46 protein-coding genes, 6 tRNA genes, 1 other RNA gene and 2 pseudogenes (2 of these 55 only partly in view) are annotated in these 57,671 nt (G+C 40.6%); 17 read left to right on the forward strand and 38 right to left on the reverse strand.

Annotated elements, in window-relative coordinates:
* From clpP to ABZP26_RS11335, 7 genes are all read right to left on the reverse strand, one after another.
* A protein-coding gene (gene clpP / locus ABZP26_RS11305; protein WP_013465450.1) for an ATP-dependent Clp endopeptidase proteolytic subunit ClpP crosses the window boundary here: on the reverse strand, positions 1-509 show its 5' portion. Its footprint begins 109 nt before the window's first position; only the first 509 of its 618 coding nucleotides appear in the window; its start codon is at positions 507-509; its stop codon lies beyond the left edge, outside the window.
* A gap of 159 nt (positions 510-668) precedes the next feature.
* Complete coding sequence (gene tig / locus ABZP26_RS11310) at positions 669-1,973, reverse strand: trigger factor (protein WP_016899274.1); 1,305 nt, start codon at positions 1,971-1,973, stop codon at positions 669-671.
* Positions 1,974-2,327: 354 nt separating this feature from the next.
* Positions 2,328-2,404: transfer RNA gene (locus ABZP26_RS11315), tRNA-Pro, on the reverse strand.
* 54 nt (positions 2,405-2,458) lie between these two features.
* Positions 2,459-2,535: transfer RNA gene (locus tag ABZP26_RS11320), tRNA-Pro, on the reverse strand.
* Positions 2,536-2,552: 17 nt separating this feature from the next.
* Positions 2,553-2,628, reverse strand: a tRNA-His gene (locus ABZP26_RS11325).
* Between the two features lie 24 nt (positions 2,629-2,652).
* A tRNA-Arg gene (locus tag ABZP26_RS11330) sits at positions 2,653-2,729 on the reverse strand.
* Positions 2,730-2,785: 56 nt separating this feature from the next.
* Positions 2,786-2,862: transfer RNA gene (locus tag ABZP26_RS11335), tRNA-Pro, on the reverse strand.
* Between the two features lie 347 nt (positions 2,863-3,209).
* Between ABZP26_RS11335 and folD the strand changes: the two genes are divergently transcribed.
* Complete coding sequence (gene folD, locus ABZP26_RS11340; RefSeq protein WP_016899272.1) at positions 3,210-4,064, forward strand: bifunctional methylenetetrahydrofolate dehydrogenase/methenyltetrahydrofolate cyclohydrolase FolD; 855 nt, start codon at positions 3,210-3,212, stop codon at positions 4,062-4,064.
* 30 nt (positions 4,065-4,094) lie between these two features.
* Here the strand turns inward: folD and ABZP26_RS11345 are convergent, their stop codons facing one another.
* Together ABZP26_RS11345 and cysS are read right to left on the reverse strand one after the other, a co-directional pair.
* Positions 4,095-4,991, reverse strand: coding sequence for a DMT family transporter (locus tag ABZP26_RS11345; protein ID WP_016899271.1), 897 nt, complete (start codon positions 4,989-4,991; stop codon positions 4,095-4,097).
* 188 nt (positions 4,992-5,179) lie between these two features.
* On the reverse strand, positions 5,180-6,559 hold the full coding sequence (gene cysS, locus ABZP26_RS11350) for a cysteine--tRNA ligase (RefSeq protein ID WP_368484951.1): 1,380 nt from the start codon (positions 6,557-6,559) through the stop codon (positions 5,180-5,182).
* A 144-nt stretch (positions 6,560-6,703) separates the two neighbouring features.
* On the opposite strand from cysS, the gene ABZP26_RS11355 reads away from it, so the two are divergent.
* Positions 6,704-7,195: a peptidylprolyl isomerase gene (locus ABZP26_RS11355; protein WP_013465455.1), complete on the forward strand. Its 492-nt coding sequence runs from the start codon at positions 6,704-6,706 to the stop codon at positions 7,193-7,195.
* A gap of 67 nt (positions 7,196-7,262) precedes the next feature.
* On the forward strand, positions 7,263-7,997 hold the full coding sequence (locus ABZP26_RS11360; RefSeq protein ID WP_368484952.1) for a UDP-2,3-diacylglucosamine diphosphatase: 735 nt from the start codon (positions 7,263-7,265) through the stop codon (positions 7,995-7,997).
* 19 nt (positions 7,998-8,016) lie between these two features.
* On the opposite strand, the gene ABZP26_RS11365 is transcribed toward ABZP26_RS11360, so the two are convergent.
* The 3 genes from ABZP26_RS11365 to miaE all read right to left on the reverse strand — a co-directional run bounded on the left by ABZP26_RS11365 (position 8,017) and on the right by miaE (position 13,141).
* Positions 8,017-9,954 carry a sensor histidine kinase gene (locus ABZP26_RS11365; RefSeq protein ID WP_368484953.1) on the reverse strand — a complete coding sequence of 646 codons (1,938 nt, stop codon included), beginning with the start codon at positions 9,952-9,954 and terminating at the stop codon, positions 8,017-8,019.
* Complete coding sequence (locus ABZP26_RS11370) at positions 9,947-12,175, reverse strand: EAL domain-containing protein (RefSeq protein WP_368484954.1); 2,229 nt, start codon at positions 12,173-12,175, stop codon at positions 9,947-9,949. Before ABZP26_RS11370 ends, ABZP26_RS11365 begins: the two co-directional genes overlap by 8 nt.
* A gap of 195 nt (positions 12,176-12,370) precedes the next feature.
* Complete coding sequence (miaE, locus tag ABZP26_RS11375) at positions 12,371-13,141, reverse strand: tRNA isopentenyl-2-thiomethyl-A-37 hydroxylase MiaE (protein ID WP_016899267.1); 771 nt, start codon at positions 13,139-13,141, stop codon at positions 12,371-12,373.
* 199 nt (positions 13,142-13,340) lie between these two features.
* On the opposite strand from miaE, the gene ABZP26_RS11380 reads away from it, so the two are divergent.
* Positions 13,341-13,940, forward strand: a complete 600-nt coding sequence (locus tag ABZP26_RS11380; RefSeq protein WP_008111059.1) for a Yip1 family protein — start codon at positions 13,341-13,343, stop codon at positions 13,938-13,940.
* An 87-nt stretch (positions 13,941-14,027) separates the two neighbouring features.
* Here ABZP26_RS11380 and purF read toward each other — a convergent pair whose 3' ends face one another.
* The 10 genes from purF to fabB form a co-directional block, all read right to left on the reverse strand.
* Complete coding sequence (gene purF / locus ABZP26_RS11385; RefSeq protein ID WP_013465461.1) at positions 14,028-15,554, reverse strand: amidophosphoribosyltransferase; 1,527 nt, start codon at positions 15,552-15,554, stop codon at positions 14,028-14,030.
* Positions 15,555-15,572: 18 nt separating this feature from the next.
* The gene (locus ABZP26_RS11390) at positions 15,573-16,067 is read right to left on the reverse strand and encodes a CvpA family protein (RefSeq protein WP_024601787.1); all 495 of its coding nucleotides are present in this window, start codon (positions 16,065-16,067) and stop codon (positions 15,573-15,575) included.
* Positions 16,068-16,369: 302 nt separating this feature from the next.
* Positions 16,370-16,993, reverse strand: a complete 624-nt coding sequence (locus ABZP26_RS11395; protein ID WP_262975973.1) for an SPOR domain-containing protein — start codon at positions 16,991-16,993, stop codon at positions 16,370-16,372.
* An 11-nt stretch (positions 16,994-17,004) separates the two neighbouring features.
* Positions 17,005-18,270, reverse strand: a complete 1,266-nt coding sequence (gene folC / locus ABZP26_RS11400) for a bifunctional tetrahydrofolate synthase/dihydrofolate synthase (RefSeq protein ID WP_262975974.1) — start codon at positions 18,268-18,270, stop codon at positions 17,005-17,007.
* 25 nt (positions 18,271-18,295) lie between these two features.
* Positions 18,296-19,171, reverse strand: coding sequence for an acetyl-CoA carboxylase, carboxyltransferase subunit beta (accD, locus tag ABZP26_RS11405; protein ID WP_013465465.1), 876 nt, complete (start codon positions 19,169-19,171; stop codon positions 18,296-18,298).
* A gap of 176 nt (positions 19,172-19,347) precedes the next feature.
* Entirely contained in the window at positions 19,348-20,142 is a 795-nt protein-coding gene (gene truA / locus ABZP26_RS11410; protein ID WP_016899264.1) for a tRNA pseudouridine(38-40) synthase TruA, read from the reverse strand.
* A gap of 166 nt (positions 20,143-20,308) precedes the next feature.
* Positions 20,309-24,940, reverse strand: coding sequence for a FimV/HubP family polar landmark protein (locus ABZP26_RS11415; RefSeq protein ID WP_368484955.1), 4,632 nt, complete (start codon positions 24,938-24,940; stop codon positions 20,309-20,311).
* Between the two features lie 351 nt (positions 24,941-25,291).
* Entirely contained in the window at positions 25,292-26,308 is a 1,017-nt protein-coding gene (locus ABZP26_RS11420) for an aspartate-semialdehyde dehydrogenase (protein ID WP_013465468.1), read from the reverse strand.
* 45 nt (positions 26,309-26,353) lie between these two features.
* A complete protein-coding gene (locus ABZP26_RS11425) occupies positions 26,354-27,475 on the reverse strand; it encodes a 4-phosphoerythronate dehydrogenase (protein ID WP_262975977.1) in 1,122 nt (373 codons plus the stop codon).
* 108 nt (positions 27,476-27,583) lie between these two features.
* Positions 27,584-28,795, reverse strand: coding sequence for a beta-ketoacyl-ACP synthase I (gene fabB / locus ABZP26_RS11430; RefSeq protein WP_368484956.1), 1,212 nt, complete (start codon positions 28,793-28,795; stop codon positions 27,584-27,586).
* A 179-nt stretch (positions 28,796-28,974) separates the two neighbouring features.
* Between fabB and mnmC the strand changes: the two genes are divergently transcribed.
* The gene (gene mnmC / locus ABZP26_RS11435) at positions 28,975-30,984 is read left to right on the forward strand and encodes a bifunctional tRNA (5-methylaminomethyl-2-thiouridine)(34)-methyltransferase MnmD/FAD-dependent 5-carboxymethylaminomethyl-2-thiouridine(34) oxidoreductase MnmC (RefSeq protein WP_016899262.1); all 2,010 of its coding nucleotides are present in this window, start codon (positions 28,975-28,977) and stop codon (positions 30,982-30,984) included.
* A 291-nt stretch (positions 30,985-31,275) separates the two neighbouring features.
* Positions 31,276-31,911, forward strand: coding sequence for an NAD(P)-binding oxidoreductase (locus ABZP26_RS11440; protein ID WP_016899261.1), 636 nt, complete (start codon positions 31,276-31,278; stop codon positions 31,909-31,911).
* Here the strand turns inward: ABZP26_RS11440 and ABZP26_RS11445 are convergent.
* Positions 31,904-32,662 carry a sulfite exporter TauE/SafE family protein gene (locus ABZP26_RS11445; protein ID WP_368484957.1) on the reverse strand — a complete coding sequence of 253 codons (759 nt, stop codon included), beginning with the start codon at positions 32,660-32,662 and terminating at the stop codon, positions 31,904-31,906. The two genes, ABZP26_RS11440 and ABZP26_RS11445, sit on opposite strands and share 8 nt — an antisense overlap.
* Before the next feature lie 63 nt (positions 32,663-32,725).
* Here ABZP26_RS11445 and ABZP26_RS11450 point away from each other — a divergent pair.
* Both ABZP26_RS11450 and ABZP26_RS11455 read left to right on the forward strand, forming a co-directional pair.
* A pseudogene (locus tag ABZP26_RS11450) lies at positions 32,726-32,866 on the forward strand (hypothetical protein); the annotation flags it as partial.
* A pseudogene (locus tag ABZP26_RS11455) lies at positions 32,812-32,943 on the forward strand (hypothetical protein); the annotation flags it as partial. The pseudogenes ABZP26_RS11450 and ABZP26_RS11455, both read left to right, overlap by 55 nt.
* 111 nt (positions 32,944-33,054) lie before the next feature.
* Here ABZP26_RS11455 and ssrA read toward each other — a convergent pair.
* Positions 33,055-33,411, reverse strand: a transfer-messenger RNA (tmRNA) gene (gene ssrA, locus ABZP26_RS11460).
* Positions 33,412-33,660: 249 nt separating this feature from the next.
* Between ssrA and ABZP26_RS11465 the strand changes: the two genes are divergently transcribed.
* Complete coding sequence (locus ABZP26_RS11465; protein WP_368484958.1) at positions 33,661-35,286, forward strand: DUF342 domain-containing protein; 1,626 nt, start codon at positions 33,661-33,663, stop codon at positions 35,284-35,286.
* A 64-nt stretch (positions 35,287-35,350) separates the two neighbouring features.
* On the opposite strand, the gene rnt is transcribed toward ABZP26_RS11465, so the two are convergent.
* Positions 35,351-36,025, reverse strand: coding sequence for a ribonuclease T (gene rnt / locus ABZP26_RS11470; protein ID WP_013465481.1), 675 nt, complete (start codon positions 36,023-36,025; stop codon positions 35,351-35,353).
* Between the two features lie 471 nt (positions 36,026-36,496).
* Here rnt and ABZP26_RS11475 point away from each other — a divergent pair, with 471 nt between their 5' ends.
* Entirely contained in the window at positions 36,497-37,375 is an 879-nt protein-coding gene (locus ABZP26_RS11475; RefSeq protein ID WP_290191465.1) for an OmpA family protein, read from the forward strand.
* A 301-nt stretch (positions 37,376-37,676) separates the two neighbouring features.
* Positions 37,677-38,879 carry an aromatic amino acid transport family protein gene (locus tag ABZP26_RS11480; RefSeq protein WP_081875087.1) on the forward strand — a complete coding sequence of 401 codons (1,203 nt, stop codon included), beginning with the start codon at positions 37,677-37,679 and terminating at the stop codon, positions 38,877-38,879.
* Between the two features lie 77 nt (positions 38,880-38,956).
* On the opposite strand, the gene ggt is transcribed toward ABZP26_RS11480, so the two are convergent.
* Positions 38,957-40,621 carry a gamma-glutamyltransferase gene (gene ggt / locus ABZP26_RS11485; RefSeq protein WP_368484959.1) on the reverse strand — a complete coding sequence of 555 codons (1,665 nt, stop codon included), beginning with the start codon at positions 40,619-40,621 and terminating at the stop codon, positions 38,957-38,959.
* Positions 40,622-40,732: 111 nt separating this feature from the next.
* On the reverse strand, positions 40,733-41,278 hold the full coding sequence (locus ABZP26_RS11490; RefSeq protein ID WP_028834019.1) for a GNAT family N-acetyltransferase: 546 nt from the start codon (positions 41,276-41,278) through the stop codon (positions 40,733-40,735).
* Between the two features lie 49 nt (positions 41,279-41,327).
* Between ABZP26_RS11490 and ABZP26_RS11495 the strand changes: the two genes are divergently transcribed.
* On the forward strand, positions 41,328-41,693 hold the full coding sequence (locus ABZP26_RS11495; RefSeq protein WP_013465487.1) for a hypothetical protein: 366 nt from the start codon (positions 41,328-41,330) through the stop codon (positions 41,691-41,693).
* 72 nt (positions 41,694-41,765) lie between these two features.
* Here ABZP26_RS11495 and ABZP26_RS11500 read toward each other — a convergent pair whose 3' ends face one another.
* Positions 41,766-43,988, reverse strand: coding sequence for a TonB-dependent receptor (locus ABZP26_RS11500; RefSeq protein ID WP_013465488.1), 2,223 nt, complete (start codon positions 43,986-43,988; stop codon positions 41,766-41,768).
* A gap of 374 nt (positions 43,989-44,362) precedes the next feature.
* Here ABZP26_RS11500 and ABZP26_RS11505 point away from each other — a divergent pair, with 374 nt between their 5' ends.
* The 3 genes from ABZP26_RS11505 (at position 44,363) to ABZP26_RS11515 (ending at position 46,766) form a co-directional block, all read left to right on the forward strand.
* Positions 44,363-44,959: a LuxR C-terminal-related transcriptional regulator gene (locus ABZP26_RS11505; RefSeq protein WP_036953696.1), complete on the forward strand. Its 597-nt coding sequence runs from the start codon at positions 44,363-44,365 to the stop codon at positions 44,957-44,959.
* 241 nt (positions 44,960-45,200) lie between these two features.
* The gene (locus ABZP26_RS11510) at positions 45,201-46,346 is read left to right on the forward strand and encodes a porin (protein WP_013465491.1); all 1,146 of its coding nucleotides are present in this window, start codon (positions 45,201-45,203) and stop codon (positions 46,344-46,346) included.
* A gap of 12 nt (positions 46,347-46,358) precedes the next feature.
* Positions 46,359-46,766 carry a phosphate ABC transporter substrate-binding protein gene (locus ABZP26_RS11515; RefSeq protein WP_013465492.1) on the forward strand — a complete coding sequence of 136 codons (408 nt, stop codon included), beginning with the start codon at positions 46,359-46,361 and terminating at the stop codon, positions 46,764-46,766.
* Positions 46,767-46,872: 106 nt separating this feature from the next.
* On the opposite strand, the gene ABZP26_RS11520 is transcribed toward ABZP26_RS11515, so the two are convergent.
* The 8 genes from ABZP26_RS11520 to rlmE form a co-directional block, all read right to left on the reverse strand.
* Positions 46,873-48,498, reverse strand: a complete 1,626-nt coding sequence (locus tag ABZP26_RS11520) for a methyl-accepting chemotaxis protein (protein ID WP_013465493.1) — start codon at positions 48,496-48,498, stop codon at positions 46,873-46,875.
* A 250-nt stretch (positions 48,499-48,748) separates the two neighbouring features.
* A tRNA-Leu gene (locus tag ABZP26_RS11525) sits at positions 48,749-48,833 on the reverse strand.
* 78 nt (positions 48,834-48,911) lie between these two features.
* The gene (gene secG / locus ABZP26_RS11530; protein ID WP_013465494.1) at positions 48,912-49,265 is read right to left on the reverse strand and encodes a preprotein translocase subunit SecG; all 354 of its coding nucleotides are present in this window, start codon (positions 49,263-49,265) and stop codon (positions 48,912-48,914) included.
* Between the two features lies 1 nt (position 49,266).
* Positions 49,267-50,016, reverse strand: coding sequence for a triose-phosphate isomerase (gene tpiA, locus ABZP26_RS11535; protein ID WP_368484960.1), 750 nt, complete (start codon positions 50,014-50,016; stop codon positions 49,267-49,269).
* Positions 50,017-50,088: 72 nt separating this feature from the next.
* A complete protein-coding gene (gene glmM / locus ABZP26_RS11540; protein ID WP_013465496.1) occupies positions 50,089-51,438 on the reverse strand; it encodes a phosphoglucosamine mutase in 1,350 nt (449 codons plus the stop codon).
* Positions 51,439-52,284, reverse strand: coding sequence for a dihydropteroate synthase (gene folP, locus ABZP26_RS11545; protein ID WP_058155071.1), 846 nt, complete (start codon positions 52,282-52,284; stop codon positions 51,439-51,441).
* Positions 52,285-52,379: 95 nt separating this feature from the next.
* Positions 52,380-54,323 (reverse strand): ATP-dependent zinc metalloprotease FtsH, encoded by a 1,944-nt coding sequence (gene ftsH, locus ABZP26_RS11550; RefSeq protein WP_033104106.1) that lies wholly within the window; start codon positions 54,321-54,323, stop codon positions 52,380-52,382.
* 66 nt (positions 54,324-54,389) lie between these two features.
* Complete coding sequence (gene rlmE / locus ABZP26_RS11555; protein WP_013465499.1) at positions 54,390-55,019, reverse strand: 23S rRNA (uridine(2552)-2'-O)-methyltransferase RlmE; 630 nt, start codon at positions 55,017-55,019, stop codon at positions 54,390-54,392.
* An 88-nt stretch (positions 55,020-55,107) separates the two neighbouring features.
* Here rlmE and yhbY point away from each other — a divergent pair, with 88 nt between their 5' ends.
* Positions 55,108-55,404, forward strand: coding sequence for a ribosome assembly RNA-binding protein YhbY (gene yhbY, locus ABZP26_RS11560; protein WP_008112687.1), 297 nt, complete (start codon positions 55,108-55,110; stop codon positions 55,402-55,404).
* 58 nt (positions 55,405-55,462) lie between these two features.
* On the opposite strand, the gene ABZP26_RS11565 is transcribed toward yhbY, so the two are convergent.
* Together ABZP26_RS11565 and ABZP26_RS11570 are read right to left on the reverse strand one after the other, a co-directional pair.
* On the reverse strand, positions 55,463-55,951 hold the full coding sequence (locus ABZP26_RS11565; protein WP_368484961.1) for a histidine phosphatase family protein: 489 nt from the start codon (positions 55,949-55,951) through the stop codon (positions 55,463-55,465).
* Positions 55,951-57,102, reverse strand: coding sequence for a serine hydrolase (locus ABZP26_RS11570; protein ID WP_013465501.1), 1,152 nt, complete (start codon positions 57,100-57,102; stop codon positions 55,951-55,953). Before ABZP26_RS11570 ends, ABZP26_RS11565 begins: the two co-directional genes overlap by 1 nt.
* Before the next feature lie 115 nt (positions 57,103-57,217).
* On the opposite strand from ABZP26_RS11570, the gene ABZP26_RS11575 reads away from it, so the two are divergent.
* Positions 57,218-57,671, forward strand: partial view of a hypothetical protein gene (locus ABZP26_RS11575; RefSeq protein WP_013465502.1) — the 5' portion only. The gene runs 356 nt beyond the window's last position; the window shows 454 of its 810 coding nt (coding positions 1-454); its start codon is at positions 57,218-57,220; the stop codon falls past the right edge of the window.

Raw genomic sequence — 57,671 nt, forward strand, 5'->3', positions numbered from 1 at the left:
GGTTGGCCAGTATGCTCAGCCATTAAGCGATTTAACTTGTCTTTAATAGACAGGATTTCTTTTGCGTGTATTTCAAAGTCAGACGCTTGACCTTGGAATCCACCTAACGGTTGGTGAATCATCACGCGTGAATTCGGTAAACAAAAACGTTTACCCTTCGCGCCACCAGACAGTAAAAATGCGCCCATGCTAGCCGCTTGGCCTACACAGATTGTGCTTACGTCTGGTTTAATGAAGTTCATTGTATCGTAAATAGCCATTCCCGCAGTGACAGAGCCACCCGGTGAATTGATATATAAGAAAATATCTTTTTCTGGGTTCTCTGATTCTAAAAATAGCATTTGCGCTAAGATCAGGTTTGCCATGTTGTCTTCAACTTGGCCCGTTAAAAAGATAATACGCTCTTTTAATAGTCTCGAATAAATATCAAACGAGCGCTCGCCTTTAGCTGTTTGCTCAACAACCATAGGGACTAATGCGTTTAGGGGATCTGTCATACCAGTGTTCATACTTATTTAATTCCTTATGCGCTTATACTTATTCTAAGAAAAGCATAATGATCATTTTTAGCTAATTAAGAACCACAAACTAAAATGGCCCGGGCACACTGCATAAACAGAGTAACACGAGCCATTTAATCGTTAGCGAGCGCTTAAGTCAATGACTTATTATGCACCTTGCTGTGGATTCATGATGTCATCAAATGCTTTTTCAACATCAGTCACAGTTGCTTTAGCCATAATAGCTTCAACAGCTTGCTCTTCCATTGCTACATTACGCATTTGCTGCATTAGTTGATCATTTGCTTTGTAGTATTCTACTACTTCAGTTGGATCTTCGTATGCAGAAGCTACAGTAGCAATTAATGCTTCAACTTTAGCGTCATCAACTTTGATGTCATTCGCTTTAATAACTTCACCTAATAATAGGCCAGTTTTAACACGTGTTACTGCTTGCTCGTGGAACAATTCAGCTGGAAGCTCTGGCATGTTTTGACCATTGCCACCAAAACGTTGAGCTGCTTGCTGACGTAGTGCGTCAACTTCTTGGTCGATTAATGCTTTAGGCACTTCAACTTCGTTTTGCTCTAAAAGACCTTTAATTGCTTGGTCTTTAACGTTAGCTTTAACCGCTTGGTCTAGCTCACGCGTCATGTTCTTTTTAACTTCTTCTTTAAGCGCGTCTACACCGCCTTCGGTAACACCGAATTTAGTTGCAAACTCATCGCTTAATTCAGGTAATTCTTGCGCTTCAACTTTTTTTACTGTGATAGTGAATTGAGCCGCTTTACCTTTTAAGTTTTCAGCATGGTAATCTTCAGGGAAAGTTACATCAGCAACCACTTCTTCGCCTGCTTTTTTGCCAACGATGTTATCTTCAAAACCTGGGATCATACGACCTTGGCCAAGTTCTAATGGGAAGTCTTCAGCTTTGCCGCCTTCAAATTCTTCGCCGTCGATAGTACCAACGAAATCAACCGTTACACGGTCGTTTGCGCCAGCCGCTGCATCAACATCAGCCCAAGAAGCGTGTTGCTTACGAAGTGTTTCTAGCATGTTTGCTAAATCTTCGTCAGTAACTTCTACCGCTGGTTTTTCAACAGCAATTTTCTCTAAACCTTGAACTTCAACTTCAGGATAAACTTCAAATGTTGCTGAGAATTCTAAATCTTTACCTGCTTCAAGTGCTTTAGGAGCAAATGTTGGTGCGCCTGCAGGGTTAATTTTTTCAGCAACAATTGCTTCAATGTAATTACGTTGCATTACTTCGCCAGCAACTTCTTGACGAACAGCTGGTCCGAAACGCTTGTTGATTACTGATACTGGAACTTTACCAGCACGGAAACCGTCGATACGCTGCGTTTTTGACAGTTGTTGTAAGCGTTTTTTTACTTCGGTCTCAACGTTCTCTGCAGGAACGGTGATGGTCAGACGGCGCTCAAGGCCTTGAGTCGTCTCAACAGAAACTTGCATGATTTACCTCAATATTCAATTTTGGCGACTGTTCGCCTTCCTTACAAACAAAGTAATCTATAGGCGTCTTGATAAAATTCAAGCTTTGGGGCTTAAAAAAATCCGTCGCTACCAGGAGATACCATTGCTGCTCTGCCCTTAGGGCACTATATTATTAAACAAATAGACGCGGCATTATAACCTAATATTTATGATAGTCGAGTGTAGGGGGCAATTATTTGGGGTAGATCAGGGTAGATAACGACTAAGCGAATAAAAAACAGACTAATTAAGTGAAAATACGATTAATAAAGAAAAAATTAAGGGTGTTGTGTAATAAAAGTAGAATTTAGATGTGTTTTACTTAGGGGAAAATGGTCGGCGATGCAGGATTTGAACCTGCGACCCCTTGGACCCAAACCAAGTGCGCTACCAAACTGCGCTAATCGCCGATATAACTTTTCTTGAATACTTAAATGTTGGATTTAAGACCACTTATAAGAAAGTGGTCGGCGATGCAGGATTTGAACCTGCGACCCCTTGGACCCAAACCAAGTGCGCTACCAAACTGCGCTAATCGCCGATATTCTTTTTGTAAATTGGGGTGACTGATGGGGCTCGAACCCACGACAACCGGAATCACAATCCGGGGCTCTACCAACTGAGCTACAATCACCACGGCATTACAGTGTTTTCAAAATGGCGCACCCAGAAGGATTCGAACCTTCGACCGACGCCTTAGAAGGGCGTTGCTCTATCCAGCTGAGCTATGGGCGCATCGAAAACTTCATAGTTCACTAGTAAGTTAAATTGTTATGAATAAACATAAAAAATGGTCGGCGATGCAGGATTTGAACCTGCGACCCCTTGGACCCAAACCAAGTGCGCTACCAAACTGCGCTAATCGCCGATACTTACTATTGTCTGCGAGTGACCTCGTTGACAACGGGGTGCATAATAGTGATTTGACTGGGTTAGGTCAAACGTTTTTTTAAGAAAACAAATCAATTGCTCATTTTTAGTTCATAATGGTCAAATGTTACGATACAGGGATAAAATTTAAACTCTTTTTTATAATTCGAGCGCTTATACTTTAAAAGCAACTTGGCGCTTAACCGCTTTTCTGCGAAAATAGCTGCCATATTAAAAAATGAGTAAGATAAAGGTGTTTTCTTTATCGGCATTTTAACCCCTATATATGCATTCGTTTTTTAAATGTATCGGTATCAAGTTAATTAACCTAATTAAAGGTCACCCATGACGGCAAACATCATTGATGGTAAAGCAGTAGCAAAACAAGTACGTAGCGCAGTGGCTGAACGAGTTTCAGAACGTGTTGCACAAAACCTTAGAGCCCCAGGATTAGCTGTGGTACTTGTTGGACAAGATCCAGCAAGCCAAGTTTACGTTGGTTCAAAACGTAAAGCCTGTGAAGAGGTTGGTTTTATTTCTAAGTCATTCGACTTACCAGCAGACACCACAGAGCAAGCGCTATTAGCATTAATTGATGAGTTGAATGTTGATGGTGAAATTGATGGTATTTTAGTGCAGCTCCCTTTACCAGAGGGCTTAGATGCAGAAAAAATTCTTGAGCGTATTACTCCACACAAAGACGTTGATGGTTTTCACCCTTATAATATTGGCCGATTAGCACAGCGTATGCCTGCTCTTCGTCCATGTACACCTAAGGGTATTATTACTTTACTAGATTCAACCGGCGTACGTTACAAAGGCATGCATGCTGTGGTTGTTGGTGCCTCTAATATTGTGGGTCGACCTATGTCACTTGAGCTGTTGTTAGCTGGCTGTACTACTACTGTTTGTCATAAGTTTACCCAAGATTTAGAAACCCATGTTCGCCGTGCTGACTTATTGGTTGTTGCTGTAGGCAAACCAGAGTTTATTCCGGGTGACTGGATAAAAGAAGGCGCCATTGTTATTGATGTGGGTATTAACCGTTTAGACAACGGTAAGTTAGTGGGTGACGTTGAATACGCTACTGCAGAACAAAAAGCTGACTTTATTACCCCTGTACCTGGCGGCGTAGGCCCGATGACAGTTGCTAGCTTAATTGAAAATACGTTAGAAGCGTGTGAGAAATATCACAGCTAATAAATAAAAATAAAGTAATCCAAAGCCCGCTTAATTGCGGGCTTTTTGTATCATCATTCTTCGTTTTATTAAGTCCAAGCCTTGTGGCAATACCGAAAACACGATCATTAATAACATAATCGCGTACTGCCAACTTTCATATTGTTCGTTAATCAATAACCCTGCACATAAAATGCCGGCAATTGGGTTAGCTATAGTGCCAAAAGTAAATTCAACCACTGTCATTCGCCCTAATAACCAAACATACAAAATATAGGCTAAAGCAGTGTTAGGTACCACCAGCCAAAATAGCGCCAGCCATTGGGTTGTATTTATTGATGCAGTTAAAAATTGATACTGCTGGGGAGCAAAATAAAAAGCCTGTATTGCAGCAACAATCGCTAGCAAACTGCCACCAATGATTAATTGCCACGTTAATACTGTCCACCAGTGTACTTTAGCGGTCACTTTTTTTACCAGCGTACTGCCTATAACAATAGTCAATAGCGCCCCTATCAGTGCCACTACTCCCAATAAATTAAGTGCAATATGTTGTGGGTCAAATAAGCGCCATGCTAAAACCACTAAAGCAAGGGCACAAAATCCTTGCACTAACGCTGGCTGTTGCCGTTTAACAAGCCAGGCATACAATAATGCCACTACCGGTACAGACACCATACCGACACCTGCAATCGCAGCAGGTAAATTAATCGCCATTACAAAAATAAAACTAAAAAACAACGCAATATTGATTGCGCCTATTAGAAAAATGCCTGGCCACTGTTTAGCCGTTGGCCAAGAAGGTTTAAATAACAACAATAATAAACCAGCAGGGAGTGCACGTATGGCTCCTAGCAAGATTGGCGGCCACTCTGGGGTTGCGTATTTAGTTACCGCATAAGTCGTTCCCCATAAAAAAGCTGGGATCATGGCAAGTAAAATATTCATTAATTTTCCATTTTTAAATTGATGAATGCGAGTTTAAAACCTCAACTATAATTGAGGTCAACAATATCAATTTTATTAAAAGCATAATCAATCTAATGCAATTGATATAACCAAAAAAGGGTTACCCTATGGCAACCCTTTTTTTGTGTTCAGCGCGTTATGGCTAAATCCGCAAAGCTCAACAAACCCTAAGCTTTACGCCACGTTGTTTTTCCCGCTGAATCTTCAAGTACTACACCTAACGCATTTAGAGCATCGCGAGCTTCATCTGCTGCAGCCCAATTTTTACTGGCACGTGCGTCATTACGTTTTACAATCAGTGCCTCAATTTCAGCCACTTCATCGTCGTTTTGACCGCCTTGTAAAAATGCCTCTGGTGCTTGTTGAGCAATACCAAGTATTTCACCTAAGCTACGTAGAATAAAGGCTAAATGTCCTGCTTTTTCGCTATCACTGTCTTTTACACGATTTAGCTCTTTAGCAACTTCAAACACAACCGGTAATGCTTCTGGCGAATTAAAGTCATCATTCATGGCTTTTCTAAACTTAGCCACATACTCATTACTCTCAAGCTCACATTCAACTGGCTCAACGCCACGTAATGCGGTGTAAATACGCTCAAGAGACGAACGTGCTTGGTCTAAGTTTTCTTGAGAGTAATTGAGCTGACTGCGGTAATGACCTGATATTAAAAAGTAACGAACCGACTCTGCGTCATATTGTTTTAATACCTCACGAACGGTAAAAAAGTTATCTAACGATTTAGACATCTTCTCTTTGTTCACTTGTACCATACCGGTGTGGATCCAAGTATTTACATACTGGCCATTATTTGCACAGCATGATTGCGCGATTTCGTTTTCGTGGTGCGGGAACTGTAGGTCTGAACCACCACCATGAATATCAAAATGCTCACCTAAATGCTTAGAGCTCATTGCTGAACATTCTATGTGCCAACCAGGGCGACCCTCACCCCAAGGTGATGACCACGACGGCTCCCCTGCTTTGGCTTTTTTCCATAAAACAAAATCAAGAGGATCGTCTTTATCTTGAGCTACTTCAACACGCGAACCTGATTGCAACATGGTTAAATCTTGTTGCGAAAGAGCTCCGTATTGCTCAAAGGTAGAAACATCAAATAAAACGTCGCCATCGGCTGCAACATAAGCGTGGCCTTTGGCAATCAAACGCTCAACCATAGCAATAATTTCATCCATGTGGCCGGTTACGGTTGGCTCTATATCAGGACGTAGCATATTTAAACTGTCAAAGTCTTCATGCATGGCTTTAGTCATACGCACGGTTAAGTCGTTAATCGCCTCACCGTTTTCATTTGCGCGCTTGATAATTTTATCATCAACATCGGTAATATTACGTACATACTTTAAATCGTAACCTAAGTGGCGAAGGTAGCGAACAATTACATCAAAACCCACAAATGTGCGTGCATGGCCAATGTGACAGTAATCATAAATGGTGATACCACACACATACATGTCGATTTTTCCATCGACCATAGGTTTAAACTCTTCTTTTTGGCGTGTCAGTGTGTTGTATATTTGTACCATTTAGTTGCTTTCCTTCACGATTAACAGAAAAGCTATGTTACCACTTGCTAAGCATGGGCTCTAGCGGTTTATCAAAGCTCTTTGTTAATCTGGGTCAACTACGATAAAATAGCGTCAATATTCAAACCAGCTATAGGAAATCTCATGGTTGTTCTACACACAAATTTTGGTGATATCACCATTAAAATGCACGAAAGCGAAGCTCCAAATACAGTAAAAAACTTTTTAGAGTATGCAAACTCAGGTTTTTATAACGGCACTATTTTTCATCGTGTAATTGATGGTTTTATGGTTCAAGGCGGTGGTTTTGCACCGGGTATGGAACAAAAAGAAGTAAACGACCCAATTGAAAATGAAGCGAACAATGGCCTATCTAACAAAGTAGGTACATTAGCAATGGCACGCACGCCTGATCCACACTCAGCTACAGCGCAATTTTTCATTAACGTGAATAACAACGACTTTTTAAACCACAGCAGTGAAACATCACAGGGCTGGGGTTACTGTGTGTTTGCTGAAGTAGTAGAAGGCATGGACGTAGTAAATAAAATCAAAGGTGTTGCTACAGGTAGCAATGGCTTCCACCAAGATGTACCACTTGAAGATGTGGTAATTGAAAGTGTAACTGTCAGTTAAGACCGCATTATTCTTCAAAGAATACATAAAGCGGGTATTCACCCGCTTTTATCTAAATGGAATCACCATGACTCGCCAAACCTACTTTATCGCCGATTTACATTTGAGTGAAAATCGCCCTGATATTACAGCGACATTTTTTAAATTTTTACACGCCCATATTACTCCTCAAAAAGTAGACGCCCTATATATTTTAGGTGATTTTTTTGAAGTGTGGGTTGGTGACGATTATGTTAGCGAACTCTCAGCGGCAGTGGCAGAACAGCTAAAAGCGGTTAATAACTTAGGTATTCCTATTTATTTTGTACACGGTAATCGCGACTTTATCATGCGAGAACAGTACGCCGATATGGCAGGAATGACCTTACTGAATGAGCAAACAGTGATCGACCTCTACGGCACTCCTACTGTCATTTTGCACGGTGATGAAATGTGTACCCAGGATGTTGAGTACCAAAAGTTTCGTCGAAAGAGCCGTGGTTGGTGGTGGCCTAAACTTATGCTTGCTATGCCATTGTGGTATCGTAAAAAAATAGCGCGTGATGCACGTGAAAAAAGTAAACTTAGCCAAGCAGACAAACCTATAGAAATACTGGATGTGGTGCAAAGCGCAGTACTCGAAACCTTCGCCAAACATAACGTGGCTAATATGATCCACGGCCATACTCACCGCCCTGATGTACATACCTATAAAGTTAATAACCAAACGCTTACTCGCACAGTATTGGGCGATTGGTATACTCAAGGTTCGTATTTAGTGGTTACCCCTGATTCTCAAGAGTTAGTTTCGACCCCCTTGTAGGGTTTTTAGCCTTTATTGACTAATCGTAATGAGACTTTGCTTTTAAGTCAGGTAAAGTAATAATAAATTGCGTTTTAAAATAGGTATCGCTTTGTGGTTCTGAATGAAGTTTGATGTCCCCTTTTAAAATCTGGGTTACCCATTGATAAACCATATATAAACCTAAACCCGTGTTACCTTTACCTCTAGCTGTAGTATAAAAGGGTTCAAATATATCTGCCTTTATCTCACCATCAACACCTTTGCCATTATCTGACACGCTCAGCCTCACCCTATTATTAGTCGCTTGTTCGACTTTTATTTCTATTACCCCCTCCTGCTTTTCATCAAAAGCATGGTTTAGCGCATTAACCACTAAGTTTTCGACCACCTGAGAAATAATACCTGGCAAGCTAATCACCTGTTTATTAAGTAAAAAAACAGTTTTCACTTTTATTGGCGAGTTTTTTAACCTGGAGTTTAATGACAATAATAGCTCTTCAATAATTTTTTCAATATCACATGCTATAAATTCATCATTATGGCGATCAATCGCCATTTTTTTAAAACTTTTTACTAATACGGCGGTTTTATTTAAATTAATTTTAGCCAGCGCTAGGTTCTCTCCAATACTTGTTGTAGTACTTTCTAACGTTGATTTAGTCAGCCCCTGTTTCATCGCTTCATTTAATTTATTCAATGCCATATCTGCATTTGAAACAGAAATAACGGCTCCACCGATAGGCGTATTCATTTCATGAGCAACACCTGCCACGAGCAACCCTAATGAGGATAGTTTTTGCGCTTCAATTAACCCTTCTTGCAGTTGCTGCTGCTGCTTAATTGTGGCATCAAGCTCACGGTTAACGATATCTAGTTCTATCTTTTCAATATGTAATTTATGTGACAGGGCTAATAGCTGATTTTGAAACTTATACTCACGATAAATAAAACCAAAGCTAATTAAACATAGTAATCCACTGCAAATTAACGCTAACCGTAAGGCCGCATTTCGTACAGTTATTAACAATTCATTGGGGCTACTTATAAGAATAATTAATTCTTTGTCAGCATTGCTAATTCTACCTTTGTTCTCGCGCAACGAAAAAATAGAAAAACGGCGGTAGGTATAAAGACTAAGGTTAAAAAAGTGCGAACCATATTCTACATTGCCATCAATAATTTGCTGCCAAAGCTCTGGTTTTTTTAAAGCGAGTGTTTGCTCATTTTTACCATACATAAACCCCCACTCTAATTCAGCATCAGTATTTAATAACCAAAAGCCATCGTGGTTTAAAATGCTAATTAAAGTGCTCTCTTGGTTGTAACTTTTAATCTGATCAAACAAATAATCTAAGTTAAAGTTTACCACTAGCAAACCATCTAATAGGTAATTTTCTTTATCCGTACGGTAGGTTACACGGATTGTTGGTTGATGAGGCAGTACAATTTGGTTGCGTTCGATATTTAAATCTATTTCTGTGGCAAAAATGTCAGGCGCACTGACCTGCATCCCTTTTTGAAAGTAGTAACGGGTTTGCTTATTTTGCAACTCATCAGGCGATACAATTTCGCCAATACCATTGGCTGCGTTAATGCGGTATTGCTCTTGGCCTTGTGTATCTAGCCAGCGAATTTGCGCGATATTAGTAGAGATAGTAGCAAAATTTAAAAAATAGTTATTTATTTCATCTCTTCTTTGCTTTGATTGTAAAGGCTTATTTGGTGTGTCGCTTTTTAAAATCGGCCCTTGGGCCAGGATACGCGTAAGCTTTTTAATACTACTGAGCTCTTTAGAAAAATCTCCACTGATAAGGACTAACTTTTCATCTTGCTTAGCTTTTATGGTGTTTATTTTTTCTTGATATGTTTGTTCGTATATAAGCCAGCCAATAAATAAAGTAATAAATAAACTAAACAAAGACTTTATCAGCACACTTTTTTTTGAGCCGACCGGCAAGCTGTTAAGGCTATTCATTCTTACTCACTTCAAACTGTTTTAGCCACACAATTAAATCTTTTAAAAATAATGGTTTAGAAAAGTAGTATCCTTGAGCAGTTTCGCACCCCTGCTGATGTAACCACTGAGCCTCAAATTCATTCTCAACACCTTCAGCAATTACCGAAAAGTTAAACTGATTCGCTAAAGATAATATCATCTTAATCATGTACTGATTGTTGTCATTAAATTCAAGATCACTAACAAAGTAGCGATCTATTTTTATCGACGTAGACGGTATTTCATTGATGTGAGCTAACGACGAGTAACCAGTGCCAAAGTCATCAATGCTGACTTTCATACCTAAGGCGATAAACCGTTCAAGTGCTTCTTTAATTAAGTTATAGTTACTTATGGCTTGCGTTTCTGTCACCTCTAGCTCAAGCATAGAAGGCAGAATGTTGTACTCTTCAATTTTAGTTTTTATTTGCTCAAAGTAACTAGGTTCAACTAAATCATAAGAGGATGCATTAAATGCAACGGGTAAGTTGCAGCCTTGCTCTTTAAGTTGATTAATAGTCTCTAGTATTTTTTCGAAAATCACATGGTCTAGTTCATTAATTAATCCGGCTGTTTCAGCTAACTCTATAAATTCATCAGGGCGTACAAAGCTGCCATCAGCTCTTTGCCACCTAGCGAGCGCTTCAAAACCTGCTGGTTTCAAGGTTGATAAGCTGATTTTGGGTTGTAACGCCACCTGTAAACTTTTATTACCTATAGCCGTTCTGAGCTCAGCCATCAGCTCATAACGACGAGTAATTTGATCTGTTTTTTCCTCGGTATGCTGAATATACTTAGTTTGGTTTAGCTGCGAAGAGTTCAGGCTCGACTCTGCAAGGCTGATTACTTTTTCAGGTGTTAAGTTTAAAGCTACATTTAATTTTAATTCTAAAATACGGACATCAATGTATTGCTTAACTTGTTCAATTTCGAATTTTTGTTTATTTTGAAAGTAACTAACTGCATTTGAGATATCAAAGTCAACGCTCACTAACATGCCAAACGCTTTGTTACTAATCAATGCTATGCGGGGGTCATACCTAGTAAAGCTATCAACAATACTCTGGTAAACTAACTTCATTAATTTATTACAAAATTCATGACCAAAGGTGAATGCTTTTTCGTCAAACTGATAAATATCAAAAATGACCAATCGCGTTTTTAGCCGCTCCTGCGCATTCATGTTCTTTATTTCACGGGTTAGCCAGTTACGGTTTTGCAAGTTAAGTGACACATCGGTATAAGCAAGCTCGGTTAAGCGATTTAATAACGAAATATTAGCAAATCCTGTGCTCACATTTTCACTAAATACTTTAAGTAAATATTCGTTTTGCTCACTAATTGGGTTGTCTGATTTGACGATAGTTATGTAATCAGCGCCCTGCTGATCTGGCGTTTCGAAAAAAAACACACTGTGGTGCTTTGAAAAAATATGACGACGCTCTCTAATCGCTTGTTTAAAGTCTTGCAGCATTTCTGCAGGCAGATTAGGTCCCACAGGTTGCCCTTTAATGCCACTAAAGCAACCATGGGTTGAGAGTATTAAACATTCAGAGCTAGGGTCTGAATTACTCGAACAAAAAATACCACCACCTTCGGTTATTTTTAAAATGTTGCTAATTTCTTTAAGCACAGCATAAGAGAAAGAGGCCATATCGTGCTTACCGTTAATACTTCTAGATGCATCAAGCACCAACTGTAAACCTTGCTTGGCTGACCTAATTTGTGAGATATACTCCCAAGTGCGCATGTTGCTATTAACAATTGATTGCAGCTTCTCGGCAGATAGGTCTGATTTATTCCAGTATTCATCGATATCGAGCATTTTCATGATATCGCTCTCTGGTGCAAAACCAGGTTGCCCTGTTAAGAGCACAATACGCATTTCTGCGTTACCGATGACCTCTCGAATAGTATTCACTAAACGCAGACCTGAGTCATCCTCCTCCATCACCACATCTATAAAAATAAGTGCAATATCAGGGTGCATGCTCAACGCCAAAGCCGCCTCTGGTACCGAATTTGCTGTTAACAACTCGTATTTATAACCGTCTTTGGCTTTTAGCTCTTTTAAGCTGTTAACTAACGCGTTTTGATAATCAAGATCATCCTCAACGGTTAATATTTTCCAAGTTTTCAGATCTGTATCTGCTGGTTCTTCTTCAGCTGCAAATACAAATAATCCCTCTTTATCTTGCATACATTCTCACCCAATAATAAATAAGGTATGGCCCTTTTATTAAAATGAATTACAAAGCAATATAGACCGTTGATAACTCAAAATTCGACTTGCTTAAATATTAGGAGAGAGTTTTGGAAGTGTCTAATTTAAAAATAATTTTGATACTAAAGTATGTGCTACAACAACATAACCCATTTGTAGCACTCAAGTATACTAAGCACTTTTACTTAACGGTGTTCCACTGTGAAACTTAAAGTCTTCGTCATCAGATAAAATTAACTGTGCTTCTATTTCAGCAAATTCTTTTACCCGCTCGGTAATATCAAAATCAGCAATGTCTTGAGCAAGGGTTAAATAATCTTGGTAATGACGTGCCTCAGAGCGCAGCAATGAAATATAAAAATCCCCTAAGCGTTTATCTACATGGGGTGCAAGCTTGGCAAAGCGTTCACACGAGCGAGCCTCTATGTAAGCACCTACAATAAGCTTATCAACTAAGGCATTGGGCTCAAACGTTTTAACATTGCGTAGCATGCCTTTAGCATAACGACATGGCGTTATACTTTTATATTCAACACCGTATTCATCCATAATTTCGAGCACTTGATAGAAATGATGCAGCTCTTCTTTTATCAGCATTACCATTTTATCAATTAAATCTTGGCCATAAGGCGAGTTAGATTTAGGGATAATGGATTTAGTGAGTTTATTTTTAGCCGCTAAATCACGCCAATTTCCCTCACGTTTATAAATAAGCGTTTCAAACGGTTTAAGCCATTCAAGCAGTGCATCACTGCTCTCTTTATCTACCGCATACTTACGAATTAAAAACATGGCACTTTGCGCCGCTTTTAATTCACATATTAAGTGATCAATTAATATGATGGGTAAGTTTTCTTTTTTGATTGCTTGTTCAACCCACTCATCGGGAGTACTGCATAATAAAAAATTGTTAATTGGCTCTAAAAGCTGGCTATGTGGCACGCTGACTACTCATTGCTAAAAATTGCGATTATGGCATTTTAACATGAAATATTACTCTGAATAAAATAAACACTCGCCCTTATTGCAAGCATGTGGATAACTTGACTTTGTATACTTACTGAACCATAACTAAATGGACTGTATAAAAACAAACCAATTATAACCAAACAGTAATATATCCTTTTATGGAGAGCACGCAATGATACTAAATCACCTATGGGGTTTATACGCCCATCCACTCGAAGAATGGCAAACAATTGATAACCGTCACGAAAGCTTAACCTATAGCTTATCGCACATTTTGCTTATCGCTTTATTTCCCTCTGCAATGGGGTACTACTCATCGGTTTACTTAGGCTGGAGTATAGGTACAGGTAATCCAGTATTTTTAACCCATGAAAGCGCACTGATGATTGGCGCAGCCATGTATGTCGCTTTAATTGGCGGTGTATTTGCACTGGCCTATTTAGCCCATTGGATGGCGGTTACTTTTGGTGCTAAACCGACTTTTACCCAAACAATTGAGCTGGCAGCTTATACCGCTACACCGGTGTTTATGTCGGCATTGGCAGCTTTTTGGCCTGAGCTGTGGTTTGTGGTGTGTGTTGGATTAGTTGCACTCGCCTACTCAGTTTATTTACTGTACACCGGCGTGCCAATTTTGATGCACATTCCGCAAGAGCGCGGCTTTATTTATGCAAGCTCTGTTGTTACATGCGGGTTAATTTTACTGGTTATTATATTAGCACTTACCGCTATGCTATGGACCAACGGTATTATCAGCCCCATGTTTACTTAAATATTCCTTTTCTATAGACGCAAAAAAGGAGCTGTTAAGCTCCTTTTTTTATTAGCCTTAAAATACTATCAGGCTAATATTACATTATTAATCAGATTCGTTTTCATCTTGATTATGTATTTCTAAACCAGATGACATTGCATTTTCACGGATGCTTTTAGCTGAATCGTTGCGCAGCTTATCTATACGGTTTAAGTAATCTTGATCAATGTCGCCAGTAATGTATTGTCCGTCAAACACTGATGTTTCAAACTTAGTGATCTCTGGGTTTTCTTGGCTAACGGCAGCAATTAAATCGCTTAACGATTGGAAGATTAAACCATCAGAGCTAATGCTTTGGTTAATATCTTCTACTTCACGGCCGTGTGCAATAAGTTCTGCCGCAGATGGCATATCTATACCGTATACATTTGGAAAGCGTATTTCAGGTGCTGCTGATGCAAAGTAAACATTTTTAGCGCCTGACTCGCGTGCCATCTCTACAATTTGTGCTGAGGTGGTACCACGTACAATTGAGTCATCAACAAGTAGGACATTTTTACCTTTAAACTCACGGTCAATCGCATTGAGTTTTTGGCGAACTGATTTTTTACGAAGCTCTTGGCCAGGCATAATAAACGTACGACCAATATAACGATTTTTAACAAAGCCTTGGCGATACGGTAAGTCAAGCACGCGTGCCATTTCTAATGCAATATCACACGAGGTTTCAGGAATAGGAATAACCACATCAATGTCTTTGTCTGCCCATTCACGCGCTACTTTTTCACCTAACTTAGTCCCCATATTTACACGCGCTGCATACACTGACATGCGGTCAATGGTTGAATCCGGTCGTGCAAAATAAACAAATTCAAAAATACACGGTGAGTAAGACACTTTATCTGCACAGCTTAAAGAGTGAAACTCTCCATTTTCAGTGACATAAATAGCTTCGCCTGGGGCAACGTCACGAACAAATTCAAAACCGTCAGGCTTTAATGCTACGCTTTCTGAGGCAAACATGTATTCAGTACCGTTTGCTGATTCACGTTTACCAAACACCAATGGACGAATACCGTTTGGATCGCGAAACGCCACAATACCATGACCGATAATCATGGCGATAGTGGCATAACCGCCACTTACTTTATTGTTAACTTCAGTAACCGCGGTAAAAATATCTTCAGGGTCTAATTTTAGTTTGTCTGATTTACTTAGCTCATGCGCCATGATGTTAAGTAAAATTTCAGAATCAGAGGTCGTATTAACATGGCGACGTGCCTCTGAAAATAACTGCTCTTTTAACGACTCGGCATTGGTTAAGTTACCATTATGCGCAAGCGCTATACCAAATGGAGAGTTTACATAAAACGGCTGAGCCTCTGACGAACTTGAAGAACCCGCTGTTGGGTAACGCACATGGCCAATGCCAATATTGCCTTGCAAACGTTTCATATGACGAGTGTGAAATACATCTTTCACTAGGCCATTTGCTTTGCGCAAGCTAAATGTATTGTTCTCAATAGTTATGATACCCGCAGCATCTTGGCCACGGTGTTGCAAAACGGTTAAGCCATCATAAATCGCCTGATTAACTGGCGATGTTCCGACTATTCCAACGATACCACACATGTAATTTATCCTCGCCGATTAACGGTTTACTGAATTTAAAAAGCTCGAGTTGTTTTCTAGGTACGAAAAGAACCATTCAACTACAAAGCCAAATTCTGGAATCAAAATAGAGTTGCCCCACCAGTGCGTACTTGGCGCACCAGTAAAAGCATCAAGAAAGAAGAGTAACGCGCTCACGACCAACACGCCTCGAAGAGCACCAAACACCACACCAAAAACACGGTCTGTGCCGGATAATCCGGTTCGCTGTACAAGCTCACCTAAAATATAGTTTAGTAAACCGCCTAACAATAGCGTCGCAAAGAATAATATGGCAATGGCCGCCGCATTTCTTAAAAGGGGTTCAGAAATGGATGTTAGGAAGGAAGCTAAATATTGATAAAATAAGCTGGAGATGATGAAAGCCCCTGCCCATACCGCTAATGACATAGCTTCTTTAACAAAGCCGCGTATTAAACCGATGATGGTAGAGAGTGCAATAATGCCAAGAATGGCGTAATCAACCCAGATCATAAGAACCAATTAGTCGCTAATTTTGGGCGCATTCTATACCTAAACCTCCTTGTGATGCAAGTTTAAGCGTGAGATTACAGGTGAGTAAACACGCACCATTTTTAGATTAAAAATAGCGCAGTCTCACCGTTATAAAAACAACAAACATTTTGTTTATAGCGCATCTATTTTGCTATTTTTGTGTGGGCATTGATAAGTAAAGGTAGCGAGCTAAAAATGCAATAAAGGTCTATTTAAACGTATAAAATAAGACGAGGTAAGTGTGTAATATCTCGCGATAAACACACTTCCTTTTATTGAATTTATTTGGTCACTTCAAATTGGGTGACTTTACCGTTGAGTTTGGTTAACTCTTTAAGTGCAGGAAGTTGAGATTGCAGTTCTTGTTTATTCAGTGATGGTCCGACAAAAACTTTCGTTAACGTCCCATTTGGCGTTTTAACTGGTTTAGTAAAAGTTTTAAAACCTTTAGCCTTGAGCTTAGCTTGCAACGCTTTTACATTGGCTGCATGTGAAAAACTACCTAACTGAATAACATACGCCATGCTAGTTAAGTTTTCGTTAGCTGGGCGCGTAGGTTCTTGAATTGCAGCCGTACTGCTTTGGTTTGTATCAGGTATTACCGCTTCAACCATTGCAGGCTGGTCGGTAATGTCTGTTTGAGCAGCACTGTTTTGCTGTTCAAATGCGGCATCATCAGGCTGAATATCTTCAACTTCATCCTCTTTTAAAGGCTGTGTATTTGCCACTTTTTGATCGATTGATTCTTGTAAATCAATGGTCTTGAACTCAGAGCGTTCTGGAATCGCTTTAAAGCCTTCTTTATAGTGCACTTTTTCACCATCGAGTATATTGGGAATAAACACAATTGCTGCGATCACCACAATACTTGTTCCGACTAAGCGATTAATAAAACCTGAGTTCACCGACATCCTCTCTATTTTTTAAAGTAATGAATAGCGCCAGCCACGGTAAAAAATGAACCAAATACAATTAATAGTGTGTTACTTGGCTGGTTTGGCAAGATAGCATCCAATGCTGCCTCTACGCTATTATAACCCTGTTTAAAATAACTATTAGGAATGCTTAGAAGTGCCTGATGTAAATTAGCAGCGCTATCGCCGCGTGGGCCCTCTAAGCTCGCAAACGACCATTCATCTACTACATCACTAACTTCTTTAAGCACACCGACCTTATCTTTATCAGCAAGCATAGCGGCTAATGCATGAATTTTAAAGCCTTTATCTTTATAGCTTGCTAATTTAGTCGCTAAATAGCGAGCTGATTCAGGATTATGTGCTACATCGGTATACACTAATGGCTCTGCATTTAGTTGTTGAAAACGTCCCTCAACGACTAAGCTCGCTAAACACTGAGTAATCACCTCATCGCTCGGTAATAAGTTTAATACCGATAGAGCGGTTAATGCCGTGGCTACATTTTGGCATGGGATTGCTGGTTTAGGTAACTCAAGATTATGCTCTTTAAATTGCCAACTAAAACTCTGCGCGCGCTCTTTAAAAATAAAGTCGCTGCCAGATAACACCATATTAGCGTTAATTTCTTTACCATAATCGGTCATTGTATGTGGAATATTTAAGTCCCCAATAATTGCAGGAGTACTCTCTCGAAAAATACCCGCTTTATCATAAGCAACTAATTCACGCGTGTCACCTAAGTATTCTTTATGATCTAAGTCGATGGTGGTGATGATGCTGGCATAGGGGGTAACAATATTGGTCGCGTCAAAACGCCCGCCTAAACCTACCTCTAACAGCACGTAATCAACCTCTAAACGCTTGAATATTGCTAACGCGCCTAAGGTGCCATATTCAAAATATGTCAGTGGGGTGTCACCACGACCTTGTTCTAATAAATTAAACGCATCGACATGGTATTGATCGTCAAGCTCTGCGCCATTAACGCGTACGCGCTCATTGTAACGAATTAAATGCGGAGAAGCATAAGTACCAACACGATAACCTTGGGCTAATAACAGTGACTCTAAACAACGTGCGGTTGTGCCTTTGCCATTGGTGCCTGCAATAAGAATGATTTTACTTGAGGAGGTTAAAAGCCCAATGTTGTTAGCAACACGAGCAACGCGTTCTAAACCCATTTCTATATTAGCAGGGTGAACACTCTCTAAATAACAAAGCCAATCATCAAGGCTTGATGATTGGCTAGGAATTGTTTTTGTCATAGCATGTAATCAGTAAAGCTGAAATTTACGCTACTCTATGCTCTTGTTCCGTAGAAGGCAAGTTCATAAATTTTGCTAAGATACGTGCTAGCGTATCGCGCATTTCTCGACGGTCTATAATCATGTCGATTGCGCCATGTTCTAACAAGAATTCACTGCGTTGGAAACCCTCTGGTAGCGTTTCGCGAACAGTTTGTTCAATAACACGCGGACCGGCAAAACCAATCAAAGCTTTAGGCTCTGCAACATTAATATCACCAAGCATTGCCAATGATGCTGATACACCACCCATTGTTGGATCTGTCATTACAGAAATAAACGGTAGGCCTTTTTCAGTCATTTTAGCCAGTGCCGCACTGGTTTTAGCCATTTGCATAAGTGACATAAGGGCTTCTTGCATACGAGCACCGCCCGATGCAGAAAAACAAATCAGCGGCATATTATGCTCTAAACATTGGTCAACCGCGTCAACAAAACGAGCCCCCACTACCGATGCCATTGAGCCACCCATAAATGAGAATTCAAATGCAACAGCAGCAACCGGAATGCCTTTTAGGTTCCCTTTCATTGCGACAAGCGCGTCTTTTTCACCGCTTGACTTTTGAGCTGCATTGATACGATCTGAGTATTTTTTTGAGTCTCTAAATTTAAGCACATCTTTAGGTTCGTGTTGGGCACCTAACTCGTGACGATCGCCTTCATCTAAAAACTGTTCAAGACGTTTACGACCACTAACACGCATATGATGATCGCATTTAGGGCATACGTTCAGTGATTTTTCTAATTCTGCTTTATATAAAATTGAATCACATGACGTACATTTAGCCCATACACCTTCTGGAATTTCTTTACGACCTGAAGATTTAGTCGTTTTTGGTAAGATTTTTTCTAGCCAACTCATTTGCAACTCTCTTAATGCTGTTCTGTGTCGCGAGTCTACATGTTAACCATGCAAACAAATTTTTCCAATTAAAACATGAATTACGCTGTCACGGTATAAAAAACTGGTCTTAGTAGTTAGCAATACGAATAACAGCGTATAAATTTAGCCTCAAAATATACACATCTCGTTACTTATCAAATATCACTGTCGGCTAAAAACAATGGTCCTAGCGGCGTTCTAGGGATATTAAAATGATCTGGATAATCAACATCCACTAAATATAAACCTGCTGCTTTTGCTGTAGCGCTCGCTTTAGCTCGCTCTTTAACATCTAGCAACTCTTTTAACCAAATTGGTTCATGTTTGTGTAAGCCAATATCCATTAAACAACCCGTAATATTACGTACCATATGGTGTAAAAACGCATTGGCTTTAATATCAATAATGACATAAGCACCTTGGCGCTGTACCGATAAATGATGAATCGTTCGCGTTGCCGTATTAGCTTGGCAGTGCAGCGCTCTAAACGAGGTAAAGTCATGCTCACCTAGTAAATATTGACACGCCTGCTGCATTTTCACTTCATCTAGTGGGTGATGAAAATGTGTAACACCTTCATTTAATACCGCACCACGAAACGCATAATTGTAAATAACATAACGATAACGACGAGCAGTTGCACTAAAGCGGGCATGAAAGTCTTCCGCCACAGGTTGTGCAAAACGAATAGCAATATCTTTGGGTAATAAGGTGTTCATACCTAATGTAAAGGCCACCATTTCACGCTCAGCATGTGTATCAAAATGCACTACTTGTCCAGTGCCATGTACACCGGCATCGGTACGCCCTGCACATACAATTTCAACTGGATGATTACAAATGCGCGACAACGCTTTTTCTACTTCTTGTTGTACACTATTTACGTGTGATTGACGCTGCCAACCACTGTAACGTGCGCCATTGTATTCTACTCCAAGTGCTACTCGCATAATTACTGCTTTACCTACTGTGCTAATCGACGCTGCATTTTATGCTATATGGCGTCCCAATAAAAGCAGCGAACTAAGGTTCCTAACTATGCAATACAAAAAACCCGCTATTAGCATCACTAATAACGGGTTTTCATATCAACCATACCTTACAGGAGCTTGGTTATTAATTTTTAAGTTTAGCCTTTAAGCTTTGCGCTTCTTCTTGCACATCATCCGGGCCATTATTAATGATCTCATCCAGGATTTTAACTGCTGAATCTGCATCATCAATCTCAATATAGGCATGTGCAAGATCAAGCTTAGCTGAGTAACCCCCGCTTTGGGTATCAACATCCATAGGGTTATCACCAGCCAGAAGTGAATCATACTCACCTAAACCAACATCCATATCGACGTCTGTGTAAGGTTCGTGATCTAAATCAGCTTCATCGCTTTGCTCTAACAATGCATCAATATCAACAAAGTCATCCTGCGCTAATGGCTCAGTAACCTCAGGTTGCTCAATAGGCTCTTGCAACGAGGATGCGCTTTCGTCAGCTAAGTCTTCACTTAGTAAGCTATTAAAATCAACATCAAACTCACTGCTGTCACTTAAATCAACATTTTCAGGTTCTGCCAGTTCATTAAGCAAGGCATCAAAATCAGTTTGTGTTAAATCAGCCATGAACTCATCGTCAAGCTCATCATCTGAAATCATGTCTGATTCTGGCGATACTGGGCTTTGCGTTAAATCAGCTTCACGGTCAGCGTTCGTTTGCTCGTCAGTAAACTCTGATGATTCACCTAAAGCATCAAGTTGTTCATCATCAAACTCATCGTCTGTGCTAACGCTTTGCTCATCTATAATTTGTTCAGTCAGCTTTTCAGGCTCTGAAACTTCATTATCTAGACCTTGCGCAGTGTTTGACTCTGAAAACTCATTGTCTAGTAAAAATTCATCATCAAAATCGTCTTCTAAGCTATCGAGATCATTACCTGCGGATAGTGCATTAGCGAGATCTTGCTCTGCTTGACTTGGTGACATACCCGTTGCATCACCGTCTAAATTATCACCTTGTAGCTCTTCTGGTGTTAGTGATTGATGCTCTTCATCAGATAAAGGCAACTCATCATCAAGCTCTAACTCAGGATATTCTTCAAGCTCTTCACTCGGTGTAACTATTTCTGGCTCGTATAGCTCATCGTCATCTGTCGATAAATCATTGTTTTGGATATCACCAGCAAGCGGATCATCACCTAAATCAATTTCATCTTCATCAAGCTCATCGTTTAAATCGTCGAGTGACCAATCAGGAACGTGCTCATCTTCATCGCTTGTTTGCTCAAGTTCACTTAAAAGATCATCAACGCTTTTAAAGTTTTCACCGTCGTACTCGTCGAGCGCATCTTCTGGGTCGAGTAAGGTTGAAGACGTATCGGTAAAGTCATCTTCTGATTCAACGTCAAACTCAGGATCTTGTTCAAGCTCTGGTTCTGCTTCAAACTCAGGCTCTGCTTCAAGCTCAGGCTCAACTTCAAGTTCAGGCTCTACTTCAAGCTCAGGCTCTGCTTCAAGCTCAGGCTCTGCTTCAAGCTCAGGCTCTGCTTCAAGCTCAGGCTCTGCTTCAAGTTCTGGCTCTGCTTCAAGTTCAGGCTCTGCTTCAAGTTCTGGCTCTGCTTCAAGTTCAGGTTCTGCTTCAAGTTCTGGCTCAACTTCAAGCTCTGGTTCTGCTTCAAGCTCTGGTTCTACTTCAAGTTCAGGCTCTACTTCAAGCTCAGGCTCTGCTTCAAGTTCAGGCTCTGCTTCAAGTTCAGGCTCTGCTTCAAGCTCAGGCTCTGCTTTAAGTTCAGGCTCTACTTCAGGTTCAGGCTCTGCTTCAAGCTCAGGCTCTGCTTCAAGTTCAGGCTCTGCTTCAAGCTCAGGTTCTACTTCAAGTTCAGGCTCTGCTTCAAGTTCAGGCTCTGCTTCAAGTTCTGGCTCAACTTCAAGTTCAGACTCTGCTTCAAGTTCTGGCTCTGCTTCAATTTCTGGCTCAGCTTCTACTTCAAGTTCAGATTCTGCTTTAAGTTCATCATCTACACCATCAACTGACCAATCTGGTGTCTCTACATAGTCGTCGGTAGGTTGTTCTAACTCACTTAACAGATCATCAATACTTTCAAGGTTTTCATCGTTAAATTCATCTAAGGCATCCTCTTGATCGAGTAATGTAGAAGATGTATCGGTGAAATCACCTTCAGATCCAACGTCAAACTCAGGCTCAGGTTCAAGTTCTGCTTGAAGCTTCGGCTCAACTTCAAGCTCTGGTTCTGCTTCAAGTTCAGGCTCTGCTTCAAGCTCTGGTTCTACTTCAAGTTCAGGCTCTGCTTCAAGCTCAGGCTCTACTTCAAGTTCTGGCTCTGCTTCAAGCTCTGCTTCAAGCTCTGGTTCTACTTCAAGTTCAGGTTCTACTTCAAGTTCAGGCTCTACTTCAAGTTCAGGTTCAGCTTCAAGTTCTGGCTCTGCTGCTTCAAGCTCAGGCTCTACTTCAAGTTCAGGCTCTACTTCAAGTTCAGGTTCAGCTTCAAGTTCTGGCTCTGCTGCTTCAAGCTCAGGCTCTACTTCAAGTTCAGGTTCAGGTTCAGCTTCAAGCTCTGGTTCTACTTCAAGCTCCGGCTCAGCTTCAACTTCTGGCTCAGCAAAAGATGAAGCGATAGATTCTACATCTTCACTATTTAACTCTTCTTGCGCGTCAGTTAAATCTTCAATTGAGTCCGCCAATGCATGATCTATTTCAGAATCATGAACATCACTTTCAGGTTGCTCCGCATCCAGTACATCGTCAATATCTACTTCGTCTTCATCAACTAGGCTGTCGATGTCTGGCTCTTTACTTTGAGCTTCAGTAGCCGATTGTTCTGCATCAAGTAAATCGTCAATATTAACTTCGTCATCTTCATCTACTAAGCTGTCAATATCCGCGTCTTCACTCTCTGCAGCAGCGGGTTGCTCTGCATCAAGCAAGTCATCAATGTCAATCTCGTCATCTTCATCAACTAAGCTGTCAATATCAGTTTCTTCACTCTCTGCAGCAGCGGGTTGCTCTGCATCAAGCAAGTCATCAATGTCAATCTCGTCATCTTCATCAACTAAGCTGTCAATATCCGCGTCTTCACTCTCTGCAGCAGCGGGTTGCTCTGCATCAAGCAAGTCATCAATGTCAATCTCGTCATCTTCTTCAACTAAGCTGTCAATATTAGTTTCTTCACTCTGTGCAGTAGCGGGTTGCTCTGCATCGAGTAAATCGTCAATATCAAATTCGTCATCTTCATCAACTAAGCTGTCAATATCGGTTTCTTCACTCTGTGCAGTAGCGGGTTGCTCTGCATCGAGTAAATCGTCAATATCAAATTCGTCATCGTCTGCTGATGTGTCAGTTGCCTGCTCATTATTTTCATCGAGTAAATCATCAATGTCGAAGTCTTCGCCCTCTTCGGCGAGCTCTTCACTGAGTGCAGCCATATCATCATTCGATTCACCTTGGGGTTCATCTGGTAATGAATCGTCATCTTCTTCATCAAACAGGCTATCTAAATCATCCGCACTTAAAATATCATCCGATTCGTCAAGATTAATTGTATCGCCCGTGTCATCTTCATCAGGGCTATCAAAATCTTGTTGCATGAAAACATCAAGTTCATCGCCCTCAGTATTTTCATCTTCAAAAACAACATCATCATTAAGTAAGCTTTCTAACTCATCTTGATCTAATAAACTGTCATCATCGAGATCATCATTAAACTCCACATCATCATCAAGTAATACGTCATCCATGCTCTCATCTAACTGCACACTTAAATCATCAAGTGGATCGGGAGCAGGCGCTTCGTCAAGCGTGGGTTCTGGCATTTCATCTAAAGAGTCAGTATAAGCAGGCGCTTGTGGTATAAATTCATCATCGTTACTCTCAGGCTCTTGGTTATTACCACGCTTACGCAGCCACATAACTACAGCAAAAATAATCAACAACGCTGGAATGGTCATTAATAAAATGAGTACCAAAGGATTCGAGAGTAATGCAGCAAAGCTAAATTCATTCTCTTGCTCTGCATCTTTTAATTTTTGCTGTGCAATGATCTCGTTTTGCTTAACGATTAATTCTTTTAACTGTTGTTGAATTTCACTATCTTGGCCTAGTTGTAAACGAACGTTTTCTAACTCGTTTGAAATACCTGTCAGCTGTTTTTTAAGGTTGTTGTTTTCAACTAAAATCTCTTCTACGTTACTAACCGAACTTTTAAACTGCTGCTGAAGCTCAACTAATTTATTACCTTGATCTGTTTTAATCGCTTTTAATTCTTGTTGTAATTCTTTTTTGGCTTCATCAACGTCTGCTTTGCGGGCTTGGGTTACTTGTGTTTGTGCTGAATTGATCTCTGCTTGAGTGAGTGTGCCATTTTTCTTTTTTTCCCACAGTTCATCGTCTTGCTCAGAACGTTGCTTAGCTAATTGCGGGTTTACTCGTCTAATTTCTGCCAAAGTAGGTATTTTTAAATACGAACCACTTTGCATGTGATTTAAGTTTTGTTCTAAAAATGAGTTGGGGTTTTTGTTATACAAGGCCTGCATAACTTGATAAATGCTGACTGAGTTATCTGGGCGAACTTTAACGGCAATACGCCAAAGTGTATCGGTTGGTTTTATTGGCCCAATAGAGCGACCCTGCGCGCCGTAATCTGCGCCTTTAGGCCCTCTTAATTGGGTACTGTCTTGAGAGTAAACAGTCGTTACCATCAGTGCAGACGCTAATATAATAAGTGAAACGAAACCGCGCATGCTGATCCTTTAATGTTTAAATGTTAACGCAGCGCTTTAAAATTGGCGCTTAAACATTGATTATTCTTGCCGTTGTTAGCCACGTGGCCAACGCACATTTTTATTACAATCTATTTTTATTGCAAGCTCTATTCCAGTTACAAACTATAAACCAGTTAAGCCATAATATCCATCGCAACACATTGAAAATAAATACCTTAAACATCATGATAAAAATGTTTTTATGTTGTTTATCAAGATGTTTACACTCTCTCAGTTAATAAGTGGCAAAAAAATGGCGGTTAAAGCATAAAAAAACGGCAAACCACTGTGGTTTGCCGTTTATTGAAATTATCACTATTTTCAGGCTAATTACATATAATTAGCAATCAGTTCTTCTGCTATTTGTACACTATTGGTTGCAGCCCCTTTACGGGTATTATCACTTACTACCCACATATTTAATCCATGTGGGTGTGAAATATCAGCACGTAAACGGCCGATATAAACAGTATCATTACCACTGGCATCCGACACAGCCGTTGGGTAGTCGCCAGCATCATCAATTAGCTCAACACCTGGCGCATCACTCAAGAGTTGCTTTACATGCTCAAAATCATAAGGCATACGCGTTTCAATATTAATTGACTCAGAATGACCAAAAAATACAGGGACGCGAACACAAGTCGGGTTTACCGCAATGGTTGTATCGCCTAAAATTTTATGCGTTTCGTTTACCATTTTCATTTCTTCGCGCGTATAGCCGTTATCTTCAAAGCTATCGATTTGCGGTATTACATTAAACGCAATTTGCTTAGGAAATATTTCGTTTTCCATTGGGCGTGCATTCATTAAATTTGCAGTTTGTTTAGCCAGTTCATCAACTGCCTCTTTACCCGCTCCCGACACCGCTTGGTAAGTTGAAACGTTAATACGATCAATGCCGTATGCATCATAAATAGGCTTAAGCGCAAGCATCATTTGAATGGTTGAACAATTAGGGTTGGCAATAATATTACGATTTCTAAAATCGGCTAAACTCGATGCATTTACTTCTGGCACAATGAGCGGCACTTCAAAGTCATTTCTAAAGTGCGATGTGTTATCAATAACGATACAGCCAGCGTCTGCGGCAATAGGGGCATATTTTTCAGATACACTGCCACCAGCAGAAAATAAACCGATATGCGCTTGGCTAAAGTCAAAGCCTTCAACATCACGTACTTCTATGGTCTCACCACGAAACTTTATATCTTCGCCAGCACTGCGGCTGCTTGCTAATAAAAACAGCTGATCGACCGGAAATTTACGATCTTCCAAAGTTTCAATGATTTGACGACCTACAAGGCCTGTAGCGCCGAGTACGGCAACGTTATATTTTTGCGACATATTTCATCCTCTGTAAGCACGATTAAAACAACCGTGCTAATTAAATTAGTTTGCTGTAGTAAAACCAAGCTGCGCAAGTGCAGCAAGCTCGGTGCTATCACCTTCAACCACCACGGTGCTAAATTCACGTCGGGTTGGATAATTTTTTCGTAAACTGTCAAAGCCTTCATCGGCCAAGTGACGCAGTAAAATGCCATCATCACGGCGTACGTCATAAACTAAGTGCACTAAACGGGCTATATCTGTTTCGCTAAAACTACTTCCTAGGGCGACTTTTTTAATTGCAGGAGGCGGTAAAAAATCATCAAGCGATTTTATTGCGTTAACCCCTTTTAGCTCACACAAGCTTTGATACAACATTTGTGTACCCCGAGCTTTACCCTCAAGAGTATGTCCGGCAATGTGCACACTGGCATAGCGAACATGCTCAAGTAACTCGGTTAAAATGTTAGGTTCGTTTTCCCACACATCCAACACTAAATCGAGCTCAGCGCCGGCTTCCATCACCTCAAGTAATGCTTGATTATCAATCACATCACCTCTGCTGGCGTTAATTAAAGTAAGCCCAGGTTTAAGCGTAGTTAAGCGCTTTTTATCAAGCATGTGCAGTGTTTTATGCGTACCTGTTTTTACTAACGGCACATGAAACGTGACTATATCTGACTGCGCTAATAGCTCATCAAGCTCAACGTGCTCGGGTAATAGCCCTTGCTCATGCTTTATTGGGTCGCACAATAGTAAATTAACGTTAAGTGCTTTTAGCTTGTGCGCGAGGCAACTACCAATATTACCCACACCCACAATACCAATTGTTTTTCCGCTTAATGGGCTGGCGTTTTCTTGACTTAATGCAAATAAACTACTGATCACATATTCAGCAACCGCAATCGCATTGCAGCCTGGTGCACTGGTAAAAGCAATATTTTTTGCGTTGAGCAAATCGGTATCAATATGATCCACACCAATAGTGGCTGTACCTACAAAGCTTAGCTTATTAGCCTGTGCTAATAATTCACTATTGACCTGCGTGACTGAACGAGTGAGTAATACATCAACATCAATGAGTTGTTCTGGAGTTAATTGCCTGCCATCAAATCGTTCAACCTCACCCATATCTTTAAAGAATTGCTCAACTAAAGGCATATTTTGATCGGCAAGAATTTTCATTGTGAATCCGTTTGGCAAAATGAGGCTCTATTGTAACGAACAACCGCCTATTTGCACAAACGAAAAAGCCGAGCATTTTGCTCGGCTTTAAAATAGTTAAAGGTTTACTTAGCCTTTGTATTTGCTCATTACTAATGTGGCATTGGTGCCGCCAAAACCAAAACTGTTAGACATAACCGTATTTAGTTCAACGTCTTTGGCTTCAGTTACAATGTTCAAGCCCGCTGCTTGCTCATCAAGCTCATCAATATTGATAGATGGCGCAACAAAACCATGCTCAAGCATTAGCAATGAAAAGATGGCTTCGTGTACACCTGCCGCACCCAGTGCATGGCCTGTCATTGCTTTAGTTGCGCTGATCATTGGCGAGTTACCACCAAATACTTCTTGAATAGCGCCCAGCTCTTTCACATCGCCTACGGGTGTTGACGTACCATGGGTATTCAAGTAATCAATGCTCTCAACGTTTTGCATTGCTTGGCGCATACAACGTACTGCGCCCTCACCCGATGGTGCAACCATGTCGTAACCATCTGAGGTTGCGCCGTAACCGGTAATTTCAGCATAAATGTGCGCGCCACGTGCAAGTGCGTGTTCTAGCTCTTCAACAACCACAATACCGCCACCGGCTGAAATCACAAAACCATCACGGTTAGCATCGTATGTACGTGATGCTTTTTCAGGTGTGTCGTTATATTTAGTCGAAAGCGCGCCCATAGCGTCAAATTCCATCGCTAGCGTCCAGTGAAGTTCTTCACCACCACCTGCAAAAATAACGTCTTGCTTGCCTAGTTGAATTTGCTCAACGGCATGGCCAATACAATGCGCAGAGGTTGCACACGCAGAGCTAATTGAATAGTTAACGCCTTTAATTTTAAATGGCGTTGCTAAACAAGCCGAGGTGGTGCTCGCCATAGTACGTGGCACCATGTAAGGGCCAACGCGCTTAACGCCTTTTTCGCGAAGGATATCGGCCGCTTCTACTTGCCACTTTGATGAACCGCCGCCAGAACCCACTAATAAACCAGTGCGCTCGTTTGATACTTGTTCGTCGCTAAGGCCCGCATCTTCAATCGCTTGTGCCATTGAAATATAAGAATAAGCCGCTGCATCACCCATAAAGCGCATTGCTTTGCGGTCAACATGCTCTTTAACATCAATATCAATTTTACCTGATACATTGCTGCGCAATTTGTAATCAGCAAATTCTTGGTTAAAAGCAATACCGCTTTTACCCGCTCTTAGTGACTCTAATACTTCTTCTTTATTATTGCCGATGCTTGATACAACACCGATGCCTGTTATTACGGCTCTTCTCATGGGTAATTCCCTTAGCTTAATACTTAATTGTGTTCTATTTTACGCGAATTTAATCACCTAAGTGGTCAGCTTTCTAGCGTACACTTGTACTCTGAACCTACAGCTTATAAATAACGCCAGACTATTTCAAAGAAAACACGTAAAATAATTAAAAAATTATCTATAAAATTGAATTGGTCATGATAAAAAACGCCCACATACACTTTAATGATTTAGGGACACCGGTTGCTAATGACTTTGATGATGTTTATTTTTCTAATGACGACGGCCTCGCTGAATCTCATTATGTGTTTTATCGACAAAACAATATAGAGTCACGGTTACAAAATCATGACCGTGAGCACTTTGTTATAGCCGAAACCGGTTTTGGTACAGGGCTTAATTTTTTAAATGCATGGCAGCAGTTTTATGACCACCTGCAATGCCCACAAGTTCAAAGTCAACAGTCTAATAACGTGCAACGACTGCATTTTATTTCTTTTGAAAAATATCCACTTAGCGTAAATGATTTAAAACAAGCCTTGCAAGCTTGGCCTAGTTTAAGTCATTTAAGCGCCCAACTCGTCTCCCACTACCCGATTAATTTAACCGGTTGTCATCGCCTTGAATTTGCCAATGGCCTTGTGGTGCTCGACCTCTACTTTGGTGATGTGCTGGAATGTATTAATAGCATGAGCTACCCACAAAGTGGACTCGTTGACGCATGGTTTTTAGATGGTTTTGCACCGAGTAAAAACCCCGACATGTGGCAGCAAAGTGTATTTAACGCCATGGTTGATATTTCCAGATGCAACGCGACATTAGCCACGTTTACCGCTGCGGGCTTTGTTCGCCGTGGTTTAATTGAAGCGGGCTTTAGCATGCAAAAAGCTAAAGGCTTTGGCCGAAAACGAGAGATGCTAGTTGGCACACTCGCTCAGGCTAATTCAAAACAATCGGCCCCCGCCTATTTTGAGCATCACTTCTCTCCCCTTACCAATGTGGCTGTTATTGGCGGTGGTATAGCCAGCAGTTGTATTCTTTATAGCCTTGCGAAACGCGGTATACCAAGCCACTTATTTTGCCAAGATAAACAACCGGCCATGGGGGCATCTCACAATGTACAAGGGGCGATATATCCGCATTTACAAGCAAAAAATTCGCCACACAGTGAACTATTTGCCCATAGTTTTTTATACGCAAAGCGGCTTTACAATCAATTACTCAACAATGGCTTTTTGTTTGATCACCAGTGGTGTGGTGTGCTGCAACATGCAGTAAAAAAACCATTGGCAGAGCGTCATCAAAATCTCTCTGATAAACAACTGTGGCCAGAGCAGCTTATGCGAAATGTGACTGCTGATGAGGGTGATGCTATTGCTGGGGTTAAAACAGGTTACTCAGGGGTGTTTTTTGAACAAGGCGGCTGGGTTAATCCCCCGCAGTTAGTCAGTGCTATGTTAGATGCCGCACAGCAATTAAATGAGTTTGAGAGCCTATTTAATTGCCACATTGAGCAACTTAACAAACAACCCGATGGCTGGTACTTAACCACGCAAAAACAAACATTTGGCCCTTTTAGCGATGTGATTATTTGCGCCGGTGAACACAGCGATGCATTTGCGCAAACTAAAACGCTCCCTATTGTTGGCGTACGCGGACAGGTGTCACATGTTCAAGCAAGCACGCAATCACGTAAGCTAAAAACCGTGTTGTGTCATAAGGGGTATTTCACCCCCGCTTATTTAGATCACCATTGTATGGGCGCCACCTTTGAAAAAAACAGTAAAAGCCGTGAAGTGACCGAGCAAGACAACCACACTAACCGCGAGCAACTGCTGAGCTTTTATAACAACACTGAATTTGCCACCAGCTTAGGCGATATTAGCTCTGCTAAAGCCGCTGTTCGCTGTAGTTTTATTGATCACTTACCTATGGCCGGTGAATGGGTGGAGCAAACTGACTATACACATGCATTTGCTAATTTACGTTTGGGTAAGCGCTATCAATACCAAGCATTAAAAAAACCACAACAGGGCCTGCATATTTTTACCGGCTTTGGCGCGCGAGCATTATGCAGTGCACCGCTATCTGCCGAGCACCTAATTAGTAGTTTAAACAATGAACCTCGCCCACTAAGCGAACGCGTAAGCCAAGCTATTCACCCAGGCCGCTTTATTGTTCGTGACCTTATTCGCAATAAAATTTAAAGGTAATAAGACCTACAAAGCCCTTTACTGTAATTACCAAGAACGCAGTGTACGTATTGGCTTATACCACCGTAGCTTTGTAACCGAAGTAAGTATAATGATCGAGTAAAAAGTTCTAAAAAACGCCTTAAAAAATAGCTAATTTTAATACTCAGTTAAGTAATAACTTTTAACTAATATGTTTTTTTTAAATAAGCTCGTTTAAATCCCATTTACTCTTTAAAAATAATTTCCTACCCCAAGGTCTGTTTGTACGAATAATCTTTACACTATATTGAGAAGGAATTAATTATGAGTAAGACTTTAATTATTGGCGCAAGTGGTCAAATTGGTAAAATGGCTACCAAACTACTTTTAGAAAATGAGCAAAATGTTGTTGCACTTGTAAGAGACAAAAGCAAACTGCGTGATTTAGATAGCCCATTTTTAAGTATTGTTGAACAGGATTTAGAAGGTGACTTTTCAAGTGCCATTAATGGCTGCGACCAAGTTATCTTTGCAGCAGGTTCAGGTGGAAGTACAGGCACAGATAAAACCGTACTTATTGATTTGTGGGCAGCGACAAAAGCAGCAACTTATTCTAAAGAGCACGGTGTAAAACACTTTATTATGGTCAGCTCTATTGGTGCAGACGATCCTGATGCGATAGATAGTGACTTAAAGCCTTATCTTGTAGCAAAACATATGGCCGATGAGCATTTAATTCACAGTGGACTCAATTATACAATTGTCCGCCCAGGAACATTAACCGACGAAAGTGCCTCTTTGGAAGTAACAACAGAGCGTCCTAGCGATCAGTCAAAGGCTAAAATTAGCCGCGAAAATGTAGCCAACGCATTGCTTCACGTTGCTACAAACTCATTTAATAGCAATCGTATTTTTGAGTTATTTGATGGAGACAAACCAATAAAAGCCGCTATTAAGTAAGCATTACACTCACCCCTTGCCATGCAAGCTGCATGGCAAGCAGAGTTAAAATCACTTTAAAAATAACCCTAAAACGTGCCACCGAGAGCCGCTTAAGTAAACGAATCCCTAACCAAGTGCCAATGGCTCCGCTTAAAATCATCGCCAGTGTTAACGGCAACCATTGCCAAAAGCTAAAACCCAGCCCCGCATAAACAACGGCTTTTAAGCTATGCTGCAAGGTCATAATACTTGAAAAAGTCGCGGTAAATTTAAGCTTATCGTAATGATTAATGTGTAAATAACTTGCCACCAGAGGCCCACTTGCTCCCACAAAAGTAGAAATAAATGCCGTAATTAAACCCGCTATTAAACGCCCTAATCGTGAGTCTTTATTAAATTCAGGGATTGTTCCCCACAGTAAATAAATCACAAATAAAGCCACAAACAGCTTCATGCTATCAAGGTTAATATCGCTCACTACTTGGCTCGACAACCCGGCACCAATTAACCCACCCAGAGTAAAATACAACAACATCGGCTTATCAAGATGAGCAATACTTAACAATAATCGATTGGCATTAGAGCCTAACTGCACTAAACCATGAACCGGCACAACCATTGCCATCGGCATAACCGACGCCATTACCACCAACAACATTAAACCGCCACCCGCACCAAAGGCCGCCGATACAAACGAAGTAAACCCCGCCAGTAAAATAAGTAAAAGCGAGATCAAAGGGGAAATGTGTTCAGCTGTAAAAATATCCATATCAAAGCTCGCAGTTAATCATTGGCTCATAATACAAAAAATAGGCAAGTAAGCGACTAGTCTATTAGTTGTAAGGGGTTCGGGGTCAGCGGTCAGCGGTCAGCGGTCAGCGGTCAGCGGTCAGCGGTCAGCGGTCAGCGGTCAGCGGTCAGCGGTCAGCGGTCAGCGGTCAGCGGTCAGCGGTCAGCGGTCAGCGGTCAGCGGTCAGCGGTCAGCGGTCAGCGGTCAGCGGTCAGCGGTCAGCGGTCAGCGGTCAGCGGTCAGCGGTCAGCGCAAGATAAATCAAAGCACAATAAATTCAATCATTTTAGCCATAAAAAAACCCACAACCTGATTGCTCAAGTTGCGGGTTTTTTTAGGGTTTTTAAACAAACGAATTTAAAAACCGTTATTGGTGGAGCTGGGGGGATTTGAACCCCCGTCCGAAAAGCCTCGACCGTCGGTACTACATGTTTAGTATTGTCATTTAATTAACCTTTAAATCCCGGACAAACACGGTAGATAAAGGCGAGGCCGCTTAGTTTTAACGCTTCAACCCCGGCCAGGGTTTCCGTCGCGATCAGGTGTTAGGGTGACACTCCAAAATCCAGTCCACAAGAATACATGGAAGGAGCGCTAGCCAGCCTAAGCTGCTAGAGAGTAGTTATCGTCGTTTGCGATTACTTTAAATTGCGGCTTTTTTACGAGGCAAACCGCACCTCGACATGCACCTTGGGCTTCTTGAATTCCGTCGAATCCTAATCAGCCCCTGAATAAGGTTACTCATTCAGAGCGTGCAAGCAGTATAACTGAGTAACCCATCAATACTCAACACCTTAGGCGTTTTATTTTATTGGTTGGTTAATCCTGCATCAAATACACTTTTAAATGTAAAATATTGGATAATTAAGAAACAATTACTTAACAAGTATGATGCTTTATGCTCAAATGTAGGGCTAGACCTTGGTCTAATACAATATAAAAAATAATAACAGGCATATTACCTAGAGGATTTATAAATGTCGGTTTTTTCTTTTGATGAGCAAACGGGGCATATCTCTTTGCTCTCCCACCCTAATGTCTCAGGTTTAGCCTCAACTGCAACACAGCTTATTGAATTAATTAGGCAGTCAGAATATTGCGAGTATGACATTATTGCTAGCAATATTGGTAAGTTGTTTGCTCAAAATAACGACGAAGAGACCCCCTCTTTGGTGGTTGCTCAAGCCATTGATGCAAAGCTAACCATTAACATTGATGAAAAAAATATGCTTGTTGAAGCTACCCTTATTACTGCTAAGGGCGGTAAATTACTTAACATGGAACAAGCAATTGACGTGTTAGCTCAGGCAGGGATTGTAAAGGGTATTAGCTCTCATGCATTAGAACAGTTATTGGCACAACAATTTGAACAACCCTCAGGAAGCACGCATTGCGCTGAAGTCGCCTTTGGTCGCGCGCCTAAAGTGGGTAACGATGCCAAATTTGTGCGTCTTTGCTGTACAGCGCAAGACCGCGTACTTAGCCCGCAAGCTAAGGGCGGTGGTAAAGTCGATATGAGAAACCTAGGTGATATTATTACTGTAAAACCTGGGTGTGAACTAATGCGGCGTATTCCAGCAACATCGGGAGTTGATGGCTTTACTGTGTTTGGAGATGTGCTAACTGCAATCCCTGGCAAAGAGCATAAATTACAACCTTTTGACGGTACTAAAATTGCGCCCGATAACCCCAACTTACTAATTGCCGACTGTACTGGTGTACCGGTTGCCCTTCCCCGTGGTATGCGTGTTGATGATGTTTTATGTTTTCATAATATTGACCCAAGTACCGGCCATGTTGAATTTGATGGCAGTATTATAGTCAGTGGTGATATAAAAGATGGCATGCGCGTGACTGCTACCGGCGATATTACTGTTTTAGGTTTTGTTGAATCGGCGCAGTTAAAAAGTAATAACGCCATCACAATAGTAAAGGGGGCAATTGGCAGAAAACGAGAAGCCGATGAGCCATTCACCTGTTCTATTTTTGCTAAACGAACCGTTGCACTTGGTTACTCTCAATACTGTGACATAAAAACGGAGCAAAACTTATTAATAGAACGCCAATCATTACATTGTGACTTGAGTGCTGGAAATTTAATTAGGGTTGGCAGCGCAAAAGATCCTAAAGGGAAAATTATTGGTGGTCATATTCTAGACGCAATGCGCATTGAAACAGGTGAATTGGGCGCACCAGCAGGAACTAAAACCCGTGTTTGCATCGCACAGCGATGGTATGTGCTAAAACAAAAACAAGCGCAAATCACTGACTTTGAAAAAGTTTTAATCAGTAAGTCAATTGAACTACAGCAAGCGCGCCAGCGAATTAATAAACAAGTTGCAAGCGCACAGCGTCAGCAGTTTTTGAATAAAATAACAACGAATGAAGAACACATAGCAAACCGAAGCGCCAGTATCAGTCAGCAAAAGCAGTTGCTAAGAAAGAAAATGGCGCAGCTTTTAGCGCTCAGTCGTTTGAAAGTTAATGAGCTTATGCACCCCGGGGTGGAGCTTAAAATTGCACGAGAATCAATTAGCTTTTCGCGTAATTATCCACCACATTTAATCACTCACAGTGAAGGTAAAATAACGCAATCGTTTTAATAACGCATATTAAGACTGGCTCAGCCCACACAGTGAACACTCATTAATATGAGCTGAGTTTATGCTAATCTTGGTTGCTTACTTCGTCTTCGTTTTGTTGTGTTTCATCTATAGCAAGTGGCCAACCACCTAGTTGCTGCCAACGATTGACAATTAAACAATATAATTCAGCGGTGCGTTCTGTATCGTATAACGCAGAGTGTGCTTGTTTGTTATCAAACTCTATTCCTGCCGCGCGGCACGCTTTAGCCAATACTGTTTGCCCTAATGCCAAGCCTGCAAGTGATGTGGTATCAAAACTAACAAACGGATGAAATGGTGTGCGCTTAATGTTATTACGCTCAATAGCCGCATTTAAAAAGCCATGATCAAAAGCAGCATTATGAGCAACCACCACAGAGCGCTGGCACCCTGCGGCTTTTTGCGCTTTGCGCACTACTTTACAAATTTCTTTAATCGCCTCTTCTTCAGGGACTGCCCCTCGCAGTGCTGAAAAAGGCTCAATACCATTAAACTCAATGGCGGCTTGTTCAATGTTTGCGCCCTCAAACGGTTGCACATGAAAATGAACAGTATGATCTATGCTAAGCAATCCCTCGTCATCCATTTTTAAAACGGATGCTGCAATTTCAAGTAGTGCGTCGGTTTCTTTGTTAAAACCGGCGGTTTCAACATCAATAACCACTGGAAAAAAGCCACGAAAGCGTTGTGCGAAAAGTGTTTGCTCAGTATTTGCCATAGTATTCTTGGTTTATAGGGATTAGCTATCTATTATGTCAAAATTGGTGGCCTGTCGGCTAGGGGATTTATTGATTAATTGCAGTTAAACTATAGGCATGTTACTTGCTTAGTAATTAGGGTCTGTTGACCGTTGCGGATTAAAATTTGTTCAAGCTAGGGGCGGTTTAATCGCGGCGCGAGGTTTGTAACCTAGTGGGCTAAGTAAAAACCGAGCAACAAAGAGTAAATCGCCCCTAGGCAGAACCCTTCGGGCAGCGCCTGTTTGGCATTGATGCTTTGTTATCGCCTATTTATGGGGAATAACCACACCACATAGGCGCTGCCTTGCCTAAATACCAAACAGGCTGCTGCAAATTTAACCTTGAAAGGTCAACAGACCCTAGCGTTTGCGCTGAATTATTTGCTGTTGCGTAATATTTTACGGTTTTTGTCACTTTTTTGGCAAAGCTAGATAACTGGAGAATTCTCAATGAAGTGTAAGTTGTTATTTATTAGCCTAAGCATTAGTAGTGTGCTGTGTAGTTTGAATACAACTGCGGCAATGCGCCAGTACACGGCTAACCAAGATAATTCAAACTGGAACTTGGTTAAAACAACTCGCTTACAATGCCAATTAAATCATGAAGTTCCCTACTATGGTGAAGCCGTTTTTAAAGCATCAGCCAGTAAAAACAAAGATCTCACCTTTAATTTAGACATGGTTGTGCGCCCAGAAAATTACGCGATTGCCGGTTTGAAAGCGGTGCCACCTAGCTGGCGAGCAGGCCGCCCTGCCCGTGATATTGCTGATATGAAATTACTTAAAAAGTTTGATGGTGAATTAGGTAATAAAACAGCATGGGAAATGCTTACTGAGCTTGAAAAAGGTAACCAACCCACTTTTTACTACCAAGACTGGCAAAATAGTGCCGATAAAATTGCCGTGGGCATGTCTAATGTTAACTTTAAGCAAGCGTATTGGGCGTTTTTACAATGCCGAGACGAATTGCTGCCATACAATTTTGAAGATATTTCGTTCACTATAATGAACTACGAATCGAATAGCAGTAAATTAACCAAATCATCGCAGCAGCGCCTTGATAAAATTGCTGAGTATTTAAAAAACGACCCGAGTATAGAATCAATTAGTATTGCATCGTACACCGATAGTTATGGCGGTCGTTGGAATAACCTCGATTTATCAAGAAAGCGTGCTAAGGAGATTAAAGATTACATGGTTGGCTTAGGCGTTGATGAAGCTAAAGTGGTTACTGAAGGCTTTGGTGAAAAACGCTTTGTAGATACTAATGACAATATTTTAGGCCGTGATAAAAACCGCCGCTTAGTGATTCAAATCGCTAAAATGTAAATTGTCGTATTCCTTTTCGACCGACGGTGTAATGGATAACGCTTTCGGTCAATACATACCATTTTTGTGATACCTATTTTATACATAGCAAACAACCTCCCTTTTAATTATTAACATTTAGCTTTTTATTTTTTCATTTATATTAATAAGTTAAATTTCCTTTTTTAATGATTTTGGCTTTTTTAATACAGTTGTAAATAGAAGATTACATTTTATTTTGTCTCTTTTATGACAAAACTATTTAAGTTTTACACAACTAGTTATATCTTGCGTGTCTCTCACGTTTGATCAGGATCATTAAGTGCTTAAAAATAAAACAATAGGTAGCATGTTAATTGTTGCAGGAACCACCATAGGTGCAGGTATGCTTGCCCTGCCTATCGCCTCTGCAGGGCTTGGATTTAATACCGCGATGGTATTAATTATCGGTTGTTGGTTACTTATGACCTACACCGCTTTACTTATGTTGGAACTACATCAATACGCCCCTCGCGACGCCACCTTAAATACCTTGGCTAAGCTTTGGCTAGGTAAGCGCGGTCAGTATGTGGCTAACTTTTCAATGATATTTTTATTTTATGCGTTATGCGCGGCCTACATAGCAGGTGGCGGAGCCCAGCTACAAGAACGTATAAACACTGGTTTTAACTTAAGTATTGCCCCACAGTTAGGCTCCGTTATTTTAGCGGTGGTGATTGCAGGTGTTGTCACTTTAGGCACCAGCAAGGTAGATAAGCTTAATAGAGTGCTGTTTAGTATAAAAATAGTGGTATTGGGTAGCTTATTTTATATGCTTACGCCTTATGTGCATGGCCAGCACTTACTTGAAATGCCGGTTGAGCAAGGGCTGATACTTTCGGCTATTCCGGTGGTATTTACCTCTTTTGGTTTTCATGGCTCTATCCCTTCTATTGTTAAATATGTCGGACTTGACATAAAAACCTTGCGCAAAGTTATGATTGCAGGCGCCTCTTTACCGCTGGTTATTTATATTTTTTGGCAAGTATTAAGCCAAGGCATAATGAGCCAAGCCCAACTTCTCGAAAGTGAAGGCTTAAGCGGGTTTGTAGCCAGTGTGGCAAATATTGCTAACAACACGAGCGTTTCTACAGCCGTTAAGCTTTTTGCTGATTTAGCGCTGGCAACATCATTTTTAGGGGTAAGCTTGGGGTTATTTGACTTTTTTGCTGACACATTCAAAAAAGCAGATACGAGCGCAGATAGAATAAAAACCGCATTTATTACCTTTATCCCTCCTCTTGGGTTTGCTTTATTTTATCCGCAAGGGTTTATTATGGCATTAGGTTATGCCGCTATTGCATTGGTGATATTGGCTGTATTTTTGCCGGTGAGTATGGTGTATAAACAGCGTCAAGGTGTTGAAAAAAGCGGTTATAAAGTACGAAGCGGTAATATTGGTTTAGCCATAGCCGCTTTGTGTGGCATTTCAATTATTAGTGCGCAATGCCTGCAAATGGCAGGGCTAATACCTGCAATAGGTTAATACCCAATAATAAGTAATACTCTATTGGCAATCCCCCCAAACAAGAGTTTGGGGGGATTGCCATGCAAACGCTAACGTTAAAACACGGTTGCTTTTCCTCTACCGCTTTGCTCTGACGCCGCATCTAATTTGCCATTATGATTAATAATCACATGCATATCACCAAAGTGGCGTTCGTCCACTGCGTAACCCATTTTTATAAGCTGTTGTTTTACTGATGGCTCCAAGCCGGCATGTGCTCTGATCACATTTTTTGGCCATAACTGATGATGAAAACGCGGGCTATTTACCACATCATCGGCGCTCATATTAAATTCAATCGCGTTGAGTATCGATTGATACACCGAGCTAATAATAGTAGTGCCACCTGGCGACCCTGTTACCATTTTCACCTGATTATTACTGAGTAAAATAGTGGGGGTCATAGAGCTGAGCATACGTTTATGCGGCTGAATTTCATTTGCTTTGCCGCCAATGGCACCAAATACATTCATAACCCCGGGTTTAGCGCTAAAGTCATCCATTTCATCGTTTAAAATAAAGCCTGCGCCTTCTACCACCACACCACTACCAAAGCCTAAATTAATGGTGGTGGTATTAGCTACAGCGTTACCCATGTTATCGACAATGGAAAAGTGAGTGGTTTGCTCGCTTTCTTTTAAACCAGGTTTAATATTTTCGGTGGTTGAAATAGCCTTTAAATCAATACTGTTACTACGGTTTTTAAGATAGTTTTCTGCAAGTAGTTTTGCTGTAGGTACTTGGTAAAAATCAGGATCGCCTAAGTATTCTGCTCTATCGGCAAATACTCGCTTACCTATTTCAGCCAATAAATGCACATACCCTACTGAATTATGTTGTTGTGCGGACGTTGGTTTTTTAAGCTCATACATTTTCAGCCACTGCAATATAGCAATGCCGCCTGAACTTGGTGGCGGTGAAGTAAGCACTTGGTAGCCATTCCAGTTCGCTTTTATAGGAGTCCGCGATTTAGCACGATAACGTTTTAAGTCATCTTGGTTAATGAACCCGCCATGTTGGTGCATAAATTTTGCAATAATTGCGGCAGTTTCACCTTGATAAAAGCCATCTTGACCCTCATCGCGAATGCGTTTGAGTGTGGCAGCTAGCTCTGGTTGTTTAAAAAGCGCACCTGCCGCAGCTGTAGCAAAATAACTGGCAAAATTTACTTTAATGTTTTTATTATTTAGATGCGCTATATAGTCCTCAATCAGCTGAGCCAACTTTTCAGGCACAACAAAGCCCTGCTCTGCTAATGTTACCGCAGGTTGCACTAACGCTTTCCACGGTAACGTACCATGCTTTTTATGGGCTAACCACATTCCTGCGACACTGCCAGGCACGCCACTAGCGTGTATGCCGTAAATAGATTTATTTTCAATTACTTGCCCCTGCTCATCTAAATACATATCACGATGCGCGGCACTGGGCGCGGTTTCGCGGTAATCTATAAAATCACCTTTTCCATCTTTATGGATAAGCATAAACCCACCGCCACCAATATTACCCGCTTCGGGGAGCGTAACGGCTAATACAAACTGAGCAGCAATAGCTGCATCAATCGCGTTGCCGCCTTGCTCTAACACGGCTTTTGCAGCGTGGGCACTAAATGTGTCGGGCATCGCCACCGCACTTTGTTTAGCCGCTACATTAAAAAAGCCTACTTGTATTATTAAGACACTGCTAATAATTAGCTTGCGTGGTGAAAAAAGTGATCCCATCCCATATCCTTAGGTTATTTTTATACATTGATGGCAAACATTAATGCACAGTAACAAACACTAGGTCAATATTTATACGCCACATTTAAAGAGCTTAGGATTGTTGTTAGATTATCCACATGACTTTGAATAAAGTACGGCTGTTAAATTTGAGCCATCCTCTGTATGAATATAATAATGTTTAAGCTGCATACCGAGTTTTTTCATAACATTAATTGAGCCAACATTTGAGGTCAGTGCTGTAGCGCTAATTGCCTTTACTTGGCGTTGTTTTTCAAGCTCTGAACAAATAGCGCCTGCCGCTTCAATAGCATACCCTTTGCCCCAACTCGCTTGCTTAAACCGCCAGCCCACTTCAATATCACTAAAATCAGGCGTATCTGAAAAAAAGCCCATCGGCCGAACAAGCACCCATCCTATAAAGGTATTGCTTTCACGCAAGGTTACTTGCCATAACCCCCACCCTTGTTGCTCGTTACGATAAGCAAGCATTCTAGGAATACTGACTGTTTTTATCTCTTCAAGCGAAGTGGGTTTACCTTGTGTTAAATACTGCATAACGGCTGGGTCTTGATCGAGCTCGTATAATTGCGGCCAATCATGTTCGTCCATTAATTTAAAACTTAATCGTGTTGTTACAGCTATGTTCATTTTCATTGTTGTATAGTTGCCTCTGAAATATAATTTTCTCTAAAGGAGATAGTAAATGAAGAAATTAGCAGGTTTAGCTTTATTAGGCACTTTAATTACGTTAACTGGCTGTGAAGATGCCAACGAAGTAAAACAAGATGCAAAAGAAACAAGCGCTCAAGTGAAAGAAAAGCTTGATGAAACTTGGAATGAAGTAAAGGAAAAAACCAATGAGCTTAAAAATGATGAATCATTAAACGAGCTACTTGAAGAAAGTAAAGAAATGGGCTTAGACATGTACGACGACGGCAAAGAAGTAGCTGTTGATGCATGGATTAAAAGCAAAGAAGCGGCTGGCGAGCTGACTGAAAAAACCAAGCAAAAAGCACGTGAAATTGCCGCAGAAATTGAGCAGGCACGTAAAGAACATAAAGAAGGTTAATTATTTTTAACCATAAAAAAAAGGTAAGCTATGGCTTACCTTTTTTGTTTTACTTTTAAAGTAAAATATAAATTATAGTTCAAAGTCTTTTTTGAATTTTAAACCAAACTCACTACGATCATTACTGCGCATAACGCCAACAAAGCCAGTTTGCTGTAGACGTCCTACATCGTAAACTTCGTTTAATACGTTTTCGCCATATAACGTCACTTCCATATCACCGTATGGGTTAGTGTAAGAAATATTAAAGCCAACGAGCTCACGCGAATCAATCGTTTCACTCTTATTGAAAACTGATTGACCTTGCATTTCACTGCGGTATGAGTAATTTGCATTCAATGCAACTGTGCCACCATTACTTAAATCTACAAAGTAAGAAGGCGCAACCATCACTGTCCAACGCGGAGTCAATGCTGGTGAATCACCTTTACCAATACCTTGTACGCCCTCGGCGACTTCGGTAATCTCTGAGTCTAAATAACCTACCGCACTGCGAATAGTAAAGTCATCAGTTATTGCAATTGTGGTTTCAAGTTCAATACCTTGCGCTTTAGACTGACCTGCATTCTCAACAATAGTTACAAAGCCACCACCCGCAGTTGGATCTGAGAATGGTAGTGCTAAGTCAGTGTAGTCGGTAACAAACATCGCAAGCATCATAGACACATTTTCATGTACTTGGCCTTTTAAACCAATTTCGTAGTTAACTGCTTTGGTTTCATCAAACGATACAAACTGATCTGGACCACCAAATGGGCGCGGCGGGAAACCACCTGTTTGATAGCCTTTTTGTACTTGGCCGTACACATTCATATTATTGCTAAGCTGATATGAAGCATTAATATCCCATGTCACTGCATTAAAGTCTGCACTAATGTATTTACGCTCTGAAAAGCTTGGGAAAATCGCATTCGCGTCTTTTTTATCTTCTGAGTAACGAAGACCACCGCCAATTGTTAAATCATCCGTTAAATCGTAACTACCGTTAATGTAAGCTGCGTATGAGTTTGTTTCTTGATTAATTTCAAAAAATCCAAAGCCACCAAATGACGGAGTAACTCCATCATTTAACAGACCATTTGGCGTGTTAAACGGGCTAAATACAAAATCTTCTGAGCGAGTAAAACCATCTTCATTAAAGAAGTATAGACCCGATACAAAGTCCATTTTATCAAACGTTGCGTTTAACTGAACTTCAAAAGAGTATTGATCTGCACCGCCTACTTCTGGGAACTCAGATAAGTTAAGTGGTGATGCATCATCATCTAAGCCACCTTCATACTCAGAGGTGCGGTAGCTTGAAATAAACTTAGTTGTATACGTGTTATTAATTGCCCAATCAGCGGTAAATGACGTACCCCAACCTGAATATGAGGTTGATTCAATACCGGCAACTGTTGTGCCTAAATCATCTGGATTCGATGGAATTAAGTCTTCAGTTAATAATGGGAAATCGCCATTGAATACATCATTTGAATCTAATGAATCTGTTAGTTCAATAGTATAAGGTGATTGACCTGATTCATTATCAACCCCATCTAATGAGAAAGTAAACGCTAAGTCGCTGGTGGCTTCGTATTTAAGCGCGATACGACCACTAAACTCTTGCTCTTCACCAATTTCTTTTTCAGGGTTAGCTAAATTTACCGCCGTACCTACACCGTCACGTTGTTTGTATGACGCACTGGCTGACATGCTTAAGTCATTGGTTAGTGCATTATTAAAGTAAATATCGCCAGCAATACGCCCACGGCTACCCACTTTAGCAGTTGTCGTTAAAATACCTTCATCACCAGGCTGCTTAGTAATTACGTTTACTGCACCACCTAATGTATTACGGCCATAAAGCGTGCCTTGTGGTCCACGTAGAACTTCAACTCGCTCAACATTAGGAAGCGATAAGTTAGACCCCATTTGGCGACCTAGGTAAACGCCATCTAGGTAAACACCTACACCGGGATCGGTTGTTATAATGTGATCTTGTAAACCAATGCCGCGAATAAATACAGAAGCATGTGCCGCGTTACCAACACCATAACGAGTAATGTTTAAGTTAGGAACGTATTTGCCAATGTCTTCTAAGTTACCCATATTGGCTTTATCAATAAGGTTAGCGCCTATTGATGTAATTGCAGTTGGAGATTCGAACAGGCTCTCGGTACGTTTACGTGCTGTAACTTCAATTTTTTCAAACGCGTCTTGTTTGGCAGTGGTTTTAGCTTCTTGTGCATTTACGGAAGTTGTTAGGGCTGCAATAACCGCTAAACTTAACTGTGAGAGTGTGCGTAATTTCAAGGTTTTCTCCAAAGGGTATTAATTTAATTATGCGTTATATGTTGTGTAAACATAAACTGTAGGCATAAAAAAAGATGCTTAGATGCATCTTTCCTCTGGGAGTGTATTGTATTACATAAAAGTTACAAAATGTATATTTAACTTTAGTTTATACAAAAAAATTAATTTTCAGTTTTTAATCTGAACTAATTATCTCAATAATGACGCAACTTTGGTTTTAAATTAAGACTTTAACATTAGCCAGCAGCCATGTTGTGCATAAATCGCACACATAATTTATTGTGAAAAATACATTAAAGCTACATGAGATTATGACAATATCCAAAGACCCTTTATATTTAAGTCTACAGTAAAACCATTTTTAGGTGAAAAGCATGACAAAAAAACAGACCTCACAATCAGCTAACATGCTTTTTAACAACAACCACTATAATCCATTATTTTTTACTACATTGAATAACGACATATTGTTGGTATGCTACTCAGCCCTAAATTCTCTTACTAATTACGAACTTTTAAACCAATTTATTCATACAAATAATTACCAAGGGCTCGTTATTTTTAATATCCCTAAAAATACCGATGCGGCTTCACTCAAAGAATGGCCAAATTTAAAAGGTCTTTTTTATCAAGATACTAGTGAAGAGTTGTTCAATAGAGGGTTAGATGCAATTAAACAAGGTGAATTGTGGTTTCCACGAACCATTAGTGACATTTGGATGCGCCAAATGCTCGATACAGAGCAAAAAAACGCTTTGCAAACAACTAACCTAACCGATAAAGAAATTAAAGTACTCAATCTACTCTTTAGCGGACTTCATTCCAGTGCTATTGCTGATAGTTTATTTATAAGTGAAGCGACGGTGAGAGTGCACTTACATAAAATTTATAAAAAAATAGCGGTCAAAAATAAACAGCAAGCAATTCGTTGGTGCCAAGATAACCTAAAAAATATAAATTCACGTTTATAACTAAAAAAATAATTACTACTTAATACGTACTGCAGTAAATATTATCTCATCATAAATAATTCAAAAAACTCAGCTAGTTACATTACCTTAAAATATAAAAGCCTTAATTTTCAATCACAGTCATGTGTTCCTGTTGCAAAAAGGTAGTGAAAAGTACTTAATTTATTAATTTTAATTAGAAAAAAGTTAATACTCGTCTTATACTGCAGCGGGATACACATGAAATTAAATAGGATACACAATGAAAAAACTATCTGTAGCAGTAGCAATTTGTTGCGCACTTGCCACAAGCAACGCGAGTGCTGAAGTTCGTATTAATGGGTTTGCTTCTATTGTCGGTGGTAAGTCGCTCGATAGTGATCAAACTTTATATGGATATGATGATGATATTTCATTCAAAAATGAAAGCGTATTTGCTCTTCAGCTAACTGCTGATTTGCAAGAGAAGCTATCCGCTACAGCCCAAATAGTGGCTCGCGGCGAAAATGATTTTGATGCCGATTTTGAATGGGCATACTTAACTTATGAGATATCTGACGAATTACAGATCAGTGCTGGTAAAATGCGTGCACCGTTTTATCGTTACTCTGACTTTTTAGATGTTGGCTATACCTACCGTTGGGTGCGCCCACCTCAGTCTGTATATAACTTACCTTTTTCAACCTATGAAGGCCTAAGCTTATTACATACAACTCAGCTTGGTGATTGGGACTCTACTCTACAGGTTATTTACGGCAGCTTCGACGATAATATCGCGGTTGTATCAGTAAATGGTGATACCGAGCTTAATGATATTGCAGGGTTAAACTGGACATTAAGTTACGATTGGTTCAGTGCTCGCGCTGCTTACTTTGTTGCCGAAACGAGTATTGAGATTGAAAATGATACGGCCGAAGGTATGGCCCTTAACGGCTTAGAACAAGCCCTTCGTAACTCAGGTTTTGTTGACCAAGCTAACAGTATTGCTATTGACGAAGACGATGGTGCATTTTTAGCGCTTGGCTTTTCAATTGATTACAATAATATCTTGTTTGACGCTGAATACACACAGTTTGAAGTAGATAACAGTGCGCTCGCTAAGCAAACTCAATATTACACATCTTTAGGCTACCGTATGGATGAATGGCTTGTTCATTTAACCTATGAAAATAACGATGATGAGCATGACAGTAATCGTTATAATGCAATCCCAACTGTGCCGCAATTAAATGCTGGCCTTAACCAAGTTTTGGAAGGCTCTAAAGCAAAAAGTAATGTGTACACTATTGGTGCTCGTTATGATTTCCACCCAATGGCTGCCTTAAAAGTAGACTTTAGCCGCTTAAAAGATGACATAACAAATACTGAAACCGACGTAGTGGCCGTTGGCGTTGATTTAGTATTTTAATTGGAGCGAATCATGAAAAAATTAATTTTAGCCAGCATGCTAACATTATGTAGCTCAGCAGTTTTTGCTGAAGTTGCAGTCATCATTAACCCTGCGAATGCTAATGCAGTAAGCCAAGACGATATTAAAAAAATATACCTTGGCAAGAGCAAATCGTTTGCCGATGGCACCAAAGTTAATCCTGTTAATCAAAATGGCACTGCCGTCGCTGATGAATTTAACGACAAACTTGTTGGTAAATCGGGTAGTCAGTTAAATGCCTATTGGTCAAAGCTCGTATTTACAGGTAAAGGCACACCGCCGGGTAAACTTGATAATGACCAAGCTGTGATTGATTTTGTCGCTGCTAATGCAGATGCAATTGGCTATATCGATAGCGCCAAAGTAAGTGATAAAGTTAAAGTAGTGGGTAAGTATTAATCTGCTAAATTAAAATAAAAGCCCGCAATAAATACTTTATTGCGGGCTTTTTTATCCCTTAACGTTTTACAAAATCATAAAACGTTAAAGTAATGTGCTTTAGCAACTACTCAATTTTAAACTTAGCAGTTGCATCTAATAAGTTATCTGAAAGGTAATGTAAGTTTTTAGCCACATCTCTTACTGCTTTTAGTGAGCTCATAGTATCTTCAAATGAAACATGCATATTAGATACGTTGTCTACAACCATTGCAGCAACAGAGGTTTGCTCTTCTGTTGCAGCTGCAATTTGCGAGTTCATGCCATTAATTTCTAGTATTTGCTCTGCAATTTTTTCAATCGAAACACCGGTTTGCTCTGCTGCACTAGCATTATCGGTTGCCATATCTCTTGCAGAGGTCATCGCGCTTACAGATTCATTAGCTGCCACACTTAATGTACTTAACAATTCACGTATTTCATTAGTTGACTGCGCCGTACGAGAGGCAAGCTCACGGACTTCATCTGCAACCACGGCAAAGCCTCGGCCATGTTCACCCGCGCGTGCAGCTTCTATTGCGGCATTTAGGGCTAATAAGTTTGTTTGCTCGGCAATGGATGTAATTACATTTAATATTTGCGATACATTTTTAGTGTCATCAGCTAACTTATTAATGGTGCTGGCCGCTATATTAATTTCATCACTTAGCGTTCGCGACGCATTTACAGACATTTTTACTTGTATTCGGCTTTGATCTACTTCTTTTTCTGCGGTTTGCACGGCATTAGATGCGCTTGCAGCTGATTGTGAAATATCACCAACGCTTTGCTTCATTTCTTCCATCGACTGTTTAACAACATCTGCATCGGTGGTTTGTTTGGTGGTCGCTCTCTCCGCTCGCTCCATCCCTTGTACAAGACGGGTTGAATTTTCCATTAACGGTTCACATACCGCGATGACTTCTAAAACGGTTTCTCTAAGCAGGCTAATAAAAGCATTAAAGTTTATAGATACCTGTCCTATTTCATCCTCTGAGTTAACAGCAAGCTTGGTACTTAACGACCCTTTACCACTTGCCAAAAGGCTTAAATTATTAGCGGCATCACTGGCTGATGAACCGATATTACGCGCTATCCAAATAGCCATAAGTAATAACAGTGCTAATGAAACTACCGCAACAACCAGCATTAAGTTAAGTGCGTCATCTGAGCGAGCTTTTGTATTAGCAACAAGCTGGAAAAAGCGATCATCTGCTTTTTGCTGTGCGCTTTTAAAGCTGGTTAATACGGCTTCGTATAGGCTTGTTTTAAGCTGAGCTTGTTGTTGAATTTTACTGAAATCTGCCGTGCCATTAACCATACCATTGGCAATAGTTGCAGATATTTTTTCGTAATTAGCTAGTCGTGTTTTTGTATCATTATCAATATAAGAGGTATTAATTGCCTCAATCGCACCAAGATTAGTAACCAACTGCGCATAGGTTTCACTCGCCTTTGTTACTAAGTCTTGCTCACCAAAGGTTACAGCCTGGGTGTATAATTCATCTAATTTTTCTAAAATACTTACGTTAGCCAAGGTTAATTTGGCTACTTTATAAGACGATTTCTCCATTTCATTGAGTGATATGCGATTTTCGTTCATGGCAAAGTAGTTAACCAAAACGATTACTAAGAATGCGATGATCGCTATAGATGTAATTGCATGTATTTTTTTAGTAATGCTGAGGTTTTTAAAAGAGAAACCTGAAGCCATATTCATTTACTCCGTTTAATTATCTATAGTTATTATCGGCTTAAGATGCAGAAATGTTAACTTTATTTTTAACTTTAGACGCTTTTTATACATAAAGTTAAATATACCGTAATATTCTTTTGTAAACACTAACAATTGAAATATAGAGTGTTCTACTCAATGATCAACATTAATCCTAAAAGAGTTGTTTAATATTTTAAATTTTAGGCACAAAAAAACCAGTAACATTGCTGTTACTGGTTTTTGTATTTGGTGCGGATGGGGGGACTTGAACCCCCACGCCCGAAAGCACTACCCCCTCAAGGTAGCGTGTCTACCAATTCCACCACATCCGCATTTTTTAAGCTATTGCTTAGTGTTAAGTCCGCATGTTTATTTGAGGGAAATAAACAACTTAACGATTTAAAACTAAATTAATTTGGTACGTCAGAGCTTTGCTCTTTAGTTGATGTGACTGGCACATCTTCTTCAACTGGAGTCACTGTTTCAACAGCTGGAGCCGCTTCTAGGTTTTCCCATTCGTCAGTCTTTTTAATTTGACCGGCAGTTAGGTTACCTAACACAATACTAAGCACAAAAAAGATTGTAGCTAATACCGTTGTCGTTTTCGTCATGAAATTCCCAGCCCCAGAAGAACCGAAAACTGTAGACGATGCGCCGGCACCAAATGATGACCCCATGTCCGCACCTTTACCTTGTTGGATCAAAACCATACCAACAAGCGCTAAAGCTACAATTAAATACACTACTAATAAAATTTCGTACATCTTATACGGTCCCTTTTGCACTATTGCAGATAGCAGTAAATGATTCTGCTTTTAAACTTGCGCCTCCAATTAGGCCGCCGTCTATATCTGTTTGCGCAAATAATAATTCGCTATTTTTTTCATTAACGCTACCACCATATAAGATGGTTAGCCCTTGTGCTAAATCGCTATCTAGTGCAGCAATTTTGTCACGGATAAATTTGTGAACACTTTGTGCCTGTTCAGGCGATGCAGTCTTACCTGTGCCTATAGCCCAAACGGGCTCATATGCTATCACAGATTCTTTTAGTGCTGCTACACCTAATTTATTAATTACTGCGTCAATCTGCGCAGCAACTACTTGTTCTGTTTGACCGCTTTCTTGCTCTGTTTCGCTTTCGCCAACACATAAAATAGGCGTTAGACCTACTTGTTGCGCGCGAGCAAATTTTGCAGCAACGGTATCATTGCTTTCTTTGTATATGCTGCGTCGTTCAGAGTGACCAACCAGTACATATTTCGCACCTAGCTGCTTAATTAGCTCTGCATCTACTTCACCAGTAAACGCACCTGGGGTATTTTCAGACACTGTTTGCGTGCCTGTTGTTACACCACTTGCAATCATTGCTTGGACTAGAGGAAACGGAGGAAATAAAACAATGTTTACTTCAGAAGATTTAACATCGTTAATAGCATCAGACAGTTGTTGAACGAGTTCTAATGAACCATTCATTTTCCAGTTGCCTGCGACCATCGCTTTGCGTGCTGCCATTTTTCCACTCCACATTAGAAAGCGGGCGAGATATTAACTCGACTCGCCCAAAGTTACAAGAGGTTATTGTTATTAATCAGTTTGTTTGCTCATAGATTCGACAACCGCTGCTATTTTCTGTGCACTATCTATTACTATTTTTTCTTGCTCAGCTTCAACCATTACTCGTACTACAGGCTCAGTGCCTGATTTACGCAGTAATACGCGCCCTTTATCTGCTAAGCTTTGCTCTACTTCAGCAACTGCAGCGAGCACTTCGGGTGCTTGGGTCGGATCAGTACCGGCAGTGTAACGTACGTTAATCATTTTCATTGGGTACTTAGTAAAACCGGCTCCTAAGTCTTGAAGTGTACGATTTTGTGCTACCATAGCAGCAAGCACTTGTAAGCTTGAGATGATGCCATCACCCGTGCTGATTAAATCTAGATTCAACACATGGCCTGAGCTTTCACCGCCAATTTTCCAGCCTTTTTGCTGCAGCAGTTCCATCACATAACGATCACCGACTTTACTGCGAGCAAAAGCAATGTTTTTTGCTTTTAACGCATTTTCAAGTCCCATATTCGACATAACCGTGCCAACAACACCACCACCTAAATTGTCATCTTGTGCAGCTTGGCAAGCAATAATATAAACCAAATCATCACCGTCGAATACGCGGCCATTATGATCAACCATCATCACACGGTCGCCGTCGCCATCATAGGCGATACCGACATCCGCTTTGTGTTCAAGTACTTTACGCTTTAATGTGTCAACATGGGTTGCGCCACATTCATGGTTAATGTTTACACCGTTTGGCTCACATGCATGAGTGATCACCTCTGCACCAAGCTCTCGCATTACAGAAGGAGCAATATGGTATGTAGCACCATTAGCACAATCTAAAACAATTTTAATTCCTTCCAGGGACAATCCTTGTGGAAACTGGCTTTTACAAAATTCAATATAACGGCCATCAGCGCTAGATAAACGTGTTGCTTTACCTAACTTGTCAGAAGCAACACAGGTCATAGGCTCGTCAAGCATCGCTTCAATTTGTAGCTCTACCTCATCATCTAACTTTAAACCTTGGCCATTGAAAAACTTAATGCCGTTATCATAATAAGGATTATGTGATGCGCTGATCACTATCCCCGCTTCAGCGCGAAACGTTTGCGCTAAATAAGCAACTGCAGGCGTTGGCATCGGCCCTAAAAGAATAACATCAATACCTGCTGCAATTAATCCAGCCTCTAGGGCAGTCTCAAGCATGTAACCTGAAATACGAGTGTCTTTACCTATAATGACTTTTTTAGTGCCATGAAGTGAGAGTACACGCCCTGCGGCCCAACCCAATTTCATCGCAAACTCTGGGTTAATAGGACCTTGACCTACTAAACCACGCACACCGTCCGTGCCAAAATATTTTCTTTCTTTCATTTAAAGTACTCCTTGTTTGCAGGCTTGATATACGCCAAGCACATCTGCGGTTTCTTTTACATCATGCACACGAATAATGTGTGCACCGTTTTGTGCGGCGATCAGTGCTCCAGCTAAACTGCCTGCCAATCTATCGTCTGTGTCTCTATTTAATAAATTACCAATCATTGACTTACGCGATAATCCCGCGAGCAAAGGAAGTCCCAATTTTGCATAATCGTTAAATTGAGCCAATATTTGATAATTATGCTTTAGTGTTTTTCCAAAACCAAAACCAGGATCTAAAATTAACTGGCTTTGATTAATGCCAGCAGCTTCGCATGCGGCTATTCGCTGGCTAAAAAAATCGTTTATCTCACCTGCTAGGTCATTATAGTGAGGAGCGTGTTGCATACTACGAGGTTGCCCTTGCATATGCATTAAGCACACTGCTACCTCAGGAAACTGTGCAACCACATCGATTGCGCCGGGCTCTTGCAATGCCCGTACATCGTTGACAATATCAGCACCGGCTTCAATCGCTTGGCGCATCACCTCAGCTTTACTGGTATCGATTGAAATAACGCAGTCACTTTGCTCACGAATAGCTTTAATAATAGGAATAACACGCTTTAGCTCATCTTCAAGGCTAACATCAGGTGCGCCTGGGCGTGTTGACTCACCACCGATATCTAAAATGGTCGCACCATCATCAAGTAATTGCATCGCATGACTCAGCGCGGCAGTTGTATTTAAGAACTGACCGCCATCAGAAAATGAATCAGGGGTAACATTCACGATCCCCATAATCACAGGCTCTGCAAAATCAAGCGTTCGGCCACGCGCAAGGTTAATTTTATTATTCATCGCTAACCTTAATATGTGATAATTTTAGTTATTTACATCGAACTGATACAAAAAAGCCCCGAACTTCGGGGCTTTTGGATATGTTATTTTAACGATTATTCAGCTTTATCATCAAGGTTTGTTTCATCTTTTTTAGATTCATCAGCTGGTTTTTGTACTTCATCAACTGGTTTGTCTTTAGAAACATCTTCTTTTTCTGGTTTAGCTTCATGACGGTCATGCGCATCACGTGGTTCACGTACAGGCTGACGAGCCATTAAATCATCAATTTGCTTCGCATCAATGGTTTCATACTTCATTAATGCATCTTTCATTGCATGCAGAATATCAATGTTTTCTTTCAATATTGATTCTGCACGTTGATAGTTGCGGTCTGAGAATAAACGTACTTCTGCATCAATTACTTTCGCCGTCTCATCAGACATGCTCATAGAGCGACCACCGCCGCCACCCATGTACATCTCACTTTGATCTTCAGCATAAAGTAATGGACCTAATTTTTCGCTTAAGCCCCACTGAGTCACCATCTTGCGCGCGATATCAGTGGCACGTTCAATGTCGTTGCTTGCACCCGTGGTTACTTTGTCTTCACCATAAATGATTGCCTCAGCAATACGACCACCGTAAAGGCTTGAAATCATTGATTCTAAAAGCTCTTTAGAGTGACTAACACGATCTTGTTCTGGTAAATACATAGTCACACCTAGCGCTCGGCCACGTGGGATAATAGATACTTTATAAACCGGGTCGTGCTCTGGCACCATACGACCTACAATTGCGTGGCCAGCTTCATGGTAAGCCGTCATTTCTTTCTCTTGCTCACTCATAACCATGGTCTTGCGCTCAGCGCCCATCATAATTTTATCTTTCGCAGCGTCGAATTCAGCCATACTAACAACACGTTTATTGCCACGTGCAGCATACAAAGCAGCTTCATTTACAAGGTTAGCGAGATCAGCACCCGAGAATCCTGGTGTACCACGTGCAATCACGGCCGCTTCAACGTTATCGCCTAATGGCACTTTACGCATATGTACTTTGAGAATTTGTTCACGACCACGAATATCAGGTAAACCGACCACTACTTGACGGTCAAAACGACCAGGACGAAGCAACGCAGGGTCTAGTACGTCAGGGCGGTTTGTCGCAGCAATAACGATAATACCTTCATTACCTTCAAAGCCATCCATTTCAACAAGCATTTGGTTTAGAGTTTGCTCACGTTCATCATGGCCGCCCCCCATACCAGCGCCACGTTTACGCCCTACCGCATCAATTTCATCGATAAAGATAATACAAGGAGCTGCTTTTTTAGCTTGTTCGAACATGTCACGTACACGTGATGCACCTACACCTACAAACATTTCAACAAAGTCAGAACCCGAAATAGTAAAGAACGGTACTTTTGCTTCACCAGCAACAGCCTTAGCAAGTAATGTTTTACCTGTACCTGGAGGACCGACCATAAGTACGCCTTTAGGAATACTACCGCCTAATTTTTGAAACTTAGAAGGGTCACGTAAAAAGTCCACCAGCTCGGTTACATCGTCTTTGGCTTCATCACAACCAGCTACATCAGCAAAGGTCGTTTTGACTTGATCTTCACTCATTAAGCGGGCTTTACTTTTACCAAATGACATGGCGCCTTTTCCACCGCCACCTTGCATCTGACGCATGAAGAAAATCCACACACCAATAAGCAGGATCATAGGGAACCAAGAAATAAAAATGCTTGCTAAAAACGATTGTTCTTCAGGTTTAACACCTTTAACGTTCACATCGCTTTTTAACAAATCATTTAAAATGTCTTTGTCATAAATAGGCATAATGGTTTGAAAACGCTCGCCACTATTTTTTATGCCAGTAATTGTGCCACTACCACTTTCAATGGACACTTCTTGTATAGAGCCGCTACGGGCGTCTTTTACAAATTGACTGTAACTTGTTTGACGATCAACTTGATCGCCGCCATTAAAGCTCTGAAATACTGACATAAGCACTACTGCAATAACCAGCCAGAGTATTAGATTTTTCGCCATATCGCTCAAGGGGTTAACCTCTTGTATCCAATTAATTTAAATTCAACTAAACGCCAAGCAACTGTACTACAGTTTGTATCCAGTCGCTACTATATATACTTCCCGAGAACGGGGACGCGAGGCATCCGGTTTACGTATCTTCACTGCTTTAAAACTATTACGTACATCTTGCAAATATTGATCAAAGCCTTCACCTTGGAATACTTTAACAATAAACGCGCCATTTTTCTTTAAAACTTGGTTGCACATATCAAGTGCAAGCTCAACCAAGTACATGCTACCTGCCTGATCAACCGAGTTATTGCCACTCATGTTAGGTGCCATATCAGACAATACCACATCTACATTTTTACCATCAATGCGTTTTAACAATGCATCAAGTACCGCTTCTTCACGAAAATCGCCTTGTAAAAAGTCAACGCCCGCTAAAGAGTCCATAGGTAAAATATCACACGCAACCACTTGGCCTTTGTCACCCACTTTTTCAGCTAAGTATTGTGACCAACTCCCTGGGGCTGCGCCTAAATCAACAACGGTCATCGCTGGGCGCAATAACTTATCTTTGTTTTGGATTTCGTCTAATTTGAAAACAGCTCGAGAGCGCCAGCCTTTTTTTTGCGCTTCTTGAACATATTTATCATCAAAATGTTCTTTAAGCCAACGTTGTGAACTGGCTGACTGTTTTTTATTTGTCATAAATTAACACGCAACTAATTAGTAATATTCTCTAGATGGCGTTAGAATACCCTTAATTCAAGCCATATTCAGCAAAATTTGTAATATCATGACATTATCAAACAAACAAAAGCAGTTTTTAAAAGGTCAGGCGCATAGCCTTAAGCCTGTAGTTTTACTAGGTTCTAACGGTTTAACCGAAGGCGTAGTAGTTGAAATCCAAAGCGCACTAGAAATTCACGAATTAATTAAAGTGAAGGTGCCAACAGACGATCGTGAAACCAAAAAGCTTATTTTTGATGCTATTGTTCGCGAAACAGGGGCTACTAAATTACAGACTATCGGTCATACGATTGTGCTTTATCGTCAAAGCCCTGAGAAAAAAATTCAATTACCTCGTGGCTAATAAGGCCATTTAAAGGTAAAACAAAAAAACCAGCCATTGCTGGTTTTTTTATGCCTGCTTAAAAACCCATTGTCAGCGTTTTAACTTCATAACTATTATTTTCTAGTTTACTCACTAAATAATAATGCCCGTACTGACTCTCATCCATACTTTCAATAGCTTGGTTACTCAATAATGAAGCCAACTGCGGTGTGGTATTACTATGCCCTATTACTACCACAACGCCATTTTGTGCTAATAATTGTTTTTTCAATGTCATTAGATCAGCAGCATCATAGGTAATAACTTTGATATTATAATACGCGGCTAATGGCGCTGCCGTGTTTAGGGTACGGTTATAGTTACTGCTGAATAACGTTATGTTTGGATAGGTGTTAACTAACGAAACCAAGTGCTCAGCACGCGCTTGGCCTTGGGTAGTTAGAAATGGATTTTCCCCTGTTTGTTTTTCGCTATGTCGAAACAAGTAAACCTGTTCAGGGGCAGAAAAGGCGGGTTGGCAAATAAGTAATAATGCTATTAACAATGTTTTTATGTCGGCGTTCATTATTGCTTCTCTCGTTTATATGCTAATAGGCGATTTATAAACTCAGTTGTAAGCTCATTTATGAGTCCAGTTTCTGCATTTAAAATTAAGCTAAAGCCAACATTTAAGTGTGGAAACACAACCAAATCACTGCGATAACCTTGCACCCAACCACTGTGGTAATAAAGCGTTTCATCATCATAATCATACACACGCCAGCCTAGCCCATAGTAGGCTTCGTTCATGTGCTCTCGCCATACTCGTCTGTAGCGTTCTTTTTTAGTATGTGTATAAGGACGCGTTTGCGTGGCCAATGCATCTAAGGATAATACCGATGGATATTGCCCTAATTGCGCATTTAACCAAATAGCCATATCTGACGCACTGGCGTTTACCCCAGCTGCCGGAGCGACTTTATAATAATTCTTTTTCAAACGGGCACTGTACCAACGCTTTTTCCCACGCACATGAGGGTGTGCGTAGTTACTATCTTGCACCATGGCATCGTAGCCTAAACTTGCATCGTTCATTTTTAGAGGGATAAAAAATGCGTCATTGAGCCACTGAGTATAAGTTTTGTTGGTGCTTTTTAAAATCACGTCATCAATTAAACTAAACATGACATTTTGATAGCCATAACAGTCACCGGGTTCGCATATGGGCTTTACACTTAATAGCTTTTCTACAATATCGCTATACCCCATTCGCGATTCGATTAAATTATCGTATGCATTCGGTACTAGCCCACTAGAATGGCTTAAAATATGAAAAACCTTTAAATCATCTTTGTAGTCGGTTTGTTTAAATTCAGGAATGTAATGACTAACAGGAAAATACAAATTAAGTTGTTCTTCATTTGCAAGTTTTGCCGCTAACGACCCTGCAAACGTTTTAGATACTGAGGCCAAACGAAACCGAGTGTGTGGATTAATTTTTTGCCCACTGCGCACTTTGGTATGCCCCATAGTATGTATATAGTCACGCGCTTGTGCGTTGACGATGGAAAGCGCTCCGCCCGGAATCTTTTTTACTTTTAGTTTTTTTTCTACGTAGCGTCCATAATTTTTAACAAAAGCTTCCCAGTCAGGATCTGTGCTTGCGCTTGCCTGTAAATGCGTCCCTAAAATACATAAAGCAAAAAAATAAAAGGGTAAGGAGTTAAAATACTTCATTCTTAGCTAATTTTTCTTTTTTAGTCATAATCAGCCTCTATAATATCATGAACTTTTGCTCGGACTAACGTACAATATGTTCGATTAATGGCTTTTGAGTGGATGTAAAATATTTATGCGTTTTTTAGTTGTATCACTTTTTATTGTATTAGCTTCAGGTTGTGCCGTAGTTAAGCAGCCTGCAGAACCTTTAGCAATGCCTGCAAAACCTTTGCTTAAGAGTCAAACTTACCAACTTAAATATGAAACCGAGCATGCTTCACCGAAAGTAAAATCGGTGCAATTACCTGCACATAACATTAAAAAAAATCAGACTGTCAGAGTGATCGTAGACCGTGCAAGTGTCACCGACACATTAGTATCTCAAATTAGCCAAGCACTTAACGATAAACAACTAAAAGTTACCACAACCGATAACAGTGATTACACGTTAGCTATCCATCAAGTTGACCTTGAGTTTATAGATGATGCTAAGTACATCCTAGCGCAGCCAGAAAAACCTTATTCATTGTTTTCAAAAGTAGCACAGCAATTCCCTTCTCAACAATGCGCAAATATACTGGCACAAG

Origin of the sequence: Pseudoalteromonas sp. SD03, assembly GCF_040937955.1 — a bacterium.
Classification (GTDB): domain Bacteria; phylum Pseudomonadota; class Gammaproteobacteria; order Enterobacterales; family Alteromonadaceae; genus Pseudoalteromonas; species Pseudoalteromonas tetraodonis.

Coding starts and splice junctions, on each gene's coding strand:
- ABZP26_RS11360 (WP_368484952.1), top strand. CDS start 7,263: ATGACTCGCCAAACCTACTTTATCGCCGATTTACATTTGAGTGAAAAT.
- ABZP26_RS11465 (WP_368484958.1), top strand. CDS start 33,661: ATGTCGGTTTTTTCTTTTGATGAGCAAACGGGGCATATCTCTTTGCTC.
- tig (WP_016899274.1), bottom strand. CDS start 1,973: ATGCAAGTTTCTGTTGAGACGACTCAAGGCCTTGAGCGCCGTCTGACC.
- secG (WP_013465494.1), bottom strand. CDS start 49,265: ATGTACGAAATTTTATTAGTAGTGTATTTAATTGTAGCTTTAGCGCTT.
- ABZP26_RS11495 (WP_013465487.1), top strand. CDS start 41,328: ATGAAGAAATTAGCAGGTTTAGCTTTATTAGGCACTTTAATTACGTTA.
- glmM (WP_013465496.1), bottom strand. CDS start 51,438: ATGAAAGAAAGAAAATATTTTGGCACGGACGGTGTGCGTGGTTTAGTA.
- ABZP26_RS11520 (WP_013465493.1), bottom strand. CDS start 48,498: ATGGCTTCAGGTTTCTCTTTTAAAAACCTCAGCATTACTAAAAAAATA.
- ABZP26_RS11345 (WP_016899271.1), bottom strand. CDS start 4,991: ATGAATATTTTACTTGCCATGATCCCAGCTTTTTTATGGGGAACGACT.
- yhbY (WP_008112687.1), top strand. CDS start 55,108: ATGACATTATCAAACAAACAAAAGCAGTTTTTAAAAGGTCAGGCGCAT.
- rlmE (WP_013465499.1), bottom strand. CDS start 55,019: ATGACAAATAAAAAACAGTCAGCCAGTTCACAACGTTGGCTTAAAGAA.
- mnmC (WP_016899262.1), top strand. CDS start 28,975: ATGATAAAAAACGCCCACATACACTTTAATGATTTAGGGACACCGGTT.
- ABZP26_RS11440 (WP_016899261.1), top strand. CDS start 31,276: ATGAGTAAGACTTTAATTATTGGCGCAAGTGGTCAAATTGGTAAAATG.
- ABZP26_RS11425 (WP_262975977.1), bottom strand. CDS start 27,475: ATGAAAATTCTTGCCGATCAAAATATGCCTTTAGTTGAGCAATTCTTT.
- cysS (WP_368484951.1), bottom strand. CDS start 6,559: ATGGTACAAATATACAACACACTGACACGCCAAAAAGAAGAGTTTAAA.
- ABZP26_RS11445 (WP_368484957.1), bottom strand. CDS start 32,662: ATGGATATTTTTACAGCTGAACACATTTCCCCTTTGATCTCGCTTTTA.
- ABZP26_RS11420 (WP_013465468.1), bottom strand. CDS start 26,308: ATGTCGCAAAAATATAACGTTGCCGTACTCGGCGCTACAGGCCTTGTA.
- ABZP26_RS11475 (WP_290191465.1), top strand. CDS start 36,497: ATGAAGTGTAAGTTGTTATTTATTAGCCTAAGCATTAGTAGTGTGCTG.
- tpiA (WP_368484960.1), bottom strand. CDS start 50,016: ATGGCAGCACGCAAAGCGATGGTCGCAGGCAACTGGAAAATGAATGGT.
- folC (WP_262975974.1), bottom strand. CDS start 18,270: ATGACAAAAACAATTCCTAGCCAATCATCAAGCCTTGATGATTGGCTT.
- ABZP26_RS11415 (WP_368484955.1), bottom strand. CDS start 24,940: ATGCGCGGTTTCGTTTCACTTATTATATTAGCGTCTGCACTGATGGTA.
- ABZP26_RS11365 (WP_368484953.1), bottom strand. CDS start 9,954: ATGAATAGCCTTAACAGCTTGCCGGTCGGCTCAAAAAAAAGTGTGCTG.
- ABZP26_RS11510 (WP_013465491.1), top strand. CDS start 45,201: ATGAAAAAACTATCTGTAGCAGTAGCAATTTGTTGCGCACTTGCCACA.
- ftsH (WP_033104106.1), bottom strand. CDS start 54,323: ATGGCGAAAAATCTAATACTCTGGCTGGTTATTGCAGTAGTGCTTATG.
- folD (WP_016899272.1), top strand. CDS start 3,210: ATGACGGCAAACATCATTGATGGTAAAGCAGTAGCAAAACAAGTACGT.
- ABZP26_RS11370 (WP_368484954.1), bottom strand. CDS start 12,175: ATGCAAGATAAAGAGGGATTATTTGTATTTGCAGCTGAAGAAGAACCA.
- truA (WP_016899264.1), bottom strand. CDS start 20,142: ATGCGAGTAGCACTTGGAGTAGAATACAATGGCGCACGTTACAGTGGT.
- ABZP26_RS11570 (WP_013465501.1), bottom strand. CDS start 57,102: ATGAAGTATTTTAACTCCTTACCCTTTTATTTTTTTGCTTTATGTATT.
- ABZP26_RS11380 (WP_008111059.1), top strand. CDS start 13,341: ATGATACTAAATCACCTATGGGGTTTATACGCCCATCCACTCGAAGAA.
- rnt (WP_013465481.1), bottom strand. CDS start 36,025: ATGGCAAATACTGAGCAAACACTTTTCGCACAACGCTTTCGTGGCTTT.
- folP (WP_058155071.1), bottom strand. CDS start 52,284: ATGAATAATAAAATTAACCTTGCGCGTGGCCGAACGCTTGATTTTGCA.
- ABZP26_RS11565 (WP_368484961.1), bottom strand. CDS start 55,951: ATGAACGCCGACATAAAAACATTGTTAATAGCATTATTACTTATTTGC.
- accD (WP_013465465.1), bottom strand. CDS start 19,171: ATGAGTTGGCTAGAAAAAATCTTACCAAAAACGACTAAATCTTCAGGT.
- ABZP26_RS11505 (WP_036953696.1), top strand. CDS start 44,363: ATGACAAAAAAACAGACCTCACAATCAGCTAACATGCTTTTTAACAAC.
- ABZP26_RS11355 (WP_013465455.1), top strand. CDS start 6,704: ATGGTTGTTCTACACACAAATTTTGGTGATATCACCATTAAAATGCAC.
- ggt (WP_368484959.1), bottom strand. CDS start 40,621: ATGGGATCACTTTTTTCACCACGCAAGCTAATTATTAGCAGTGTCTTA.
- ABZP26_RS11490 (WP_028834019.1), bottom strand. CDS start 41,278: ATGAAAATGAACATAGCTGTAACAACACGATTAAGTTTTAAATTAATG.
- fabB (WP_368484956.1), bottom strand. CDS start 28,795: ATGAGAAGAGCCGTAATAACAGGCATCGGTGTTGTATCAAGCATCGGC.
- ABZP26_RS11515 (WP_013465492.1), top strand. CDS start 46,359: ATGAAAAAATTAATTTTAGCCAGCATGCTAACATTATGTAGCTCAGCA.
- ABZP26_RS11390 (WP_024601787.1), bottom strand. CDS start 16,067: ATGATCTGGGTTGATTACGCCATTCTTGGCATTATTGCACTCTCTACC.
- purF (WP_013465461.1), bottom strand. CDS start 15,554: ATGTGTGGTATCGTTGGAATAGTCGGAACATCGCCAGTTAATCAGGCG.